A 54,688-nucleotide genomic window follows, 5' to 3' on the forward strand; every position below is an offset into this window, starting at 1 on the left:
ACCGCCAAGCGAACAGCCTAGACCACCGGGATGAGGGGTCCCTTTTCGACGCCGATCACCCCGCTACCGGGGTCCTTTTTCCACGCCGATCCACATTCTTGAACCTGCGCTTCGGTTCGACAGCGCGAGACGGCAGCTGGAATGGCTTCGCAGATGGATTCCTGCATCACCATCTGACTCTGATGAAAAGGGTTGCTATGGGCTCCAGTGAGACACCCAGGCTTCGGTATCGATCAAGGACAACAGGCGCGCCTGATCCGCTCCCATGGTCGGTTGATCATTGGAGAGAGCCGAGACGATTTCATCGCAGTCGATGATCTTCTGGCGCGCTAGATGGCCGCTGGTCAGCCGCTCAAGAATCTCGGCTCGATGCAAGGTTATGATCTGGTTCGCGAACCCATCAGGACCGCCCTTAGATCGCCTCTCAAATATCCGATTGGGCAGGATGCGGCTGAAAGCGCGTCGAGCCAAAGCCCTATCTCTTCCTCCTTCAACCCAAGCCCAGGACGGCACGGCAAGGCACGTCTCAAGAACTGGCTGACTCATAAGCGGGTTGATCATCGCTGGATGCCGACGGTCATATCCCTCCAGACCCGATTGTATTCTCAAAATGGCGGCTATGTGCGCTGCCTTTCCCGGCAGGCGCGCGCGACCATCCGATAGCCAGGGATGCTTCACCGGTTTTGTGGCGAGGCGAGCCACCAGATCGGCATGCAAGAAGCGAGAATCAGGTCGCCATTGGTATCCTTTTCCTCGCTCGTGGATCGATCTGATCGTTGCTGCAGCAGCTTCGACAGGCGTGCAGCCCGTCAGTCGGCAGACGTCGCGCCCCGTCCGAAGGGCACCGATACCTATACCGCCAACGAGAAGTCTATCAGCGACGGGATTTGCGGATTGAGTATAGTAGAATATATTGTCGCCACCGTTTCCACTGAAAAACGCTTCAATGCGTCGCTCGCGAGCGACACGGTGTATCGCGCGATCATACGCCAAGGCGTGGCTTCGGCCAATCGGACGGGCAAGGTGGGCAACGCACGACGTGGCGAGATCTATGTCCGCCAGATCATACTGTATTTCGAGAATTTCTAGCCCAATCTCACGCCCAAGATACCTCGTAAAGAGCCTTTCATCGCCATCTGGATCGTCGGTAACGAGGGTAACACCCACAACTTCCGTTCGTCGAGCTGGGATACTGGCCGCGACGATGGATGAATCTAGTCCCCCAGAAACACCGATCAGGATTGAGGGATATTTCGAAGACCATGACGAAACCACGTTCTGGATAGTTCGTTGAAGGATTTCTGCCTGGTCGGAGATATCGGATACGAATCCCAACGGTGTATAATCCCAGGGAGACCACAACTCTTTAACGCTCATCGAAGCATCGCAAATGTTGCATGCAGTGCCAGGCAGCAGCTCAGCTAACCCCTTAAGTGGCGTCACGGGGCCTGGTAGCCCCCGCGTGTATAGATGGATCGCTAAGTCTTCCCACGATACTGCGGGTTTCCAAAGTCCAGTGGCGGCTATGATCTCGGGATCGGAGCCTATCACGCAGGAACCAGCAGCGCCCGAATGGTAGGCCGGCAGCCCGCCAGATGGATCGCGCATAACGTTGAAATCAGTTCCATCACTTAAGAGAGAACAGTAGGATCCCCAATAGTTCTCAAGGAGGGCGCGCTCGCCTCTAGCAGAGATCAGCTTCTGCTGATCCATTTTCATTTCGCCTATGGGTTCTGGTGGACCGTGGCGGTCGAAGAGTGTCCCGAGAATTACGCCACGATCTCCACCGAGGCGAATGCCGTAGCCGGGCGACACGAAAGCCCGGACTCCACATGCATCGAAGCATAATTCGAGCCGGAAGCGTTCCGCAGCTTTCTCGACCCGCCTCCGGTCGGGAATAGCCCGATCAATCAGAAATCGCGGAGCGCTCACAGCGCGCATATCGGGGTGTATATCCGCGTGATGTCGATTGAATCGCCAACAACGACCGAACCTTGCTGCACCCAACAGTGGGCGGTGAACGGGTTGATCCGCACACCGATCACTAGGGAGGGATTGTGGCCCGCACGCAAGCACCGTCTGATGATCGCAATCGCCCGCGGTAGGCAACGATCATGGCGGCCAAACACAAAATCGCTGACCTCGAAGGCCGCTGACACGGCAAGGTTCGAGGTCGGAATACACGCTGAACGTCGGTGGGCGAACCGCAAGCGCTCTTGCGCTATCAGGCGTCGAACGTCAGCGATGGCTCGGCGTGCCGCGATCCGCTTTGAGCGCAGCCGTTCGAAGAGGGCTGCAGCAATTTCGATTGCTGGTGCATCATGGATGGAAAGCCGACCAAGATCGCCATTCGGCTCGACGACAGAAGCGGGTGTCGTCAGTCCGCCTTTCCTTGCATTTTCGCCTTGAATTATCTCCAGGGATATCAGGTCGGCGATCAAGGCATCTTCGGAGATCTCGCAGCGCTTTCCGTTCGCTAAGATCAGGCGTTGAAATGCTCGATCGACATCCTCAGGAATGCAAAAATACCGGCTCGTATCCTCATCAAGAAAGATGGTCCGACCATCAACCGTGCAAAAGTGCAATCCAGGCTTGATGTGAAGGTCCATCGCTAACTTTCCATACAGAAGGGAACGTCCGCAGCGATCGAGCCAACGGACGTTCCGAGGCATCCTGGTCAGTCGGCGGAGAGACCGCCGAAGATCGGACGAAGCCCGTTCTGGTTGTCGTTGACCGACATGGCGCCGCCCTTGGTCTGCTGCATGACCCCGCCGAGATCGAGGCGCTTCACGTCACGCTTGTCGTTCTTCCGTTGCATGGTTCATTCCTCTTCAATTGCCGCACTGATTTGTGGCCAAAGGAGGATAAATTGATCTCTGAGCGATCTCCCGAAATATACCCCGACAAGATGGCTGGAAATCCACACGATTCCCTTTCCAAAGCACGACAAATTGTCCAAGATGCTGATTACACGAAGATTTTAGACAGGCTGACGGTCTTCCGCTCATCTGAAAGCGGACTTCTGCCGGTCAATTCTCCGCATATGATAAGCCTCAAGCCTGCGCCGCATGCTCTTTTGGAGATCCGTCACCGAAATATTTGTCAAAATTCTGACCTCTTTCGCGGCGTCGCGGAGATCTTGAATTTCGCCGATTCGGACATAATGGAGCCGTTCATTCAGGTTGCTGACAGACAAGACCGCAAACTCATTGCCCGTCGCCGATGCAAGGGAAAGAAATAGCGAACCCACCGCGTGCGAGATTGCTACGGGCGTCCGTTGCAGATTCTGCGGGGTCGCCTCTTCAATTGCTCGTTTCAACGCTGATAGTCTGACTTCGTGAACCAGACCCATGAGAAGGCTCATGTTCCACGCATATAGGTGGGCCAACCTTTCACCACTATACATAGGTAATCGAAGACCACCGTCGGGGTGCGGCTCTATCAATCCCTCGCCCATCAACCGACAGAGGGCTTCCCGCGCAGGCGTTTTGCTTGCGCGATATCGGTCTGCAATCTCTTGCACATCGAGCCGGCGCCCTGGGGAAAATACGCCCGCAGCGTAATCTTCTTTCAATGATCTGTAGAGCATTTCCTGAAGCGGCGGATCCATCGCTGACATCATAATCCAGCACCCGCAGGAATTGCCGCCACCTGCCAGGCCGGGGTGAGGGCGCGCGTGAGATGATCAAGGTTCCGCTGCGCGATCATCTCGATACACATCCGCTCAAGATCGCTGAGGTCGCCCATCGCGAGCTGTCGCGGAAAGCACATCCGTTGGCCCGCAAAAAGCAGCGGTATCAGGATATGACCCGTCGATAGTCCGAGCCTGTAGGCGCAGAGCAGATGGTCGTCGAGCCGCGAGCGGGGATTGCCGGCCTCGATCTCGCGAAGCCAGCGTACACCCATGCCAAGTTCTCTCGCCAGATCGCGTTGCGTCAGGCGAAGTCTCTTCCGTGCCTCTTCAATTTGCCGCCCGGACTGCACTTTGACGTACAGGATTGGACATTCGGCAACGGAAGTCGCTAAATCATGCGACATGTCCGCGTCTCCTTACGGGAGATACCGCCCGCCAAGGCAATTCGTTAAATTGAAAGCTAAGGTGTACTTACCACCACCGTCAAGACACAACCTCGGCCACTTTGTCGCTATTTATCCGGCAAGATCATCAACCTCCCGACTTGCCGGTGTTCGCGCTCCAGACTGCAATGCGCGATCGAAGGCGTTTATCAGGTCTGATTTACCTGCCTTGGGGATCTGCATCAGCGCCAGGAGATAAATTGTACCGAGATTGGGTTGGCGACCCTCGGGCGATGTCTTCTGTACCCGTTCGGTAATGCTTGTGGCGATATCCCAGAGCCGATTGGACGCTCCGACATGGTGCTCTTCGGCGCCACCTAGACAATCAAGCTCCTGGAGCTGCATTTGGTCGACGATTTCGGTGGTTGACAAGGTGCTGAGATGTTCGACCGCAACATGAAGGGTCGTTCCCCACGCAATCAGGGACCGGGTAACGCGAATCAGGTGGCAATGCGAGTCGATAAGAACGTCGAGCCCTGCCGGCGAAAGCCGGAGTTTGAAACTGCGTCTAGCTCGAGCCATCACTCCTTCTCCTGCCTTAGCTGTTGCATTGTCCCGCGCCGGCGAGCCGAACGGGAGCATTTTCACGACGAATGGAAGCAGAAACGGCATTATAGTGCCGCTTCTTTCCAAATTTGATCTTTTCAACGCATCGCGAGATCAACTCCTCACTTTCGTCGTTCCGATGCTTTGTTTCACCGCTTCGGCACTTCAGTGCCCTCCCTATTGCAGCGGCGATACCTGATCGTCATGCCCTGGGACGCACCGGATCGGTGGCCACTGCGGACTCAAGTCCCGGCCATCCACCCGGCCTAACCAAACCCCGAACCCGAGCGCCTCGCGGCGCCACGAGGAGACATGTGCCATGGACTTCCCATGCCCATTACCGGCGCTTGCGGCAGCCCTGCTGCTCTGCGCAAGCGCTGTACCGGCCAGCGCTCAAACCTATCGGCCCGATGCGGAGGCTTACCCTTGCACTCGCGGCCCCCAGCTCGCCGTCGTTCAAAGCGACCTTGGCTTTTCCATCCGCGAAAAGACCGCACGCTCTTTGCCGCCTGTCGCCCCTGCCGCAATCAAGATCGGCAGCGCGCTAACGCTCGACAGCCGACTTTTCGCGTGCACCTCCCTCGTTCGTCCGGAGCCCAACCATGTTCCGCAGCGCTAAGCTGATCTCGGCTGCCCTGCTCTGTGCAACGGCACCCGCCTACGCTCAGGATAGCGGTGCCGAGCCCCTCACGGCCGCGGCCGCAGAAGCTCAGCGTCAATTGCGCCAGACCTTCACCAACCTGACCTTCGAGGACTTTGGTTCGGCGCCTGTCAAAGGCCCAATATATCAGGCCGTTGCGGGTGGACGAGTCATCTATTTCGCGCCGGAGAGCCAGCATCTCCTCTTCGCAGCGATCTACGACAAGAATGGCGTCAATCTGACAGCGTTGGCGCAGGACACCAGCGCCAGGAAGCGCGTCGGCGCCATCAATCCTGCCGATGCGCTGGTCGTGGGCCCCGCAGGCGCCCCTAAGGTGATTGAGTTCACCGATCCCGACTGTCCCTATTGCCAGGCGCTCGAGCGCTTCTGGCTGGCGAAGGAGGCCGAAGGCAAGCCGGTCCAGCGCCTCGTCTATTTCGTGAGCGGCATCCACCCGCAAGCGGCGGCCAAGGCCGAGCACATCCTGTGCTCGCCTGACCCCCAGGCGACCTTCAAGGCGGTCTATGCCGGCGCGCAGCCCGCATCGCTGCTCAAATGCCGGGCAGGTGCCGAGAAGGTTTCACGCGACGCGGACACGGTCCGCAAGATGGGCGTGTCGGGCACGCCGACGCTTTTCGTCGATGGGAAGCTCGTGTCGGGGTTCCAGCAAGCAGAGCTCGAGGCCTTTCTCGACGCCGAGAGCCCCAAACCCAAGCCCAGCCCCTGACGGCGACAGTTGACGATTTTGGCGGACCTCGCGTGCGCGTTCAACGCGCCGCCGGGACCGAGATGCCGGCGGGAGCGCGCCTCCAGGGGCCGTCCAGCACTGCCGCCGGCCGGACACGACCACCGATCGGTACCGGCAAGCATGTCCTGGACGGCCCCACGCACAAGGAGACTGCATATGTTGACTATGCTTCGGGGAAGGACGTTCCGCACGATCGACGCGGCGGTCCTTTTCCTCCTGGCCGCGATCGCTGGTACGAGCGTCGCTTACGCGTTCCAGGCCCCTGCCGCAGGCGACCTCGGTTACGACATCTACGACATCGTCGTGAACCAGGGTGTAAAGGGTCCGCTCGGCTTCGTGGGCGGCGTTGCCGCCTTCCTGTTCGGTGTCTCGCGGCTCTTCTCGAACATCATGATCGGCATCCCGACGATCGTGGCGGCGGTCTGCCTCATCAAGGCGGATTCGATCCTCCAGACCTTCGGCATGTTGATCTGAGACCAGGACCGGGCGCGCCGGGCGGGCCGGCCGCCCTCACGAGACGGAAGGCGATGGTCGCCTTCCGGAACCCACGCCCAGCGGCGTGGTGAAGCAAGGGAGAAGGGCGTGGACGAACGTCTGCCACAGTTCCTGCATCGGCCGCTCCAGATCCTCTGGTTCGACAGTCAGGAGTTCATCGTCGTGATGTCCACGATCTTCGTCGCGGTCATCGTCGGCGGGATCATCGGCTGGGCTCTCATCGGCGCCCTTCTCCTCTTCATCCCCTGGAAGCGGACCAAGCCGCGCGGGTTCATCCCGCACCTGGCCTGGCGCTGGGGCCTCGCCCGCTTCCGCAACTATCCGGGTCCGACCCAGACCCGCTTTTTCGAGTAAGCGAGATGGCTTTTCCCTTCAGGCGCAAGCCCCAGGCCGATATGATCGGCGATACGCGGCCGAGCTGGCACCTGCACCGCTACCTGCAGGGATCGGCCAACCTCTTCGAGGAAAATCGACTTCTCAAGGTCGCGATCGCCGGCCTCTTCGGCATCACCGCGGTCCTGGGCACGGTCATCTACACCTCGAACCAGAACACACGAACGGTGATCGTCCCGTTCGGCGCGGACGGCGACCTCTATGTGACGGGCAACAAGCCCTCCGAGGCCTATCTCCGGGCGATCACCTTCAACATCGTCGGCCTTGCCGGCACCTATTCCGCCTATTCGGCTGACCGGCAGTTCCACGAGCTGCTGCGGATCGCGCATCCCAGCGCCTATAATGGCCTGCGCGACAGCCTGAACCGGCTGCTCGATGAGCTCGGCAACAATCCGACGCTCTCGATCGCAACCTATATCCGGGGCGACCAGCCCGTCACCTGGACGGGCAGCGAGATCCTTGTCCCCGTCGAGAAAGTCCGCGTGATCGGCGGCGTGATCCGCAAGTTCCGGGGCAATCTGCGCATTCGCTACGCGCTCGAGAATGGCCGTTTCTGGCTGACCGCCCTGCAGGAGGAGAATTTCAATGCCGATATCCGGTAATCGGGCGAGGCGTGTCCGCCTTGCCGGGGCACCCGCCTTTTTGATCTTGGCCGCGACAATCCCTGCCGCTTCGCCCGCCCTCGCCCAGTCGATCGCGGCTTTGCCCGACCAGACAAGCCGCATCCGGCTGTCCAACCGTGACGTCAATCATATCGTCTGCGTGGGCGGCGAAATCGAGGACGTCAAATTTTCGGCCGAAAAGGGCCTCGCCGTCGAGCGCGGCGGTTCGGACGCCTGGGTCAAGTTCCTCGTGCTCGAGACCGACGATATGGGGGCCAAGACGCGCACCTATGTGACGACCCCTTCCGAATTCTTCGTCTCGTGCAACGGCGCGATCTACCCGCTCTATGCCGAACCGGCCGATATTCCGGCACAAACGGTGACGCTGGTTCCCGGCGGCGCGCAGCGCGCCCGCGCCAATGACGCGCTCCTGGGACCGCTGGTCGAAGAGGAACGGGCGGTCGGGATTGCGCTGGCGATCCTGCAGGACCGGGTACCGGCCTCCTTCTCCGAAGTGGCGCCCTCGCGCGACCGGCTGATCCTCGCTGATCTTCCGACCGCCTCGCTGTCGGAACGACGCCGCCTCGAGGTTGAGGGTGCGGGCCTGTCGGTCAGCGAATATCTCGTCCGCGCTGTTGCTACCACCACGCTCGATGAGCGCGACTTTCTCGATACCGCGCTCGGAGCCGACATCTTCGCCATCACGATCGATCGCCTCACGCTGGGTCCAGGTGAGACTGCGCGGCTGATCGTCGTTCGCAGGAGCGTTCAGCCATGACGACGCCAGAGGACACTCCGCAGACGTCTCCGGCCGCGACGCCCCGTGCCGGTGGCGACGAAAGCCTCAACGATACGTCGCCCCGCCCCGCGTTGCTCGATCTGAGGGCGCAGTGGTCGAAACTTACCTCGGATCAGAAGCTGCGCACCAAGCAGTTGGGCGTGGTCTCGACGATCGCGCTGCTCGGCCTCGGCCTCTACACCGCCAGCTCTAGCGGAAAGAAGGAAGCGCCCAAGGCGCCCCAGGCCAGCAATCTTGATATGGGCGCAGGGCTTCGCGGCGATAGCCTCGAGGTGAAACTGCGCGGCGACCTCCAGAAGATCCTCGACGGACAGAGCTTGCTCGGCGACCGGGTCACCGCGATCGAGGAGGGCAAGGTCGTTCCCGGTGGCAGCGCTGGCGCTCACACGCCAGCAGCAGGCGATGGCGGTGATCTCCCGCCCGCGATCCCCGGCGAGGCGCCCGCCTATCCGCCCGTACCTCGCGAGGCAAAGGGCGCGGCGGACGAAATTCCAGCACCGCCGACCCCGCCTGCCGCGCCCCCGGCACCGCCTGCTCCGCCTACCGAGCGCCAGATCGGCGCGATCGGCGCGGCGACCGCCGCGCAAGGAGCGGAGGGAGGCGCGAGCGGCGGGGCTGCATCAAAAAAAGGGAAGCGGACGATCTATTTGCCACCTGGTTTCATGAAGGCGCGGCTGCTGACCGGCATCGACGCGCTGGCGAGCCGGGACGCGACCAGTAACCCCGAGCCGATCATCGCCCGGGTCCAGGCGCCCGCCGTGCTTCCGAACGAGGTGAAGGCCAATCTCGCCGGCTGCTTCGTCATCGGCAATGCGACCGGCAGCCTCGCCAAGGAGCGGGTCGAGATCCAGCTGGTTTCGATCTCCTGCGTGGACTTTGAGAGTCATGCAGTCGTCGATCAGGCGATCAAGGGTTTCTTCGTCGATGCCGACGGCAAGAAGGGCCTGTCCGGCAAGGTCGTGACCCGTGCCGGCGCGACGCTCGCCCGCTCGTTCATCGCCGGCACGATCGCCGGCATCTCACAGAGCGTCGAAGGATCGTTCGGCAGCCTGTCGACGTCAGCGCTGGGCAGCGTGCGGAGCCTCGATGCCGGCGACGCCGTGAAGACCGGCATTGCCGGAGGGCTGTCCAAATCGTCGGACAAGCTCACCGACTTCTATCTCGATCTGGCCCGCCAGGCCGGCCCCGTCGTCGAAGTCGGCGCGGCGAAGGACGTCGTGGTCGTCATCCAGGAGGGCCTCGCCCTCGAGATCAAGCCATCGGTCGGGAGCAAATTCTGATGCTCCCCGCGCCCCAGTCCATAGGAGTCTCCGCCATGCATCTGCTGGCCCATCAGTCTCTTCATCGCTCGCTGCTCTCGCTCAGCCTGCTGGTTGCCCTAGGCGGCTGCGCCACGGTCGGCTCGATGATGTCGCCCTATTCGGAGAAGTTCGACTGCAAGAACAGCGATCACGGTCAGTGCATCCATCCTGACCGCGCCTATGCCGACGCTGTGGCCGGCGTCGCGTCGAAGTCCGACCCCAAAGTCACCAACGACCGCGCCATGCTGCGCGGCCAGGATGCGGACCGAGCGGGCATGCGGTCACAGGCCGAGGCTGCCGGCACTGCCTATGGCAGCTACCGCGACAGCGTCTATCGCGAACTCAAGGGTCTGATCGAGGCGCCCGTCACGCCGATGCTGAAGCCGGCGCGCACGGTGCGCACGCTGATCCTGCCCTATGCAGATCGCCAGCGCCCCGACCGTCTCTATATGCCGCGCTATGTCTATTCGGTGACCGACAAGCCTGTCTGGGTGGTAGGCGGCGCCCTCATCGCCTCGCCCGACCGCGCATCCCAGGCGCCGATCCTCGGCCAGGTCCGCGATACCAACGCGCCGGACGGCGAGCCTGCACCGGCTCAGGAGTCCGTCATCGCTCCTTCTGCCCCGGCGCCTGTCTCCCAAACGAACGCCCCGCCCGCACCGGAGCCGAAGCCATGAGCGCGCTTAGCTATAAGCGGTTGCGCAGTGCCGTCCGGCGCGACAGCTTTTCAGATCATCTCCCGCTCGTCGCATGGGATGAGGATACGGAAGCATTCCTGTGCATCGACGACACCTGGGGTCATGCCTGGGAGCTGGTGCCGACCGCCTATATGTTCGCCCATGTCCAGGGCGCGCTGCAGGGCTTGCTCAATATCCATTTCCCCGACGGCACGGTCCTGCAGCTGCACACCTTCGCGGACCCGCTGATCGACGGCGCGCTGGATGCGTTTCTTGACCTCAAGATCCGCGACGATCCGCTCATTCAGGCATCCGCGCGCCATACCCGCGCCTATCTGAGCGAGGGACGTCATGGCCTCAAAGCGCTGCACGGCATCCCGGTCCGCAACTTCCGGACATTGCTGTCGATCAAGACAAGGCGCCCGCTCGGCGAGGATCTGCGCCGACAGGTCGAGGAGCAATTGTCGAAACTCGGCATCCGCAGATTGCCGCCCGAGGACATGGTCGCCTTCTATCGTCGAGTCTTCAACGGCGTCGCGAACCCGGCGCCAGGCGTGTTTGCCGATGGCACCACCGTCGGCGCGCCGCCGATCGCGAAACAGATCATCGATGCGGGACCCGATCTCGTGTTCGAGGGCGCGGAGGTGTTCCTCGGCAATCAGGTCGCGCGCTGCCTGACCCCCAAGGCGCCGGCGCGGCGGATCACCGCCGAACGGGCCAACCGCTTCATGGGCGGGATGCGCGGGGCGTCCGAGGACAGTGACCAGATCGGCGGACCGTTTCTCTACACGCTCAACATCCTGTTCGATCATTCGCAGTTCGAGATTCATAAGCGCGCGCAAATTCTGTCGGCGCAGAAGGCAGCCGGAAGCTTCGCGGTCGAGGTCGGCAAGCAGATCGAGGAGATCGGCTGGATCCTTGACGAGGCGGGCAACAGCAAGTTCGTCCGCGTCATTCCCACGATTTGGGTGTTCGGCAGGGACCGCGCCCATGCCCGCGATCTCGCCGCGCGCGCCAAGCGGCTGTGGGAGGGCGAACCCTTGCCCTTCTCGATGCAGGAGGAGAGCTATCTCAACCCGACGCTACTGGTGATGAGCCTGCCTTTCGGGCTTTACCCTGACCGAACGACGCTACGCCTGCTCGAGCGTGACTTTCGTATGCCGGTCAAGGCTGCGGTGCTGATGGCGCCGATCCAGACGGATTTCCGCGGCGGCGGGCGACCGGCCCTGCTCTACACAGGGCGCAAGGGCCAGCTCGTCACGCTCGACCTCTTCGATCCGCGCATCAACAATTATAACTTCATCGTCTCGGCCGAGAGTGGGGCCGGCAAGAGCTTCCTGCTCAACAATCTGTGCCAGCAATATTTCGCCTGCGGCGCGCTGATCCGCATCATCGATATCGGCGGCAGCTACCGCAAGCTCTGTACCCTCTGTTCGGGCCGGTACATCGACATTGGCGAAGAGCATCTCGTCCTCAACCCCTTCGATATGGGATTGGCGCTCGACGGCGACGACAAGCAGTCGGCCATCACCATGGCTGTGGCGATCGTCGCCGAGATGGCGAATGCGGCCACCCGCAAGGGCGTCACGACATCGGAATGGAATCTGCTGAAGTCGGCCGTCCAGTGGACGATCGACACGGGTCGCGCCGACCATGGCATCGACGCGGTGCGCGAGTGGCTCGGTACTTATCCCTCGCAAGTGGAGACCGCGCTCGACAGCGTCGATCACCTCGTCCCCGTCGCGCGTGAGCTCGCCTTCAACTTGCGCGATTTCGGGTCGGGCGGCGCCTATGGCCATTATTTCAACGGCCCCTCGACGCTCGACATCCGCAACGATGAATTCGTCGTGCTGGAACTCGAGCGCCTGAAGTCGATGCCCGACTTGTTCAACGTCATCGTCATGGTGGTGGTGAACGCGGTCACGCAGGAACTCTATCTCTCCGCCCGCGACCGTCCGCGATTTGTGCTGTGCGACGAGGCCGCGCAATTCATGACGCGCACCGACGGGCAGGATCTCTCGCGCCTCGCCGAGGCGTTCGGCCAGGGCTATCGCCGCGCGCGCAAATATCGGGGCTCGTTCGGTATCGTGCTCCAGTCGATGAACGACCTCACGCTGTTTGGCGGAACGGGCCAGGTCATCCTCGAAAATGCCGCGACCCGCTTCCTGTTGCAGGGCTCGACCTACGACCGGGCCGTCGACAACAAGATCCTCGATTATTCGGGCTTCGTCCTCGACCTTTTAAAGTCGGTTCGCAACTCGAAGCCCAATTATTCCGAGGTGTTCATCGACTCGCCGCTCGGGCTCGGCATCGCCCGGCTCGTGGTCGATCCCTTCTCCTACTGGATCAACACGAGCGCGCCCGACGAAGTGGCGGCGTTCGAGGCGTTGATGCGCCAGGGGCTGTCGCCACTCGAGGCGGTCTGCCGCCTGGCCGGCGTCGATCCATCCGAAATCCTGGGCGCGCCGACCGTGCCCGGCCTGGTGGAGGGCTGACCGTCATGGCCCGCTATACCCCGCACCCCGACCAGCTGCCGCTCAACTGGTCCGACAATGAGGCCATCGAGCTGATCGTCGAGCAGCGGCTCGCCGAGCGGTTCGAGGCGGAGTCCTTTCAGTGGCGCTTCCGGCTCGTGATGATCGAGACCGTGATGATGGGCCTGCTGGTGCTGGTGGCCGGGCTCCTTCTCAAGCAACCGACCATGATGGTGCTTCGCGCCTCGCTGCTCGTCGCGGCGTCCTGCATGGCGACGGGCCTGCTGTTGCTCAGTCTGTCGGCCGGCACCGCTAAGCTGATGAGCCGCCTTCGCCGGAGACGCGGCAAATGAATGGGCTTACCTCTTCCACGCCCTCGCAGGCGGCGATCCGTCTAACGGTCAGCGGCTTCCTGCTGATGCAGATCCAGAGCGCGCTGCTGCTGATGTCGCCATCGCTCGACCGTGAGTCCGGCATGCTGATCTGGATCCTCACGCCAATTGCCGTCTCAGCCTTCGTCGCCGCCCTGATCGGCATCCCCGAGCCGCCTGAAGGACATTGGAGACAGCGTCATGGCCGATAACCTGCTCCGCCGGCTTCGCCCTGGCCCGATCCTTGTTGCCTTTCTCGCCTGCAACGCCCTGGCCGCAGCCAGTGCGCTGGCGCTCACCGGGCCGGTGGCGGGCGGCACACGCAGCACCATCGGGCGCACCTGGCCAATCGCGGAGCCGGATGCGCTTGCCGAGATCGAGGGCAAGGTCGCGACGCTGCCGGGCGATATGAGCACAGCCTTTGGCCCGCGTGACAAGTGGACCGCGCTTAAGGCTGCTCCGCTGGGAGTAGCGGGCGCCGATCGGGTGCGCAGCGTCGTGCCCTTCTACACTCTCGAATTCGATATCACGCTGCCGGACGGGAAGACGCTCTACCCCAAGGGCTTTACCTTCAATCCGCTGACCTATGTGACGCTGCCACAGCGCCTCGTCGTCGTGCACCCCCGCGACCTGGGCTGGGCGCTGCGCAATGCCCGGGCCAGCGATTTCATCCTGCTCTCGGCGCTTGGGTCACAGAATGGCGACGCGATCGACCTCTCTGAAAAGACCGGGCGTCCGATCTACATCCTGGAGGAACGGGTCAAGCAGAGGTTCGGACTGACGGTGGCGCCGGTCATCGTCGAGCAGTCGGGCACGCGGCTCATGCTCACCGAATATGGTCCGAAGAGCCGGGTGACCGTGGTCGCGGCGAAAGGAGCGACGCGATGATTGGGCGCCTCCCCATCTTCGTCACTGGCCTCCTCATCGGGCTTGCGATGACGCTGGCCTGGCCGAGCCCGGCGCGCGCCTCCAAATGCGAGGCGGGCACCGTCTTCAACCCCATCACCAAGGTGCGCTGGACCTGCATCTTTCCGATCACGGTCGGAGGCATTCGGGTCGGAAGCTTCGACAAGCTCGACAAGGCGCTCGACGCGCAGTCCGCGTCCAAGCCGCTCTGTGCCTGCCGCAAGGGCATCCAGTTCTGGTTCGGCGTCAAGGTCTCCTACTGGTCGCCGAACCGGATGGTCGATGTCGTGACCGAACCCGGCTGCATGATGGCTCTGGGCGCCGATCTCCTGCCGACCGGCGGCAAGCTCCAGGGCAGCCAGTCGTCGATCTCGGACGGCACCAACACCCGCAAGATGTTCGCGCAAATGCATTATTACATCTCGCCGGTCTGGGCGATGCTTGACATGTTCACAGACCTGCCCTGCCTCGAGAATGACGGCTTCGACGTGGCCATGATGACCGAGGTGCTGCCCACCTGGCAGTCGGGGACGCTGGGCGCGATCATCCAGCCCGAGGGCATCCTGTTCGGCAATCCCGCCGCCGGGCTTGCCTGCATGGGCGACAGCGCGGCGGCGGCGGCCGGGAAGGTCATCGACCCGCTGTTTTGGTGCATGGGGAGCTGGGGCGCGACCTATCCGATCGCCGGCGACATCCATTTCGACGACAGCGTCGAGGCATGGGCGGGGCTTGCCGCGCGCGGTGTGTTCATGATGGGCCGTCTCGGCGCGCTCACGATCAGTTCGGCCGATGGCTGCTCGTTCGTGCCGCAGCCAGTGTGGACCAAGAGCCGCTACAAGCTCCAGATCATGGAGCCCGTGAAGGGCGGCAAGTGCGTCAATATCGGCCGTCCGGGATCGCTCTGGTCCTCGGCCAAGCATGCGCCTGGCAAGGACAATGCCCAGTTCATGCTCTTCGAAAAGGTGATCTGCTGCGCCGGGATACCGGTGCCATGAGCCGATCATTTTCCCCCGTTCCCGCACGCGCCAGCCATCCATTCCGGAGGTCTGTTCGCCAAGGCCCCTACGGCCGAGGGCTGCCGTGCGGGACAGGAGCGGCGCCGCCAAGCCCCCCTGGCGGCGTCGCTCCACCCCCGGCCAGCGCGGCCGCAATGTCCCGTCGGCAGAAAAGGCGTATCCTCTCCGCCTGCTCCGTCGTCGCGGTCGCGCTGGCCATTCCCTTCGCCACATCCGCCTCGGCACAAACGATGGAAGACCGTGCGCGCACCGCAGCGCAAGCGTCGCGTACAAAGACCAGCGACAGCGAGGCGCTCCAGCAGAATTATGTGACGCCGGGGCTTGCGGGTCAGTCGATCTCCACGGTCGACAACAGCCGCACCTTCGCGCCCAACATCGCCTGCCAGAAAACCGCGACGATGCTGGAGGTGCTGGTCCAACCCTCGGGGACCGGCGACCTGGGCTCGGTCACGATCGCGCGCGACACCGATCTCGACGGTACGGTCGACAGCACGTCAAAGCTTCCCGTCCCCGTGTCGGGCATCTGCGCCAATGGTGTGGTCTCCTGCCAGCCGGGCAGCTGGAACGGGTGCAGCTTCTTCCGCTGGGACGTGGACGCAGCCAACGCGCTCAAGCTGACGGCGGTCGATATGCCCAAGCTCGCCGGCTGCTACTGCATCAACAATAGCTGCGGCGCCAATCTTGCCTGGGGCAATATGCCCTCGGTCCTGCGCGATCTGGGCGGCGGGATGATCGGCGCACTCACGACCGCTGACCCACGCTATGGCGTCGCCGAAGCCGTGATCGATGGTCCGGCGATCCGATATGTGGGCGCGCAATCGACCGCATGCTCGTCCAACCCCGCTTTGCCCCAGACCGCCTACCGGTCCAATCCCGCGACCATCGCCTCCGACGCTTATGCCGCCTCGACCGGCAATAGCGTGTTCCAGGCGCTCAAGGGTTCGGCGATCGGCACCGGCACATCCCTGCAATATCGGCATTGCACGATCGAGCGGCGGGCGACCGTGCTCAAGCCCGGCGCGGAGGACATTATCAGCCGGACCGCCGGCGGCTATTCGACGATCCAGAACGGATCGTCCTTCGATTTCCTGATGGGGTCCCCGGCGGACAACAGTCTGGCTGGCGGGAGCTGCACGCTCATCGATTTCCGGATGACACTGCATGTGAGCGAGCCGGACCGGATCGTCGATGCACGCCTCACACAGTTCTTCGCCGATGACTGGGCGCAGGTACGCATCGACGGGCAGCTTGTCGGTTCGGGCCCTTCCGCCTGGACCACCCTTGGCCTCCCGCCCTCCAAATGCGAGCTCAAGAAGACCTTCTATGCCTATCCCAATCTCGACCTGAAGCCCTGGCTCACCGCCGGCGATCACGAGATCTGGTTGCGCGTCGCGGTCGCGGAAGGCGGCGAGGGTTTCGCGCAGGTCCATGTCGATGTCGACAATAGCTGCAAGACGCTGGAGCAGCTGGTCGACGGATGCGGGACGATCGCCGCCGATCCGCAATGCAAACTCGACAGCGAATTGGTCGATGGCGTCCAGACCTGGATCAACGGCGTCGCGACGGGCCTGAAGCCCCTGCCCCAGACCCGTATCCTGGGCGGCCCCGCCTGCCCGACCGATCTCACCCGCGACTTCTTTCTGAAAGACCGCACCTATCGCTGTTCGGTCGATGACATCGCCAAACCCGATACGAGCCGCGGCACCTATATCATCGACCATTCGACCGAGACGATGCTCGCCGACCGCGCCCGGCAGAGCGATGGCAGTTTCGCGACCTCGACCCGCGCCTTCAGCCTGCCAGACAGGGGTTCCGTTCCGGCCTGCGAGGCCGTCTGCAAGACGCGCGCGCCCAAAGCAAACAACGCGGCTGCGCCGGATGGAGTCGTCGGCGCCAAACAGAATGTGCCAACCGGCTACGACACCTTCTTCCACGCCTGCACGTCCGACAATCAGTGCCCCGCAGGTCCGGGTGAGGAAGTGGTCTCCGCCTGTGGATGCCTTGACGACTTTCCCGAGGCGGTCGTGATGATGCAGACCGTCCGCCTCGCCGGCGCCGACCTCGTCTGCACGGGGAGCGTGCAATGATCGGCCTGCCCAGCAAGAGAAGCCGGCCCCTCGATCCGCGCGGAGCTGCGCTCGCGATAGCGCTTTGCCTGGGCGCGAGCATCGCCTTCCCGAGCGCCGCCAGTGCGCAGCAGATCTGCGCCGCCGATCTCAACAATAATGGCGATGCTGCCGACGAAGGCGAGCAGGCTAGCTGCCTCGCCACGACAAGCGGCGCGTGGCTCTGCCCGATCCAGCAGGTCGACTGCGTGGCCGACGCCGCCGGACAATATAGCTGCCCGGCCGGACCGCAATTTGCCTGCATGGTGAAAAGCACAGGCGGCCCGCCGGCTTGCTCGCCCAATCAGTGCGCGGACCTCGCGACCAACCCGATCGTCAACGAACCGCCGATGGACGATCCGGGCAGCCAGCCCAATGGGGGCATCGATGCCGACGGCAATTGTATGGGCCAGATCGAGATTTTCTCCGGGCGTGGCGTGCGCTGCCGCCCGGCCGGGCTTTCGACCACCTTTTCCAATTGCTGCAAGGACAAGGGCAAGATCGTCAAGGACGGCATGGGCTCGTCGATTGGTTCGATCGGCACCAAGATCGCCGTCGCCAAAGGCGTGTTCACGGGCATGAAGGCGGCCTATGTCGCCTTCAAGGCGGGCGCGACCGCGAGCCAGGCGGCCAGCGCCGGTGCGAACGCGCTGATCGTTGGGCTCGACCCAACCTCGCTCGCGGTCAGCCTCGCGATCAATTTCATGATCGAGTTCCTTTTCTCCGGCTGTGATCAGCAGGATATGGAAACCGCCATGCTGCGGTCGTCGGGCATGTGTCACGAAATCGGTAGCTACTGTACGTCCAGCTTCCTGGGGATCTGCCTCCAGAAGGCGCGCGGCCATTGCTGCTTCAACACAAAGCTCGGCCGCATCATCCAGGAACAGGGCCGTCCCCAGCTTAAGGCCTTCAACGGCAATCTTTGGGGCACGGCCAAGAAGCCGATGTGCCGTGGGTTCACGCCTGAGGAGTTCCAGGCGCTAGATTTCAGCAAGATCGATCTCTCCGAATATTATGCGGACATCGAGGCCCGCGCCCAATCCGACATCCAGATAGACATGGGGGAGCGCGTCAATGCGTATCTCAAAGCCATCAATCCGTAACGCCGCTCTCCTCGTGGCTGCAGGCGCCGCAACCGCCGCGCTGGCACAGGATGCCACGCCCGTTGCCCCTCGCGGCGATGCCAGGGGATCCACCGCCGAGCAGGGCCAAAAAGCCATGGATCGGCTCGAGGGCATCGTCACGCGAGAGAAGGAGGCTGCGGGACACACGCCTGACCCGAGGCTGCCGCCGACTGACGATCCGGCTGTCCGTCGGCGCGCATTCGAAGGCCTGCGAGGCCGGACGCCTATGCCGGAGATGGAAGCACGCGCTCGCGCCGCCCAGGCGCGCGGCGAGGCGAGCCTTGCCGCCGAGCGAGAGCGACAGGCCAAAGCGCTCCGTCAGGCGCTGGGGCTCGAGCCCGCCGAGGAACAGGCGCTCGCCAAGGCCGCGCCGGCCGTTGCCGCCAGGGGCTGGGTGCCGGTCCTGTTCGTGTCTTCCTCCATGCCGATCTCGACACTGCGCAACTACGCCGCTCAGTTGGCGAAGGTTCACGGCGTCATGGCGTTCCGCGGCGTACCCGGGGGGCTCCGGAAAATGGGCCCGATGGCGAAGCTGACCGCGCAGATCCTCAGGCTCGATCCCGGCTGCGAAGGTCCGAACTGCGTGATGCGCGATGTGCAGCTGATCATCGATCCGATCGTGTTTCGCCAACATGGCATCGCCCAGGTCCCCGCACTCGCGATGATCCCGGGCGATCCGACCCAGGCCTATTGCGAGCGCGACGACGACAGTCCCCGCGCCAGCCATGTCGTGTTCGGCGACAGCGCTCTTTCCGGAATGCTCGAAGAATATGCCCGCCTCGGCGGAAAAGAGGAGGTCAGCCATGCTCAGGCTCTTCTGGTTGCTCGCTAGGTGGACGGCCGGCTTATGGCCACGCCTGCGGCGTCTTCCCCGCAAGGCCGCGGTCGCGCTCGGCGCTCCCGGCCCGGATCAGCCTGCGCGCCCCGACCGCCTATGGCGCGCGATGCTGGTCGTGTTGCCGCTCGCCCTCTGCGCAGCGCTGGTGATGCCGCAAGTGACCCTGGTCATGACCCCGTCGATCGAGGCCTTTGCCGTGCGCAAGAGCCCGGGGCCGATCCTGCGCGGCGACTATGTGATGTTCACCCTGCATCACCCGATCGCCGGGCCGAAGCCAGTCTCCGTTACCAAGCATGCGCTGTGCCTCCCCGGTGATCGGCTCACCATGTTCGAAACGCCCTCACCGCTGACCCAAAACGGCTGGGACGGCCATTATTATTGCAACGGCCAGTTGCTCGGCGTCAGCCTGCCCCAAGCCCATAACGGGCTGAAGCTTGACCATATGAAGTGGAGCGGCCTCATCCCCGCCGGGATGGCCTATGTCGGCTCGACGCACCCGCGCGGGTTCGACAGCCGCTATTTCGGGCTGCTGCCGATCGCAAACCTTACCAGGATGGAGCGCATCCTGTGAGCGCGCGGCGGCTGATCGTCGCGGCAGCGACATCTATCGTTCTTGCCTCGATGCCGGCGAACGCCCAGACAGAAGGGCAGGCTCAAGGACAGCGCCAAGGCTATTGGTGGTATGAAGCGCCCCGGCCAAAGCCTGAGGAAAGAGCCGAGCCGGACGGATTGGTCAAACCCGTCATACCACCGATGGCGGAACTGGCTACCTGGACCCCGCCGAAGATCCGCAAGCTCATCGAAGAGCAGCGCGATTATGCCGCGACCGTGCTGACGGTCGATGCCGTCGCCGATTTTTGGCGGCTTCAGGACTTCGCGCGGCGCAAGGCGCGCGCGTTCGCCGGCGTGACGCAGATCGCAATGCTGCAACATCCCGAGCTCAACTCGAAGTCCGCAAACCCCATGGTCGGCGATGCCCGCTCGGAGCTTGGCGCGCAGAAGGACGCCATCCGTCGGTCCTACCTGCGCGCCCATGCGGGCGAGTTCGCGCTCGTCATGTTCTCGCGTTCGACCTGCGGCTATTGCCGCGTCCAGTGGCCGATCATCCAGCGTTTCCAGGAAGAGATGGGCTGGCAGGTCACGCTCATGGATGTCGACAAGCGGCCGGATGTCAGCCAGCGGTTCGGGGTAGAGATCACGCCCACGACGATGATCATTCGCCGTGGAAGCCAGCAGCGCATGGTCATTGCGTCCGGCGTGGAGGCTTATCCCAATCTCGCGCAGATGGCGTATCAGGCGGTGCGCCTGCTGCGCGGCGATATCCGGCCCGAACAGTTCATGACGGGTCCGGGCGAGGATGCCGGCTTCTTCGACGCGCTCGGCAACGGCCCGGTCTCCGCCACCGACCCCCGCGCACTCGGCGGCGATCTTGTCGACGCCTCGACCGGACAGAAGCCGTGATGCGCGCGCTCATCCTCCTCGGCATCCCAGGCCTGGTGATCGGCATGGGGTCTGCGTCCGCACAGACCGTGACGCCCGATGACGCGATGCGGGCCGCGATCCATCCGGTTGGCGATGCAAAGACGATGCAGGCATGGCTGTCACGAGTGCCCGTAACGCGCGACTTCCCGGACGATTTCACCGCGACGCTGCGCGGCCACGGGGCCGCGTTCGTGATCGAGATGACCACGGCGCCCGGATGCGTGCCCTGCGGCGATCTCTGGAGCAAGCTGACGGCCCTCGGCACGCGCTATGGCTGGCAGGTTCGCACGATTGGCGCCCAGGAGGCGATGATCCGGTCGGGGCGCCTTGGTCTCCCCTGGGTCGGACATCCGGTCGCCTGGGTGCGGCCGATCGCGGACGACATCCGCGTCGTGCCGGTGGCGATTGGCACCGACCACGCGCCCAACCTCGCGCGCAATCTCTATCTTGCCGCAAAGATGCTGACGGGCGTGAGACCCGCGGTCGGCGTCCGCGCCATGTCCAAATTCACCGGCATCGTGGGGCTGCCGGCGACCCGCAACGGAAGGCACTGAGCAATGGCGGCCTCAGTCCTTCCGCCCCCAACCCAGATTGTCCGGAGTCCGCCATGTTCGGTCGGTATCGCACCGCTGCGCGCGCGCTGATCGCGCTTGTCCTTGCCACATTCGTCTCGACCGCGCCTGCCCATGCGCAGAGCTGGGCGGAAAGCTGGTTCGACAATGTCACCTATACCTCTCCCGGTTCGTTCGAGGACCAGACGCGCGGCTATGTGACGGCCGGCGGCATGTCGGGCCGTGTCGACGTCCATAATGATTATCTCATGTCCGTCAGCCTGCCAAAGGTGAAAGCCGGCTGCGGCGGTATCGACATGTTCCTGGGCGGCATGTCATTCCTTGATCCCGACTATCTGGTCCAGAAGCTCGAGAGCATTCTGCAGGCCGCGCCTGCGGTGGCGTTCCAGTATCTGCTCGAAACGCTGGACGAGAAGATGGGCAACATCATCTCGAAGATGGAAGCAGCGACCAATTTCCTGAACTCGATCCAGGTCAATGATTGCCGGCTCGCCAATCGCATGGTGCAGATAGCCAAGGGCGACGACAACATGTCGGGTATCATCGAGGAGATGACCGGCTATCGCTCGGTCAAGCAGGGCTTCGCCAAGAGCTATCAGCAGAGCCGCGAGAAGATCGAGGCGAACAACAACAACCCCACCGAGGATCTGAAGGACGCGCTCGCCAACTGCCCAGCGGAGGTGACCGACATCTTCCGTACCGGCTCGCTGTTGTCCCATGCCGCCTCGCGCGTCGGCGCTGGCGACTGGGCAAGCGTCATGCGGGCCCGGGTCGGTGACGTCTATATGCGCTGGGACGATGGCGACCGGGTACCGCTGTTCACAGCCATTCCCCAATGTCCCGCGCAGGATACGGAAAGCGCGCAGGACTTCCTGACCGGCCGGGTCCAACGCAGGACGCTCAATTTCCCGCCGACGGGTGCGGATTGCGCACAGGACGGCTCGGGACGGGGTGCCCTCGTGCTCGCCCGCGAGCGCATGCAGTCGATCGCCACCAAGATCCGCACGCGGGCGGCGCTCTCGGCCGAGGAACGACAGTTCGTCGCCAACGTCCGAACGCTGCCGGTCTACCGGATGCTCGAATGGGGCGTGCGCCAGGGCGTCGTCGATTCCGTGATTGCAGATACCGACGAACTGGTCGCGCTCACCCTCGCCTACCAGATGCTCAATGACCTGACCCGCACGATCGATTTCACCGTGACCAATGCCGAGCGCGGCGCGACCGTCGCGGGATCGGCAGACGGCAACAACAAGAATGTCTGTCAGACGCGCATCCTGTCCAAGGGGATCGAGCAGCTGCGTGACCTGAGAGACGAAGTGCTGCGCCAACGCGCGCAGATGCGCCAAAGCTACATGGCAGCTCTCAATCAGGCCAACCTCTCCACCAATTATGCCGGACTCCTGCGGGAGCGCGACCGCGACGCGCGCGATGCCGCCGGCGCCGCTGCCCGCAATCAATAGGACACACCATCATGCGCCGGCTTGCGAGGCTCTTTGCCGCCCTTCCCGCCCTGCTTCTCGCCACGCCCGCCCTGGCGGTCGATACGAGCTTCCACACCTATGACGGCTTCGCCGAGACGGTCGATGCCTTTCGCCTAGTCTCGATGATCTTCAGCGATCCGCGCTACGAGACGCTGGTGATGATCGTCGCGACGGTCGGCATCGGTCTCGGTGCAATCATCGCCAGCGTGCGCGGGACCGGCATGGGCCTAGTCGCCTTCGGCTTCCAGATCCTGATCGGTATCGGCCTGTTTGTCGGCCTCATCGCCACGACCGGGACGGTCCATGTCTATGACCGCGTGCGCAATGCCTATCAGCCTGTCGGCGGCGTCCCCAACCTCCTCGTACTCGTCGCCGGAGCGACCAACATGATGGAACGCGCGATGGTCGAGACGATCGACGACAACACGCTGGACCCCAATGCGAAGATCGAGTTCGGTGCCGGCGGGCACAGCTTCGACCTTTTCCTAAACGCCGTTTCGCCGCGCGGTCCGATGACCGACGTGTTCCTCGACGCGACGATCAAGGACTATGTCCGCCAATGCTATCCGGTCGCCCGTGTGTCGGCGGCTTATGGCGTGGACGATGACCAGCTGTTCCGGACCTCGACCGATCTGCCTGCTTCGTTCGCGGCGATGGCCGGGCCATCCACCTTCTCCACGGTCTACACGCAATCCGACAAGGGTGGAACGACGGTCAGCTGCAGCGACGCCTGGACGCACATCTCCGATCGCCTGTCCGATCCCGTCCTGTTCGAAAGCTACACCAACCAGATCTGCACCCGAACGGGCTATGATACTGGCAATGCACAGCAGATGACGCGTTGCCGCCAGCAGCTTGGGGAGATGGGGCAGATGATGCTTGGCCGGCCGCTCAGCGCGCAAGCCTTTCTGACCCACATCCTGCTGGGCAACACCGTAGGCGACGTCCTGTTCGAGGATTCCCCGGCGAGCGCCGCCAGGGTGATGGCCAACCGGGCGGTCATCTCCAATGGTCTCGCCACCATGTCGGTCGCGAACGAATGGATGCCGACGATCCGCGCCACGGTGTTCGGCATCATGTTGTTCATGATCCCGATCGCGCTGCTGTTCATCCTGACGCCCATCAACCTGCGCGTGGCGAGCTTTGCCCTCGGTATGTTCGTGTTCGTGGCGCTCTGGGGCGTGATCGACGCGGGGATCTATCAGTTGACCCTCGGGCGCGCGACCGCGACGCTCGCCGAACTGCGCTCGAACGCGCTCGCCGCCAATGCCTGGCTATTGGCGCCATCGGCGGCGATGAAGGCGCTGGCGATCTTCGGCAGCTTCCGGACCGCCGCCGCTGGCCTCGCCGGCGCGTTCGTTTTCACAGTCTTCCGCTTCAGCGGCAATGTGTTCACCTCCTTCACCTCAGGGTCGCTCGGGATAGCGAGCCAGGGCACGGCCGCCGCCGCGCCGATGGGCACCGCCGAGGGACAGGCATCCGCGCTCGAGGCCCAGGCTTCAGCCATGGGAACGCGTACCCGCGCGGCCGCCGCTTCGAGCTTTGGCGATTTTGGGGAGCGTTCGACCTTCAATGCGAACCGAAGCTATGGCGAGGCGGGACATATCCTTGGCGAGCGTCCTGGCACGCCGGGCGGAACGGCGTTCGCACTCGGCGGCATCGAAGGCTCGCGCCAGATGGGGAGCCTCGCTCCCGCGCTGGGTGGCCGGGACCTTGCCGATCCCGGGGTCGCGCGCGCCGTCCAGGCCAATGCGGCCACTACAGCGATCCATCAGTTCGCGGAGAAGGATGCCCTGAGGGGTCTGGGCACGAGCTATTTTGGTCAGGACGAGGCCGGCGAGAAGGCGTTCGCGGCCTTCAGCCAGAACCTCGTCCAGTGGCGCGCCTTCGGCGACCAGCGCGCTTACAGCATGATGATGCAGGGGGCGGCCCGGCATTTTGAACGCGCCGGTTATTCGCCGGCTGATGCCCAGCTCAAGGCATCAGGCGTGATCGGCGACGCCCAGGCTGATCCGACATTCGCCAAGCTGATCGCCAACACTTATGATCAGGAGCAGATGCTGCGCAACGACCTCACGTCCGCGCAGGTCCAGGTCGGCGCGATGGAGGGACGCCGCGACTATGCCGGCGACAATGTTGCAGGCGTCGAGCGTGCCAATGTCGCGACCGAGCAGGGCTGGCGAAGCGGCAGCAATCAGGGCCAGCGCGAAGCGGCGGCGATGCTCGGCCTGTCAGTCGATGAAACTTCGCGCCGGATCGGCTTCATCAATGCGCTGTCGGGCGAAGCGCGCAGTTCCGCCATAACTCAACTGTCCCGCGCGACGGGGCGCAATGAGGCGCAAATCGAGGCCGCGCTCGAACGCTATAATGCGGCCGTCCAGGTCGGGACAGCCGATGGCGCGACGGCCGAGGCCGGCCGCGAAGGGACCAGCATCTATGGACGCACGCGCGAGGCGTCGGGCTACGATTTCGCCGAACGGTCCGGCAAGCTTGACGCGCAGCGAGAGGTTGGAACAACGGGCACGCGAAGCGCGGCGCGCATCGGCGAGCAGCGGCGCCAATCGGAAAATTTCGGGTTCGCAGAGGGCGCAGCTGCGGCGGGCGTCTCGACGCGGGAGGCAGCACGGCTCGACAGCTTCATCCAGGCGCTGAGCCGCACAGCGGGGAACCAGGTCGATATGGCCGAAGGCGGCGCCGGGGGCATCGCTGATCGCGCGCGCAACGAGCGCATCACCTCGATCGTCGATCGGGAGCGCTTGACCCGTATGCAGGGTCTCCTTGCCGAGAACGGCATCAACCTCACGAAGCGCCAGATCGCCATGGACCAGAATGGTGACCTCGGCCTCAATCTCACCCCGGAGACCGCTGCTGCGATGTGGAAGGCCGGGCTTATCAACGAGAGCCAGCTTGGCGCGATCGCCAATGGCGGGCACGCACGGTTCAGTTTCGCGCACAATGATCTTCTGGTTTCCAGCGGCACGGATTTCAGCCGCTCGGCACGCAGCGACACCAGTACCCGGTTCGAGGCTGGCAAGCAGGCAGGGCCTGACACGATCGAGCATTTCATGGGCGGTGGCGCCGAGGGGCAGGCTATGCTCGCCAACTGGCTGCGCGGCGGATTCGAGATGGACCGCAAAGGCGAATGGAGATTGAAGCCACAGGTCGCCGACACGCTCCAGCGCGACGTCCAGGCGATCATGGCGCAAACAGGATGGCAGAGAACTCTCTCCCGTTCCGCCGCGGATCAGACAACAATGGGAACCACTTTCGGCCTCGAAATCGGGAGAACGATATCTACCTCCGATAGTGAAACCACGAGCGACAGCGCGCGGTCTGGCAAAGGACGGCAACGAGGACCTACCCAGACAACTAGCAAAGGGAGAACGACAGCCGGTCGGTTTGGTGGTAATATAGGTTTTCGAAGCACGGATCAGGGATCCACTACCGAAACCGCGCAATCCACGATGGACGTTATGAACTATGATGTCCGGGAATCCATTGCTGCCGCTGAGCGTGCCGCAGCGCGCTCCAGCGATCCGGCAGCAACCTTCTCCCGCGAACTTTCGAACCGCGTCCTTGGGAACGAAGGCATGCGCAATCGCTACCTTCAGGATGCGGACAATGGACGCGCCACCTTTGATATCACCGGCCCATTAACCTCGCTCGAGCAGAACTCAGTCCTCTCGAAGGGCAGTTTCTCGACCGACATCGCCGGCAGTCCTGGCGACGGAGACAGTAAATTCAAGAAGCGCTAACGATGCCTTCCGGTGTGGGGATCAATGTAGTCTGGATTCAGTGGGTTCGAAGGGTTGCCGATCCAGAGCGGTCCAGATCGGGGGTCGAATGGATCGGCGAAAGCGCGCGATCTCTCCACCATCCGCTCATGCTCTTCCCAAACACGCTGTCTCTCGGCGTCACCCTCCTCATCGGACAGCGGCACACCATCGCCTTGCCCGATGAAACTATCCAGGCGTTCGCGAACATAACCGACGCCCAGCACCATGACCGCAGTCATCGGAAAGAACAGGATGTCGAGATAGCCCGCGATCCCCCCACGATAGAAGGCTTCCAGCGTGTCGATGCGGGTGGAGAGGGCCATCCCTCCCCACCAGACCGGAATGGTCGCCCACCAGAGCTTCGCGTACCATGGACGCCAGAAAAAGTGTCGGGCGCGCAGCGTTTGCCCCCCGGTAGCAGGCGTAAGTGGTGGAGGCTGATCGGCGACAGAATCATGTGGCATGTGCACGCCCGTTCTGACCGAAAGGAGATCAGACCAGCTCGATGACGTGAGCCTGCCCGACGCCCTCATGCCGAGGGCTGACCTGATAGGCGACATCATGCCCGAGCTTCCTGAGAGCCGTCGCGATATAGGCTTCGCTGATGCCGTCCAACCTGCCGTTCAGGATCTTCGACAGCTTGGGCTGCGGAATGCCGATCATTCGGCTCGCGACAGTCTGGCTCAGTTTGAGCTCATGGATGGACCGGAGCATCAGTGCCGCCAGGTCGGATTTGACCTTGAGATCATCGGCATCGGCCAAGCCGAGATCGGCAAAGACGTTGCCTCCGCCGGAAGTTACATGTTCGACAGCCATATCAATGTCCTTTGCTCTTACTCGCGCTACGCTGATCTTCCGCGTCCCGCCTGGCATCTTTCAATCTGCTCTCAATCGTCGTCTTGTCGTGTTTCGGGATAGCGATCCCGTTCGTTGACTTCTTCTGGAAGCAATGCAGCACATAGACAGCGGAATCGATTCTAGTGGTGTAGACCGCCCGATAGGAATCGCCATCATGGTCCTCGATCAGTTCAACTGCTCCATCATAACCTTTCAGCGTCTTCGCATCCGGCGCACGCTCCCCCTTCTGGGCCAAGCGGAGACCGTAACCCAGTGGCCGCTTCACCTCGTCGGGCATGGCCGACAAATCCTTGAGCGTGCTCCCCAGCCATCTTATTTCCTTGTCTGACTCACTCATTCCCGGACCACATCATCTTACAACACCCATTTATACCTAAATGGGTATAGCGTCAATAGCCGGTCTGCTTTGTTCAGATGCGCCAGGCACTTGCAATCGCTCCGGGCGACGTCGCGCCAGAATCGCCAGCTGATTTCGAGGCGATCAGGGCTGCGCGCGAGAAGACCGCGCGCTTCCGCGACGATATGGCTCAGCGCGCCAGTAGGATGTTTGATCGCACTGATGTTACCGAGATGCTTGGCGTGACTGCGGTCGCCATCAAGAAGCAACGGCAGCGGCGGCAGATGCTCGGCGTCCCCTATGGCGCTGAAATCCCATATCCGGCTGCCCAGCTCGTCAATGGCGAGGCGCTTCCCAATCTCAAGCGATTGCTCGAGGCCTTCGGCGACACTCATCCCTGGGAGCAATTGATGCTCCTGACGACGCCGGTTGAAGGCTTCAGCGCCCACGAGGAAACACCGCTGGCGATCCTGGGGCGTCGCCCGGATCAGGAAACCTTGCGTCAGCTCGTCGCACTTGTCGCGAGTTGGGCGGTCTGACCAGGAATGGCCGCCACCATGTTGCGACGCGTCGGTGCGGGCGTGCATATGCACCGGATTCATCGTGCTGCCCATGATCCGCTTTTCTTCGGGCCGTTCGGGCCTAAACCCGAAGGCCGCTTCGACGCCCCCGATGGCAGCTACAAGGTACTCCACACCGCCCGCACGCTGGTAACGGCTTTTGGCGAAACGCTCGTCCGACGGCCTGCGATACCCTACATCCTGTCCAGTGCGGTCCAGGCTCGCGCTCGCAGTGAAATCGTCACCACACGAGCGCTCAGGCTCTATCCACTCCTCGATGGCGGCATATCGGTTCATGGCCTGTCCTTCACCGACCTGCACGGCGACGCCTATGGCAAGACCTGGGCTGCCAGCCGGCACATCCATCAAACGACCACGGCGGACGGGATTCTTTATACATCCCGGCTCGACAATCAGCCTTGCGTTGCCCTGTTCGAGCGTGCCGCAACCGCCATCGCCATCTCGGAGGTCAGCAACGTCAGCATCTCGCCGTCCGAGGCGACATCACTCGCCGCGCACTTTGGGAAGGACTATGTGGAACCGTAGATCACTCGATGTTTTTCAGCGGTTCTGAATAGCGCAGCGGACTGTCGAAGGCCGATGTCTGGCCGTCTCCGACCGGGCCAATAACTCAATCCGCGAAAATTGCGGACAAAACGCTCAATCTCGCGGGCGAGATGCCGCGACATTATGCACAGCCTCCCCGCCCTGTCCTGAAAGCGCAACTCCATCGCGATATCCAGGGACTTGACCGTGACATGATGTCAGACCTTATCTACAGCCGTAAAGGAGCAAGGCGATGCATGATCATCATGGCCATAGCGGCCATAGCTTCTCGCACGGCAAACCCGCGGGCGAAACCAAGGATCCCGTCTGCGGAATGAGCGTCGATCCTGGGAAGACGCACCAACATGCCGAGCACAATGGCGCTTCCTATCACTTCTGCAGCGCCAACTGCCGGGCGAAGTTCATCGCCGATCCCGCAAAATATCTGGCGCCGCAATCGGCATCCGCTCCTGTGGCATCGGCATCCAGGATCTGGACCTGCCCGATGCATCCGGAGATCCGTCGCGATGCCCCCGGCTCCTGCCCGATCTGCGGCATGGCGCTGGAGCCCGCTGAGCCTGGCGCCGACGAGGGGCCGAACCCCGAACTGGTCGACTTTACCCGCCGCCTCTGGGTGAGTGGGATCCTCGCGGTGCCGCTGCTGCTGCTTTCCATGGGTGGCGAGATGGTGGGGTTGCACCTCGTGCCCATGCGTTGGTCCCCCTGGGTGCAGCTCGCCCTCACCGCGCCGATCGTGCTGTGGGCCGGATGGCCGTTTTTCGAACGCGGATGGGCCTCGCTGAAGAGCCGCCACTATAATATGTTCACGCTGATCGCGATCGGCGTGGGGGCAGCGTTCCTCTACAGTCTGATCGCTACAGTCGCCCCCGGCCTCTTCCCGGCCGCTCTCCGCACGCATGGCGATATGGTTCCAGTCTATTATGAGGCTGCGGGCGTCGTCGTTGCGCTCGTCCTGCTCGGCCAGGTGCTGGAGTTGCGCGCACGGGCCTCCACGGGACGCGCCATCCGTGCATTGCTCAAACTCGCGCCCAAGACGGCACGGCGCATCAGCCCCGACGGCGCCGAAAGCGAAGTGCCGTTGGCAGACATTGCGAGAGGCGACCGCCTGCGCGTGCGCCCCGGCGAGGCGATCCCGGTCGACGGCGTCGTGAGCGACGGCCACTCGCCGGTCGATGAATCGATGCTCACCGGCGAGCCGGCGCCGGTGTTCAAGTTTCCCGGCGCGGCGGTCACGGGCGGCACAGTCAACGGCACCGGCAGCCTGGTCATGGAAGCACAAGCGATCGGCTCGGACACCATGTTGGCCCGCATCGTCGCGATGGTGGCAGAGGCGCAACGCAGCCGCGCGCCGATTCAGGCAGTCGCCGACCGCATAGCCGGCTGGTTCGTGCCGGCGGTGGTGCTGGTGGCGATCGCGACCTTCATCATCTGGAATCTGGTCGGGCCGGAGCCGCGCTTCGGCCACGCGCTGCTCAACGCCATCGCCGTCCTCATCATCGCCTGTCCCTGCGCGCTGGGACTCGCCACGCCGATGTCGATCATGGTTGGCACCGGACGCGGAGCGCAAGCCGGGGTGTTGGTCAAGAACGCCGAGGCTCTGCAGGCGCTCGATGGCGTCGATACGCTGGTGATCGACAAGACCGGCACGCTGACCGAGGGCAAGCCGAAGCTGATGGCAGTCGAACCGACCCAGGGGTTCACGGCGGACGAGCTGCTGGCACTGACCGCCGCGCTGGAGGAACGGTCCGAGCATCCGCTGGCTCTCGCGATCATCGCGGGCGCGAGCGATCGGGGGCTCACGCTCAGCGAGGTCCGCAATTTCGAATCGCAAACCGGGATGGGGATCAGCGGGACTGTCGGAGGCCGCACGATCGCCGTCGGCAATGCCGCGCAGATGGAGCGGATCGGTGCCGACAGCACATTGCTCGCCCCAGCCGCCGAACGCCATCGGGCCAATGCAGCCGGCGTGATGTTCGTTGCCGTCGGCGGGCGTGCCGCAGGCCTGATCGCGGTCGCCGATCCGATCAAGGCCTCGACGCGCGAGGCCCTCGCCGCGCTTCAAGCCGAAGGACTGCACATCGTCATGCTGACCGGCGACAGTCGCGGCACGGCCGAGGCGGTCGCGAACGCAATTGGCGGCATCGACGAGGTTCATGCCGATCTCAGGCCCGACGACAAGGCGCGGATCATCACCGAACTGAAGACAAAAGGCGCGCGCGTCGCCATGGCGGGTGACGGCATCAACGACGCGCCGGCGCTGGCCGCCGCAGATGTGGGGATCGCGATGGGAACGGGCACCGACGTCGCCATCGAAAGCGCCCGACTGACCCTGACCGCGGGCGATCTGGCGGCGATGGTACGGGCGCGCCGGCTCGCCCGGGCGACCATGTCCAATATCCGCCAGAACCTTTTCTTCTCCTTCCTCTTCAACGGCATCGGCGTTCCGGTCGCGGCGGGCGTGCTCTACCCGGTCGCCGGCATCCTGCTCTCGCCGATGTTCGCTGGCGCCGCCATGGCCCTGTCCTCTTTCACCTTGGTCGCCAATGCGCTGCGGCTGAGTGCCGTGAGGCTCGACGGGAGCTAGCCATGAACATCGGCCAGGCGTCACAGGCGAGCGGGGTGTCGCAGCGAATGATCCGGCATTATGAGAAGATCGGTCTCGTCCCGCCGCCGGCCCGGCGGCGCAGCGGTTATCGCGACTATTCGGACGCGGACGTGCATCGCCTCCGCTTCATTGCCAATGCCCGCGACCTTGGCTTCCCGATCGAGGAGATCCGCTCGCTCCTCGGCTTGTGGCAGGATCGTGGGCGATCGAGCGGCGACGTCAAGGCACTGGCCATGGCGCGCGCCGAGGAGCTGGGCCGAAAGGCCGCAAAGCTTCAGGCAATGAGGACGGCGTTGGTGACGCTGGCTGAGGCCTGTCATGGCGATGTTCGACCGGAATGCCCGATCATCGAGCGTCTCGCCCGCACATAGCCCGGGAGTTGACGCGGCCTGAAGCCGACACGCGCGGCTCGCTCAGAAGCACGCTCACGGCGGCACGCCCAGGCCGACCGTGGACTGGCGCTTCAATTTGCGTCACGCGCTCAGTTTCGCGTTGCCAAACTCCGTCCCAAGTCCTATATCTGACTAGCTAGTCAGGAGAATGCGAATGGGCACGGCAATCCGAAAGGACCCGGAAGCCAAGGACGGACAAGGCGGCACCTGGAAACTCGAGGACGCCAAGGCGCGCTTCAGCGAGGTTGTCCGACGCGCTCAAAGCGAAGGCCCCCAGCGAGTCACCGTGCGAGGGCGCGAGACTGTTGCGGTCATCAGCGTGGAAGAGCTCGAACGGCTCCTGCCCACGGACGGCAGCAAGCCCGCCTTCGTACCCTTCCTCGAAGGCCTCGGGCTCGACGGTCTCGATCTGGAGCGCGAAATGGACCGGGGACGGGATATTCTTCTGTGAAGGGCTGGCTGTTGGATACCCATGTCGTGTCGGCCCTGGCCAGTCCGAATGGGGCTCCGAGTGTGAAGGCCTGGGCAGCGAGCCAGACCGAGCATAGCATGTATCTGAGCGTGCTCACTCTCGCGGAGATCGACAAGGGCATCCACAATCTGGACCCGGAAAGTCCGGACCGTTCCCGCTATCTCGCCGCGCGCGCCGCCCTCGCCGATCGGTTCAGCGGCCGGTTGTTGTCCGTCGAGGATGCTGTGGTCTTTCGGTGGGGCGTCATTTCCGGCGAGGTGAAGCGCCGCGTTGGTCAATCGCCTCCCGTCGTGGACACGCTGCTCGCCGCGACCGCGATCGAAAACGACCTTTTTCTGGTCACCCGTAACGTCAAGGACACACGAAACAGCGGAGCGGCGCTCTTCAACCCCTGGGAAGACGGGCCCGCTGATTTCTCCGTCACATAAGTTGAATGGCACCGAGGCAATGAAAACGGACATCGACCATCTTCCGGCCAGCAAGCGACACGAGCTTGATCGGGTCATTCAGATCCTGTTCGAGGAGTTCGACGATGCCCATGGCAACCCAACCGGTGCTCGCAAGCTCGGCCGCATCCTCAAGATCATTCTTTACGGTTCCTATGCAACGGGCCGCTGGGTGCATGAACCCCACACCGAGCGCGGCTACCGATCGGATTTCGATCTGCTTATCATCGTCAACCAGAAGGAACTGACCGACCGGCTCGAATATTGGGACAAGGCTGAAGAACGTCTCAACATCGAGACCATGATCCTCAACCGGCTGCGGACGCCGGTCAATTTCATCATTCACACACTGCAGGAAGTGAATGACGGGCTGGCGCACGGCCGCTATTTCTTCATGGACATCGCCCGCGACGGCATCGCGCTCTACCAGGCCGACGATAGCGAACTGCACAAACCCAAGCCCAAGACGCCGCAGCAAGCCTATGACATGGCCAAAGGCTATTACGACCAGTGGTTCGAGTTAGCCGTGTCGTCTCGTAGAATTTTCCAGTTCTGTTACGACACAAAGCAATTTCCCGACGCGGCCTACAATCTCCAGCAGGCCTGCGAGCGGCTCTATTATTGCGTCCTTCTCGTCTTCACATTTTACACCCCATACAGTCACAACCTGAAATTCCTGCGGCAGCAGGCGGAGCGGCTGTCGCCTCGCCTTGTCGAGGCGTGGCCGCGCGACAAGCGCAAGCTCGAGGCGCGTTTTCTCAAACTCAAGGACGCCTATGTGAAGGCCCGGCATTCCGACCATTTCAGGATGACTGACGAGGAGTTCGCCTATCTCTCCGAGCGCGTCGAGATCCTTGGCACGATCGTCAACGAACTCTGCCAGGAGAAACTCGCGGAACTCCACGCGGCGTTAGGATCCCAACCATGAGCATCCGGAAGCGCGAGGGAAACCGTCCTGATCGACGGTTTGCCGACGAAGAATTTCTGAAAGTGGAAGACCGCAAGGCTCTGTGTGCACGCCTCCGTTATGTCGGATCGGCAAATCATAAGCTGCGACCCGGGGATTATGGTTTTCATCCGTCGCACAATCCCCGCCCCTCCAAATCGCCCTGCGACGCGCTGCGAGCGGTTCTTCTGGCGGAAGCCTCGTCCCTGATGCAGCAGGGGATCATGCTCGGCATGGTCAGTCAATTCGGCGACGGCAGCGTTCCAAAGTATATTTGGGCCGTCGATGAGGCTAATGAGGTTTACGAAGCTAAAACACGACCGGAGCTAGAGACGGACTATCACGGATACAGGCTTGGCGATGACGAGCGCGACATGCGCGCCTACATTTTGAAGGAATGGAAGCGGCGGTGCCGGTAGGATTGGAATTTGGACTTGCGCCTGAGCGCCTCGACGAGGGAAGCCGCGAAGAGCGGGCTGCCTTCGGCCTGTTTACCATGCGCACGGCTCGCCAGTCGCTGACGGAGGGCTTCGACTCTTTCCTGAACGGCTTCCGGCAGGGACCGCTGGTCTCCGGTTATCATGTGGCGGAATGGCTGGCATGGAATTGGTGGCGCCTGCGCTGGGAACCCCGCTCGGCATCACCGGACTGGTCGCTCGCCCACAAGATGAACTCGATCGGCGAAGGGTATCTCTGGCCGAACATCGAGATCTGGTCGGATGGCGTGCGCACCATGTTAATTTCCCACGCCTCCGCGGAGCCTGACGCGAAGCCATTCCGATATGTGGGCGCATTTCCGACAATCGTCCCCTCGACACTTTTCGAGGCAGCCCTCGACGAATTTCTGCCAAGGATCATTGGTCGCTTGCACGAGCAAGGCGTTGGGGAAACCAATCTCGACCGGCTCTGGCGGGATGTCATTGCGGAGCGGGCGGACCCGGAGATTGCCAGGCGCCGACGTCTCGAGGCGCTGATGGGACGCGATCCCGACGCGTTCGACGACGACGCGGTGGAGGTGCTGATCGGCGATGCCGAACGTCTGGGTGAAGATGCTGTCCGGGAAGTCGCGGCTGAGCGTGCCCGGTTGCCGCACGAGAGCGAGGATCTCCTAACCGCGCGCCGGCTGGAAGAAATTGCCCAGACCCTCGGTCATCGTGGTTCTGCCAGGGACGCGGTGGTGCTCGACGCCCAGTATCGCGTTGTCAAGGACCCGGAAGTGCCCGCCTGGAAGCTCGGGACAAACGTCGCTGATGCGCTCCGCCAGCAGGAACGGCTCGGGGCCGATATCATTGATGATCGGCTGCTGGCGGCACTTGCCGGCACGACCCCTGACGCCTTGACCGAGCATCCGCGCGGGCCTGCCGCCCTCCCCTATGCTCTCGACGACGCCGCAGGAGACAAATCGCTCATCGTTCTGCCGGGAAAGCGGGAGGTCGGTCGGCGCTTCGCTCTGGCGCGCGTGCTCGGGGATAGGCTGATGAACCGCGAGGGCGCACTGCATGCAGCAACGCATGCCTACACCTATCGGCAAAAGGCCCAGCGATCGTTCGCAGCCGAATTCCTCGCGCCCTTCGACGTCGTCGAGGAGATGCTGCGCGGCGACTATTCGGACGAAAATCAGCAGGACGTGGCGGAGCATTTCCAGGTGTCACCGATGGTCGTGAACACGCTCCTCAAGAATCACGGCCGGATCGAGCGGGACTGGCCCGAAGAGGATTTCATGACGGCGATTGTCTGAAGCCTCGGAGCTTCATTAATCCGGGTCGAACGGGTGTCGAGGAGATCAGTTCGGTTGTGTGGCGCCGGAAATACCGCTTAACAGTATGCCTTGGCGAGGAGGCTTCATGAATGAGGATGCAATACCGGATGCGGCCGCCCGACGTATCGCACTCGCCCTTGTCGAGCAATGCGTCCGCAACACATGTCTCGAGGAGTTTCATGCCGGAAAGGTGCCGGAGAGTGTTACCGAAGACTATAGCGACGTGATGGTAGTCACGCCTTACGGCGAAATTCCCTGGCCGGAGGTGTCGAGAATATCAGACGCAGAGATGAAAGCCCTGATGATCGAGGTCGTCAACAAGGTCTACACGTTCCTCACGCATCTTGAAGATGTGATTGTTCTGCGCGATTCTGCGCGCTGGAACCGGCCTGAGCACGACCCCGCCCTGCTCGCCTTCGTAAAGCGCCGTGCCGCTGCCCGGCAAGCGGACGGTGAACAAAGGGAATAGGCAATATCATCCGACATCCAAAGATAGGAATGGACGTCGACATCTATAGGATCATCACCTTCCGCGCATTCACGAATATGGTCCGGTGACTAATCCAAGGTCCCGATCTCGATGGCTAGTCAGAGAACGGATGCGGAGGCCGGGCATCAGGACACCGGGCGATCAACTCCTTTATTTTTCGTGTCGCAGGTGCTCAACAATTCATGCGAACCCGGCGTGATGTCAGGTTGCGCAGATTTGACAACGACGCCACTTTGCAGGCGTGAGGCCGGACGCCTTGGCAAACGCCTTGGTGAAGTGAGCCTGGTCGGAGAATCCGCATTCGAGAGCGACCTGCGCCAGCGGCAGCGCGGTATTGGCCAGGAGGTGCTTTGCGCAGACGATACGCTGCTGTACGAACCATGCATAGGGCGCTATCCCCACTGTATTTGTGAACGCGCGCACGAAGTAGTAGAGCGATAATCTGCAACGTGACGCGACCTCGGAGATGGAAATCGGGTTACTGATGTCTTCGCACATAGCCCGCATGGCGAGACCAACCTGCCATGGTGCCAGGCTCGGCTGGCTACTGATTGAGCCAAAGCCCCGTCCGTCATTATATCCCGGCCGTTTAGCCGGTCCAGCATGCGCCCGGGTCTGCACCTGTCCTGCGCAGGGCATCGGCCCGGCGCCCGCACTTCCAAAAGCCGCCATCGCGACCCCCAATGGGTTGCAGGGTAGACTTCTGACGCCGGGAACTTCAGCGCCCTACCCTATCGGCCGCCACCGCGAGGCACGACGGACCGAGCCGTCGGGTTCTCGAAGGGGGAGGCCCTACTATTCCCATTTGATGGGACACATGAGGGGAACCAAAGGCGGCCAACTTTCTTCCGACCCAAATTGCAGACGCCCCATGATCGAGCAGGAGCAGGACCAGGACCAGGATTGGGATACGGCGCTGTTAAGATTGCCCCTTGGGCCGACGCAGGATCTTGCGAAGATAGGTTTCGGCGCGAACCAGCTCCTTTTGAACAGAGCGCTTGTGCAAACCGAAATCAGCGGCGATCTCGTTCTGCTGCTTTTCGTCACGCCATCGGGCCAAAAAAATCGCCTGCCGCTTAAGGGGAAGAGAGTGAAGCGCCTCGAGAGCCCGGTCCATCTCATCTGCAGCAAGGACAGCAGCTTCCTGGTCCGGTGTGCTATCGGGAAATTCGGAAAGCTCGGCCACATCCAAGTTCACGGTGCGCCACTCGCTACGACGCCGGTTGATCGCGAGATTTACGGCCATCCGGTAGAGATACGAGCGCGGGCTGCGCAGATCGCCGATGCTGGGCTCAGACCTCAGTTTAACGTAGACATCGTGGAGCGCTTCCGCGGCCGCCTCCGGAGAGCGCAGATGCGCTGAGAGACGCCTCAGCAGCGAGTCATACTCGCTCTCAAGCAGGGCTAGTAGCCTGTGAGCCGGGCCTTCACTATCGGTCTCGAGGGAAGCGTCAAATTCGCTTGCCTGTTGAGGTCGAGATGATTCTGTTTCGTCAGTCATTGCCGTCAGGGCTCTAGCGGTAGCCCGCTCGTCCAGGGATCCGACGTGAATTCATTGAGAAGCTGTGCAGCAACGAAGTAAATGATCGGTGTTCGATCGCCCATTTTTGCCAGTATCTCGCCATTTCCGCCACGAGTGGATCACGGAATGTCACCCTTCCCGGCCAGATAATAGCAGCCCTCCTCGTCAGGAACACAAAAGAAGATGCGATTAAATGATATTTACATATCTAAACATATACAATTCCAGTTTAAGATATATTTACAATTATCAAATAAAAAATGGGATAGTTATCTTATGCATAGTTCACACAATCCGAAGTATTTTGGTTAACATGATTTGGCGGATCGCGGCGGGATCGCCTGTGTGACCACATCGCACGTTGCGCCATCTGCCGGCCTCCAGACCCAAAGCAACATCGCCTCCGCGCGCGAATCGGTGAGAACCGTGCAGCGCGCGGCACGGCGAAGACTGGGCGAGCGTGACGGAAAATTCTACCCATCCATGCCCCGGCCACTTAGTCATCCGCCGGCGGGTGCGATGTCCACGGCCAGCTAGCAGATTGCGGCGAGCGGCTAGACAGGCCGCGGCGCCCGTAGTGGTCGCGAGCAGGGCTCCGCGGACAATGATCGCGTTTGACGAGTGACGCAGGACGGGGTCGCGACATTGGTCCGACCCTACGCGTCCTCTTGGGTTGAGCGGAGGACATCACCTCTCCTGGCAACCTTATGCGAATATGCGCCCTCCCACGTTGCCCCTATCTCGGCGATCCGCAGGAGTCGCGGCACAACATTTCAAACTCCTTTTGCAGGTCACAGTTCGACCGCGACATCCGGCGCTGCGGCGCTGCGGTGCGCGCGACGTGCACCGAAGCGATCCTGGCCCATAGCAAGATGGCCCGGCTCTTTGCTGGCAAGGCACTAAAACTGCGTCACACTAGGGGATCGGCCGAGGCCGTGAGGAGGCCGACCTTGAGACTGCAGACATCGCGCGCATGATCCTCCCAAAATGGGAACTTCTCCTCGTGCCCAGCACAACCACTTGCGGTAGATTAAGAGCAGGGGTGACATATGACCTATCTTGCGGAGCGCGTGCTGACCGAAAAACTGGCGGAAGCCAAAGAGTTGCTTGAGCGCGCGCTGAACATTCTCGACGAGCACCAGGAATATGACGCGGCCTATTCGACTTGCGAAGCCATCGAGCGCCTGATCGGCGCGCCGACGACGCTCGAGCAATGGTATATGATGACCGGCCGCGGCCCGGATGGTGAGCCCTTGAACTAACGTCCCATTCCATCGCAGCCCCTCACGAACGGTAGCCGCACTGCATGAGTACGCCGCAGACGACGGAGAGCTGTTCGACTTCCTGCGCATCGGGACGGCCAATCGGCTCATAGAGCTGCATCCGCGCCCGACCGAGAACCTTTTCGGAGTGGACCTTCACCAACGCGTCGGCGCGCTCGACCGCCGCAGGCGATGACGTCCCGGCCCGTTCCTTGGCCTCTGACGGCTTCGACCCCATCAGGCGCGGTCAGCGCCCGCGCCTTGGGCGTGTCCCGCATTGCTTCGGCTTCCCCGACCGTGCGCGGCAACCGCGCCGGCCACCTCGCGAACGACGCAGCCCTTGGGAAGCTGATGTTGGCTATATTCGCGATATGGGATGATCGTCGCCATGAGCGCGCCGATCGGCGCGAACAACAGCCTATCGCGAGCCAGAGCTTCAAGGTGCCCATAAAGCGATGCGACGGTCGCGTATCACGGCTCGGCTTGGGAAAGCAGATGCTCCTCCCGCGCCGCCATCCAGACTTCGCGGGCCGCGTCGAGATTCATGATCGCGATGCCGATGCCGACAATGATGTCCGGCCAGGGCGAATGAACTCTCAGTGTCACGAGGCCAGCGACAATGATCGCGACGTTTGCAAGGGCATCGTTCCGTGCTGACAGCCAGGCTGCCTTGGCAAGACTGCCGCCCCGCCGCCGATGGCGGGCGAGCAGGAAGGCCGCGATCAGGTTCACCAGCAGGGCGCCGAGGCCGGTGGCAGAAAGGGCTATGGCGTCGGGTGGAAGAGGAGCGCTGAGCTTGTGCCACAGCGTCCACAAGAAGGCGATTGCAGGCGCCAGCAGGATTGCCGAAAGCAACATGCCCACGCGCGCGCGCCGCGCGGCACTCCATCCCAGGGCCGCCACGATAAGGAAATTGACGGCGGCGTCCTCGAAGAAGTCGGCGCTGTCTGCGAAGAGCGACACCGATCCGATGCGGAGCGCGACCGCGAACTCGACGCCGAAATACGCCAGATTAAGCAGCGCGACGATGAGCACCGCCCGCCGAAGGGCGGACAGCAGAGAACTGTTGAGAGGCTCGGTCGAAGATCGTTCCCCGCTCATGCCGGTTCTTCCTCCGACAGACCGAGCAGGTGGACATGCTCGTTGATCCGCTGGACCGCTACCTTGGTGTCGATGTCGATTTCGTTGATGCAGGCCGGATGTTGCTGCAGACGCCAATAGCCCGATAGCGGCAGGTCAAGCAGTTGCAGCAGCAGGGCACGATTTACGCTGTCGTGGCCGACCGCCACCACCGTCTCGCCGGGATGGGCTTCCAGCATGAGCCGGAGGGAATCGGCGGTTCTCAGCGCAAGCGCCTGAAGCGTGTCACCGCCGGGTATGCGGGCCAGATGCGGCGCGCTGAACCACAGATCGTAGAGAGCCTGAGACGTCTGCTGGACCTCTTCATGCGTCTTCCAGCTCCACTCACCATAATCGAAGTCGAGCAGCTCCGGGAGCGGCTGCGGGACCAGGCTGTAGCGATCGGCGATGGCCCGCGCTGTGTCCGCGGATCGACCCATCGGGCTGGTGAACACGGCATCGACCCTCCATTCGGCCGCGATCCGTTCTGCAGTAGCGGCCGCCTGTCGCCGGCCCAGCTCCGTCAAAGGGACTTCCTTGCGGCCCCGAAAGCGCTCGGGTTTGATGCCTTCGACATGACCGTGGCGCACGAGAATGAGTTTCATGGGTAGCCGCCTTTCATTTGCGGGTGAACGGATTGATGAAGACGGCTCGGCCGCCAAGCGCGCGTTCGATTTCGAGAAGCCGGTTGTATTTTGCGAGACGTTCGCCCCGGCAGGGTGCGCCGGACTTGATCTGCCCCGCGCCGATTGCCACCGCGAAATCGGCGATGAAGTCGTCATTGGTCTCGCCGGAGCGATGGGAGACCATCGTGCACCAACCAGCCTGGTGGCAGAGCTTCGCCGCGTCGACCGTCTCGGTGACAGTGCCGATCTGGTTGAGCTTGATGAGGACCGCGTTCATCGCCTTGCGGTCGATCGCTTGCCTGATGAACTTTGCGTTTGTGACGGTGATGTCGTCGCCCATGACCTGAATCCGGCCACCTTGCGCGGCCATCTGGTCGACGAAGCCCTGCCAGTCGTCGTCGGCGAAGCCGTCTTCGATCGAGACGATCGGAAACTCGCCGATGAGCTTCTCGTAGAATGCGAGCAGGCCAGCACGATCGAAGGGCCCGCCGCTGGAGGGTCTGACATCGTAACAGTCGCCGGATCGGAATGATGAGGCGGCAGGGTCAAGCGCGATCGCGATGTCCTCTCCCGGCTGATAACCGGCTTTCTCGATCGCCTTGACGATGAGGCTCAGCGAAGCGTGAATTGCCTGCGCATCGAACCCCGGCGCGAAACCGCCCTCGTCGCCCACGCTTGTGCGCAGCTTCTCCTGATGGAGGATCTCGCGGAGCGCCGCGTAGGTTTCAGCGCCATAGCGCAGCGCCTCGGCGAAGCTCGGCGCGCCCGCCGGCACGATCATGAACTCCTGGAAGTCGATGCCGCTTTCGGCGTGCTTGCCGCCGTTCATGACGTTGAACGCCGGCACGGGCAGGATTTGCGCCGCCGAACCGCCGCCAAGCTGCTCGTAGAGCGGCACCCCCTGCACCGCCGACGCGGCGCGGGCGGCCGCCATCGAGACGCCAAGGATGGCATTCGCCCCGAGCCGGGCCTTGTCGGGCGTGCCATCGAGCGCGATCATGGCGCGATCGAGCGTGGCCTGATCGCAGACGTCATAGCCCTGCAGGGCGGCGGCAAGTGGCCCTTCGACGCGGCCTATGGCCTGCAAGACGCCTTTGCCGCCGAAACGGGCGCTGTCGCCGTCGCGCAGTTCCACAGCCTCGTTGGCGCCGGTCGAGGCACCGGACGGCACCGCTGCGGTCGCTTCGATGCCGCTTTCGAGAATAACAGTGACGGCGAGCGTCGGGTTGCCGCGCGAGTCGAGGATCTCGCGGCCGTGAAGACTGGCAATGCGGGTGCTGGGGATCATGGCGGTTCCGATCAGGCGAGGAGCGCGCGGCGGACGATCGCCGTCGTCTCGCCGATCGCATAGTGGATGGTAGCCCCGGTCGAGAGGTCGAAACTCTCGATCGCGGCGGCGTCGAGGCCGTCGAGCGCCATGCACAGCGCTCGCAGCGTATTGCCTTGGGAGACGACAAGCGTGGTTCCGCCAGCCATCGCGGCGGGCAAGAGGACGTGGACATAAGCCGCAAGCACGCGCGCGGCGGTACCGCGCAGGCTCTCCCCTTCCGGCGGCGCCTCGGCGTAGGAACGCCGCCAGAGCCGTATCTGAGCGGCGCCGACCTCGGCTACGGCCTCATCCTTGTTGCGGCCCGTCAGCGTGCCGTAATCGCGCTCGTTGAGCGCCGGCAGATGCGTCAAGGGCGTTTCGGTTGCTTCCAGCACTTCCTTGATGATCGCGACCGTCTCCGTCGCGCGAGACGCCGGCGAGCTGAAGATGCGCGAGGGCGCCAGCCTCGCCTCCCGAATCCGATGGGCGACCCGCGCTGCCTCGTCTCGGCCGATCGCTGTCAGCGGCGGATTGCTCCAGCCCGTGAAGACATTGGCCGCATTGGTCGCGCTCTCGCCATGACGCACGACGACGAGGCTGATGGGCGCCCCCATCAGTGCGCCAGGAACAGCGGCAGAGCGGTGTTGCGCAGCATTTGCCGCGTGGTGCTGCCCAGGAGCCATTCGACGAGCTGGCTGTGCCGATAGGCACCCGCCACCAGCATGTCGGCCCCGATCGCCTCTGCCTCCTTGACGATCTGCGCGCCCCGATCATGCCCTGAAGGCGCGACCACGCGCAATTGCGCGTCTATGCCCATTTCCTGCAGCCTGTCGGCCAAGGTGAGGGCATGATCCTGTTCGGCGTCGATTCGGATCGCCGTCACCGTGTCGGCGGCGCGCAGCCACGGCATCGCGCCCTGAATAGCATCGTCCGTGACCGGCGTGTCGCTCAGCGCCACGGCGATGTGCGCGAAGGCGGGCGGTCGGGGCGTCCAATCCGCCGGCACCAGCAAGAGCGGCTTGCCCGTCTCGCGGATCGCGGCGTGCTGCGCGTCGCCGCTGTCGAGATCTTGGCTCTGCACCAGCACAAGGAGGTCGGCGTCGCCGGCTGCTTCGACGATCGTCGCCTCCTCGGCTCCTGCCGGCGCTTTCCATTCGACGCGGGGCGTGTCGTCGGCGGTGCCGGCGTTCCATGCAACGAATGCTGCCTGCGCGGCCATCGCCTTGTCGCTGGCGGTGCCCTCGGCCGTCTCCCGGAGGCGCTGGATCTGGACTTCCTCGGTCGAGGAGACGAGCTGGTCGGGATCGACGACGACATGCAGCGCCTCGATCCGGGCGAACTTGTCGACCTTCGCCGCAACAACGGCGGCGTCGAGGCAGGAGCGAGCGGTGGCGGCTTCGGTGACGATGGCGAGAATCTTCATGGGGCTTAGCTCCGAAATAGCCGCGCCAGAGCTTCGGGCGCGGAGAAGCCTATCCAGACCGCGAGCACGCCGGCGGTGACGGACAGGAGGATGTTGGCGAGGGCTCGGCCCAGCTCGCCGGTCTGGATGAGGGCGAGCGTTTGCAGGCTGAACGAGGAAAAGGTGGTATAGCCGCCGCAGAGCCCCACCAGCATGAAGGCGCGGATTTCCGGCGGCACCGGCCAGCGGCCGCCCGTTTCGGTGAGGGCGGCGAACAGGCCGATCACGAACGAGCCCGTTATGTTGATGAAGATCGTTCCCCACGGCATCGCCTCGCCGAAGCGTGCCGTGAAGACGAGGTTGATCCAGTAGCGGCCGAGCGTGCCGATCAGACCGCCGACGGCGATCCATGCGTAGGTCAGCATTGCGCCGCCTCCGTTTCAGGAGCGGTCGCCTTGCGACGGGCGTGCGCCCGCTTCGGCTGCGGTCGGGGTCTTGCACCATGCAAGCCTTGCTCGGCTTCGGTGATGTAGGTGCGCGTGATCGGCAGGCTGGCGACGTCGCGGGCAATCTGGGCCTGAAACACCATCAGCCCATTGAAGCGGAAGCCCATCTCGCAGGACGCCAGATAGAACTCCCACATGCGATAAAAACGGGCATCGTAGATCGCCTCGATCGCAGGGCGGTTGGCGGCGGCGCGCAGGCGCCAGTGGCGCAGTGTCTCGGCATAATGGAGCCGCAGCACTTCGAGATCGGTCAACCACAGCCCGGTTTCCTCGAGCGCCGCCAAGGCTTCGCTAACGGCCGGAATATAACCGCCAGGGAAGATGTGCTCCTGCGTCCAGCGGTCGAAACCCGGCCCCCGATCCTTGCGGCCGATCGAATGGACGAGCGCCACGCCATCATCGGTCAGGAGCCGGTCGATCGCGCCGAAATAGTCCCGATAATGCTTGGCACCGACATGCTCGAACATGCCGACCGACACAATGCGATCGAACCGGCCCGCCACCTGGCGATAGTCAGCGAGCGCGAACCGCACGCGGTCGGAAACGCCAGCGGCCGAGGCGCGGTCTCGTGCGACCCGAAGCTGTTCGGTCGAGAGGGTGATTCCCGTGACATAAACGTCGGCGCTGCGCGCGAGCATCAGCGCCAGGCCTCCCCATCCGCAGCCGATGTCGAGAATATGCGCGCCAGGCTGCAGATCCAGCTTCGCCGCGATGTGCGCTTTCTTCGCGGCCTGCGCCGCTTCGAGCGACATGCCCGGATCGGTGAAGTAGGCGCAGCTATATTGGAGATCTTCGTCAAGGAAGAGGCGGTAGAAGGCTTCCGACAGGTCATAATGGTGCGCGACGTTGCGGCGCGATCGCCCGAGGGAATTGGTGCGGGCGCGCAGCGCGGCCGTCAGCTCACGGGCGCGGCCCAGGATACCCGCGCCGGGACGGCGTTTCAAATTGCGCCCGATCAGCTCCATGAGGCTGTCGAGCGTGCCGCGTTCGATAACCAGCGAGCCCGCCATATAGCATTGCCCGAGCTGATATTCGGGGTCGAGCGCGAGCAGATTGGCAGCCCAGCGATCCTTCAGCCGGATCGCGACATCGAGCTGCGGCATGTCGATCGGCACCGCGCCGATGGTGAAGGAGGGCTCGGAACCGATCGCAACGGACAGCCGGCCGACCTCGATCATGCGGGCGAGCAGCTCACGCAGCATCATGTCCTCCCTCGCGGACGATGAGCACCGAGCAATCCACCTTGTGCGTCATGCGGTCCGAGCGGCGGCCGAACAGGTGCTCCCACAGATCGGCATGTTCGGTCGCGCCGATCACCAGCAGATCGGCCTTGGCCTCGCGTGTGAACGCGACGATGTGCCCGACCGGATGGCCGGTGAAGACGTGGGTCTTCAGCGTGACACCCGATCGCGCCGCGATCCGCTCGGCGAGCGCCTTGTGCCTGCCGATATGGCGGCGTTCCTCCGTTTCATGCGCGGTTACGTCCGCGATCATGCCGGTTCGAGGCGCAATGTCTTCGACGAACAGCACGTCGAGGCCGGTGTCCGCGACCGCTGCCAGCTCAATCGCGGTGCGTAGCGCGGTCAGGGAGTTCTCGGAGCCATCATTGGCGTGAACGATATGGTGGAACATCGAACTTACCTCCTTGCCGGCGACGTCATGAGCGGCCTGCTACGGCGGCCGCGACCTGCGGCGCCGCTTCGGGCTTTTGCGCGTCGGGAAGCGGCTCTTCAGGCGGGATCAGGTGTCGCGGCAGGTAGAAGGCATTGGCGATCAATGTCGGGACGATCGCCGAGCCGATCACGGTCGCGACGAGGATCGAATATTGGCTCTGGTCGATGACGTGGTGCGAGAGGCCGAACAGCGCTGAAATCGTTCCGAAGGTAAGGCCCGTCGACATAAGCAGGGTCGTGTAGGCCGCTTCCTTGCGCGGAGACGCGAACCAGCGCGTCAACGGATAGACGCCGACCACCTTCGAGGCCATCTTGCCGATCAAGAGCACGAGAAAGCCAATCGGCGCAGCCCATAGCGCCGACAGTGAGACGAACGAGCCGGCGCGAATGAAGTAGAAGGGCGTCAGCAGGCCGAAGGTCAGCGTGCGCAGCCGCCGAATGAGCGCGTGATCCTTGCCTACGGTGCCAGCTAGCACCATGCCGACCAGATAGGCCGGCAGCACCGCTTCGCTGTCCGCCCAGGTCGCAAGCGCGCCGAGGCCGAACAGCGCGAGCAACAGAAACTTGGCTTCCAGCTCGGAGGGGCGATCGCCATAGAGTTTGAAGAAGCGGGGCGTCAGCCACGGCAGGATCACGAACACGACGACAGCGATCCCAGCGAAAATCGCCGTCTTGACGGTGAATGGCGCGAAGATCACGCCCAGCGCCAGCACCGTCACCAGGTCGTTGATGAAGCAGGCGGCAAGCAGCGTCTTGCCATAATCGGTGCGATTGAGCCCGAACTCGAGCATGACTGCATAGACGACCGCGACCGAAGTTGTGGACATGGCGACGCCGGCGAGCAGGGCGGCCTTCATCGTCCAGCCCAGCCCGAGGACGGCGAGTAGCGTGCAGCCGACGAACGGCAGCGTGAACCCCGCCAGACCGACTGCGGTCGCCTCCTTCCATTTGGTGCGGAAAACGCTCGGGTCCAGCTCGGCGCCGGCGAGGAAGGTGAGGACGATCGCGCCCGCCCCCGATAGGAATGTCACCCAGCTTTCCTGGGTGCCGAGCACTGCCGAGCCCACGGCCGCGCCGATAATGAGCTGGGCGATGGTGCCCACCACGATTTCCGACAGCGCCGTAGCGATCTTGAACCAGATCGACATAAGGGTCGCGACCAGCGCCAGCCCCAGCCAAAGCGCGGCAATCGCCCACACATGGGTCATTCTTCACCGTCTCCGCACCCGCTCGGGCTATGCCCGTTCCGGCGTGTGTCAGGATCGGGCCGTTACCGACGGCCCGCGCGGCGAAGACACACTCCCACCGCGTTTGACGCAGTAGGGGTCATCAGCCTGTCGGCGGTTATGGGGGACTCCATCCCCATCCAGCGATGTCGAAGGCAGGGCAAGAGCCCTTCCCTTCCGGATAACCTTAAAGTGAATTGATCGTTCCGCTCAAGGCTAATCCAGTCACCCCTTGGATTTTGTCACACTGACGAGGACGCCAACGATTGCGAGGATGACTGCCAGCACCAGAATCAGGTCGAAAGGGGCTACGGGCATATCGACCTTCATGGGATACTTGGCGGGTCGCTTGCCGGAAAGCTCTCGTCAGATTGTTCATCGACCTCATCCCAGCCTCGTCGGGGGTCGCGGTCGCGGATACTGGCTGGACCGGCGGTGCGGGTCTGGTCGATATTGGCGGGATCGGTTTCGTCGGGCTGCAGGGCGGCACCCTCTGCCTTCCCTACGGCCCGCTCGCCCACCTCGGCCGCTCTGGCGGTATATTCTTCGGCGAGCTTCAGGTGCGACGCTTTAGCCTCGGCCGTATCGGCCTCTGCGGCCAAGCGCTGCTCCTCCTGTGCTCGGCGCACGAAATAGGCATGATCTTCGGGCATCTTCTCCATCCTTCGTCAGTGAGCGAGAAACAGGGGCAGATCGAAGCGCGCGAGCACATGGCGGGTGGTTCCGCCAAGCAGCCATTCGATGAACTGATTGTGCCGATAGGCGCCCATCACCAGCAGATCGGCACCGAGCTGGTGCGCTTCGGTAACGAGCTGGTCGCCGAGCGTCTCGCTATCGCGCGGCACTTGGCGGACGTGGAAAGCTATGCCTTCGAGTCCGAGCAGCTCTTCGGCCGAACGGGCAATCTCGCGGCTTTCGGCGACCAGCAGCAGCGTCACCTCACTCGCCACGCGCAACCACGGCAAGGCGCCTTCGAGCGACCGCAGACAAGCCGATGTGTCGTTCCAGGCGATGACGATATGCTCAGCGAAAGTATCACCAGGTTGAAGACGCCATTTCGCGGGCACCAGAAAGAAGGGATGCTTGACGCGGTTGAAGGCGGCGTGGAGCGCGTCGCCGCCGTCCATGTTGGTCGGGCGCGCCAGGACCAGCACATCGAAGATACGCGCTTCCTGCTCGACATTTTCCTCCTCGGCGCCGATGCGTTCCTTCCAGCGCAGCGGAATGTCCGCGTCCGGATGCTCGGCGATCCAGGCTTCATAGGTCGCGTGTGTCGCCGCCTCGCGCTCCTGGGCGGTGCCTTCATAGCGGACACGCAATTGCTGGAAGGCCAGCTCCTCGCTCGCGCAGACAATATGCTCGGGATCGACGACGACATGCAGCGCCTCGATCGTGGCATCCTTCAGCACATGGGCTGCGGCCTCGGCCGCGTCCAGACAGGCCGGCGTCGTCGCGGCCTCGGCGATCACCGCCAACAGCTTAGTGGTCATGACCCTCTCCCTTCTGCGGGAGTGCGGCAAGACCTACCGACGCCCGCGAAATGGCGTTCTGGTAGGAGTTATCAGCCTTTGCGGCGGTTGATGGGGAACTCCATCCCCGAACCCTATATAGATATTCGCCTCGTCGATCGGCAAGGGCGGAGGCTTGCACCGTGCAAGCCCTCGGCTCAGCGATGGTCGCCAACGCCAAGCGGCGTGCCGGCGCGCGAGCGCTTCCCCAGCAGGTATTCGCGCACCCAGGGATGATCGGACTTTTCCAGCTCGCGGACCGGCGCGATGGCTACGATCTTCTTGTCCGCAAGCGCCGCTACCCGATCGGTGATCGTGTAGAGCGTGTCGATGTCGTGCGTCACCAGCACGACCGTCAGACCGAGACTATGCGCCAGATCGCGGATCAGACGGTCGATCTGATCGGCCATCACCGGGTCGAGGCCCGATGTCGGCTCGTCAAGCAGCAACAGTTCGGGATCAAGCGCAATCGCGCGAGCTACGCCGGCCCGCTTCTGCATCCCGCCCGACAGCTCATTGGGAAATTTGTCGATCGAGTCCGCTGGGAGACCCGACAGGATCGCCTTGAGCTGGGCGATTTCACAAAGCATTTGGTCCGGAAGCCGGGCGTGTTCGCGCAGCGGGACTTCGATGTTTTCCCGCACCGTTAGCGTTGAAAACAGGGCATTGGCCTGAAACAGCACGCCCCACCGGCGTTTGACGGCTTCGATTTCCGCCTCCGGCCCCTCATGAATGTCGGTCCCGAACACCTGGATCGAGCCGCTAGCGGGCGGAAGCAAGCCGATGATAGATTTCAGCAGCACGGACTTTCCCGAACCTGAGCCGCCGACGAGGCCGAGGATCTCGCCGCGTTTAACGGTCAGGTCGAGGCCCTTATGGATGACCTGCTCGCCGATTTCGGTCCTGAGCCCCTTCACCTCGAGCGGCGGTGCCCCATCAGACGGCGGCATCCGGCTCGGCCGACAGCTCTTCGGGCGTCGCATCCTCATGATCGACACCCCTGGGGCCGATGCTCCAATGCTCGAGATGCTTGTAAACGATCACCTTGCTCGCCAGCAGATCGCCATGTGCCGCGCAGAAGGCTTCGAGCTTGTCGCGATGGTCGATCAGCTCGACGCACATGGTCAGATGCGGATCGCTGATCTCGGCGCCATGCTCGCGCACCGGGCCGTGGTTTGAGAAGCCGTAATGGGTGTGATGCGCGACGGCGTTCATGACGCCTTCCGCTTTCGCCTGCGCGACCAGGGCGCGGTAGAGCGGCTTGGAGGCCCAAAGCGTCTTCACGGAGCCCTTGGCGGCCTTGTCGCTGGGCTTGAGGTAGATACGGATCATGCCGATCTCGCTGGCATTGACCTGATGTGTGTGGGGCATGGGATCGCCTTCGCTGGTGATGGATGGGGAGAAGGGGAAAAGATCGGTGAGTGAATGCTGCGGGCGGATCGCGCGGGCATCCCGCAGCGTGGTATCGGGCGGGAGCAGGCCGCCGCCCGTCTTGGGGACGGCGATCCGCTGCGACAGATAGATGCCGCTGTGACCCGAGCAGAGATAGGCCAGGAAGCACGCGATCGCGATCGGCACGATGTGGGTCGCCCCGAACAGCTCGACGCCCATGATCGTGCAGGCGAGCGGCGTGTTGGCCGCCCCCGCGAACACCGCCACGAAGCCGAGCCCCGCGAACAGATCGACAGGCGCGCCCAGGAGCCCGCCGAGCGCGTTGCCGAGTGCGGCCCCGATGAAGAACAAGGGCGTGACCTCGCCGCCCTTGAAGCCGGCGCTTAGGGTCACGACGGTGAAGAGGATCTTGAGCAGCCAGCTCCAATGGTCGACGGGCGGCCCGAAGAAGCCGGCGATGGTGGGAGCGTTGGGATCGGCGGACCAAACTCCTAGCCCGAGATAATCACGGGTGCCGAGCAGATAGACCAAGGCGATGACCATCAACCCGCCGACCACTGGCCGAACCGGACCATAGGGAATGAGGCGCTTGAACAGGCCGCCCAGGCTGTGATTGGCCTCCGCGAAGACGAGGCCGGCAAGCCCGAACACCACGCCGGCGATCGCTGCCTTGCCCAGCAACAGCGGTTCCGCGGTCAGCGCACCACCGACGCCGGCAACATAGTCGATGTGATAGGCGCCGTGATGGATGCCCCACATATGGCAGGTCCAGTCACCGACGACACCGGCGATCAGGCATGGCACCAGCGCCGAATATTCGACGCGACCGATCGCGAGCACTTCCAGCGCGAACACGGCGCCGGCGAGCGGCGTGCCGAACACCGCCCCGAAGCCGGCGGCAATACCGGCCATCAGCAGAACGCGGACGCCGGATGGATCGAGCCCGACCAGACGCGCGACCGCACTCGCGAGGCTTCCCCCGAGCTGCACGGCTGTCCCCTCGCGCCCTGCGGAGCCGCCGAACAGGTGCGTCGCCACGGTTCCGATGAAGATCAGTGGCGCCATGCGCAGCGGCACGCCGCCACCGGGCTCGTGGATTTGCTCGACGATCAGGTTGTTGCCGCCTTCGACGCTCCTGCCCGTCCACTGGTAGAGCAGCCCGATCGCGAAGCCGCCCGCCGGCAGCAGGAACAGCAGCCAGGGATGCGCGAAGCGCGTCCGTGTCGCGACGTCGAGACTCCACAGGAAGGCAGCGCAGAGACTTCCGACCGCCAGCGCCATCGGCACGAGAATCAATCCCCAGCGAAGCACCGAGATGGCGTGGCCGTGGCGCGTGCGGACGAACGCAGCGACGTTTAGGGTATGAAAGAGATTCCGAAACGTAGCGCGCACAATTCCTCCTTGTTGCCTGACGGCGACAGGTAGGAATCATCAGCCTTGCGGGCGGTTCGGCTCGGACGAGCCCGGCAGGAATCCATTGCCGTGATCGGCTATGCCTGACGCTGCACTGCAGCGTCAATCCTTATGACGTGCTCAATCTCCAGATAACCCGTATCCACTCCCGCACGGCGGTGGCCTGCCAAGTTCAGGGAAGGAGAAGGCCGGGATCGACTAGGCTTGCACCCTGCAAGCCAATTGAGACAGCGGGGGCTCGACCCCGTCCCGGAAAATGCCTCCAGCGGGAATGGGAGAAATCTGTCAAAATCGAAGCTGATTTGAGTTGGAGATTTTGCATGAAGAAGTCGAAGTTCACTGGCGAGCAAATTGCGTTTGCGCTGCGTCAGGCCGAGGTCGGCACGCAGGTGCCGGAGTGTGCCGGAAGATGGGCCTCTCGGAGGCGACGTATTACCGCTGGAAGCAGTTATACGGCGGCTTGGGCCTTCAGAGCTGCGCAAGATGCACCTTCCACATCCCTGGGGTTCTCGACACCGGCCGAATTCGCTTCATGGGCCGGGGTTAACCCCGGCCCATGAAAAGCCGGATCTCTCGTTCTGGCCGGTGGCAATTCCGGGGTAGGGTCACTCGATTTCGCTGTGGCCATTACGGCGCAGCTGCGACAGCCACATCGATAATCTCCACACCCGAACCTTTTCCGAAAGCCTTGCCGACTTGGGCAGCGCAGCGCCGCGAGGGATGGATGCAACGGACGGCTACCGATCTCTGTTCAAGGTCCCTGATCTCATGGCTGAGAGGCGGCTGCACATTTCCAAGCTTCTATGCTGTCCGGGCAAAATGCCTTTCCTCCAAAACGGTCAGGAAAGAACAGATATGCCACAACTCCACATCATGCTCTAAGGCTATTGGGATCACACCCATCATGTATTGGACATATGATGACCACAGGCCCACCGGCAGATGCAGGAGGTCGTCAATATGGCACGTACCGTAGTTCACGCGCAAAGTTTCGAGCGACCGTCGCCCTCCTCTTCCCGATCGACGCATCCGGCATCATTCGAGCCTATCGTCTTTCTGCCCGGCCTGTTGTGCGACCAGTCGCTCTGGCGCCATCAGGTCGGCGCGCTCGCTGACGACGTCGCGCCGATGATCGCTGACCTCACCCTGGACGACAATATCGGTGACATGGCGCGACGGACGCTTGCAGCAGCCCCTGCCCGCTTCTCCCTCGTCGGTCTCTCAATGGGCGGCTATGTAGCGCTCGATATCATGCGCAGAGCGCCTCACCGGGTTCGTCGCCTAGCCCTTTTCAATTCAAGCGCGCGCGCCGACACACCGGAGCGGATTGCCCAGCGCCACGCCGGTATCGAATCCCTTCAGCGGGGCAAGTTTCTGGGCGTCACCCGCCGCTTGCTGAACAGTCTAGTGCATCCAAGTCATGTCGAAGGGACCGTGGCGGACGAAATGCGCGCAATGGCCCAACGCGTTGGCGGAGACGCTTTTCTTCGGCAGCAACAGGCAATCATGAGCCGCCCCGACTCGACCGGTCTCCTCAGCACCATCGCGGTGCCCACGATGATCGTCGTTGGAGACGGCGACCGGATCACGCCGCCCGCACACGCGGAAGAAATCCACGATCGCGTTGTGGGGTCAGTATTGCATATCATTCGAGACTGCGGCCATATGGCAGCTCTCGAGCATCCCGGAGAGACGACAACCCTTCTCAGGGAATGGTTGGCAACGGAGGCCGATTGATCATCGCCCGAGAGGCAAAGCATTTCTCTTCGAATTTATCTGGCCAGACGTGCATGTCTGAAAAGATTGGCGGCGCGTAAGCTGTTCGGGTTATCGGGGGCGTACTGGGAAGATGTCTTCGCCTCACCGAGACCATCGGCGAGGAGCCAATGAGTGACCTTAAGTCACTCATCGCGCTCGCTCTTCGGCGCGGAACAAAGCAATTCCGACGAGGTCATAGACTTATCGACGACCACCTCATGCGCCTCCATGGCGCTCGGAGCTGTTCCCGGATCAAAACGGATACCACCGAAACCCTTGAAGAGAATAGACCTTCGATATCCTCCACTAACCCTGCGATTTTTTCTCATCACGCAATGACACCTCCTGATGATCGACCGTTCCTGCGCGGTTTTTGCGGACGGTGATGACGCTTCCCTTTGTCATTTGTCACGTCGACAGCGCCCACCAAGGGGGACGGCCTGATTTCGTGTACTGCCATGGTTTGCGATCGGTCGGAGGAAGCGGATCGCCGGCGCCAAGTCGATGTTGGACTTTCAGGCAGGCAGCGTCTGGGCGGGAGGAACGATCGCAGGCTGCGGCGAGCCGGGAGCCCGTCCGGTAGACCGGTGCAAGACGTCGTCCACCAGCATGGCAGAAGCGTGACGCGCGAGGGCCTGGGTGGGTGCGTTGGTGTTGCCACTCGTGATGTTCGGCATGATGGACGCGTCGATCACCCGCAGGCCTTCAACTCCGCGTACCCGTAGACGTGCATCGACGACAGCGCGCTCGTCCGCCCCCATCCGGCAGGTGCCGACCGGATGCCACATCGTCGTGGCGACGCGCTTGACCCACTCGCCGATCTCGGCGTCCGTCTGCGCTTGCGGGCCAGGTTCAATCTCGTCCTCGATCACGGGCGCGAGCGACTCCTGGCGCATCACTTCACGAATTGCGCGGACGGATGCGACGGCGGCCTTCAGATCCTCCTCCTCGCCGATGAAGTTCGGATTGATGAGCGGCATCGAGGTCGGATCGCCATCCGCCAGGCGGATCCAGCCGCGGCTTTTCGGCTGGAGGACGACAAGCTCGAAGGTGATGCCGGAGCGATCGCCTGTCGGACTCAAGCCGTCTGCCGAGATGATCGGAACATGATAGCACTGGATGGTGGGATCGGCGGTGAAGTCGGAAGGATTCCAGTAGGACACCGTCTCGATGCCATTGCCCGACGCCGGGCCGTCCTTGGTGACGAGGTAGCGCAGACCGGCCTTCATGCTTCCAAGGCCTTGCGCCGCCATCTGGTAGCCGAGATCGCCCTTCACATAGGCGCGCACGGGGACGATCGGATGATCCTGGAGATTCTCGCCGACTTCCGGAGAGTCGACGATGACCGGAAGACCATGCTGTAGCAGCTGCTCGGCCGGCCCGACGCCGGAATGCATCAGGATCTTCGGACTTTGGATCGCTCCAGCCGATAGAATCACCTCGCCCGCCAGGATGAGTTCCGGAGTCGTACCATGCAGTTCAACACCAACGGCACGCTTGTTCTCGATCAGGATGCGCGTGACGGTCTTGTCGGTGAGGAGCGTTACCCGGCCCGAAGCGAGGTGCGGCCGCAGATAGGCATCGGCCGCGCTGCAGCGGCGCTGGTTGCCGACCGTAGACTGGACCGGCGAGACTCCGATCTGGCTCTCGCCATTGTAATCGGGATTGTAGGGAAGGCCATATTCCTGGAATGCCTTCAAACAATATTGATTCAGCTTGTTGATGCCCTTGGGCAATTGGACTGACAGTCCGCCGTTGACGCCATGATAGTCGTCGTGGAAGGTGTCATTGTCCTCCTGCGCCATGAAGACGGGGAGGAGGTCCGCATAGGACCAGCGGCCGGTGTCGCCGACGGCGTTCTGCCAGGCGGCATAATCGCGCTCCTGGCCGCGAACATAGCACATCGCGTTGATCGACGATCCGCCGCCGAGCACCCTGCCCGCGCGATAGGCGCGGACGGTCCCATGCTGCGGTACCGTTTCATACTTCCACACGTGCCGGTCATGGATGAGGATGTTGGCGAATCCCGCGGGGATATGGATGAACGGATCGCGATCGGTCTCGCCCGCCTCGATGAGTGCGATCGACGCGTCGGTGTGCTCGGCCAGATAGCTCGC

General features: G+C 63.1%; 59 protein-coding genes, 2 pseudogenes and 3 riboswitches (1 of these 64 cut by a window edge). Of the genes and pseudogenes, 33 read left to right on the forward strand and 28 right to left on the reverse strand.

Going from position 1 to position 54,688, the window contains the following annotated elements:
* Positions 1-195: 195 nt before the first annotated feature.
* The 6 genes from BGP17_RS10220 to BGP17_RS10245 form a co-directional block, all read right to left on the reverse strand.
* Positions 196-1,941: an asparagine synthase-related protein gene (locus BGP17_RS10220; RefSeq protein ID WP_083277012.1), complete on the reverse strand. Its 1,746-nt coding sequence runs from the start codon at positions 1,939-1,941 to the stop codon at positions 196-198.
* Positions 1,929-2,609: a lasso peptide biosynthesis B2 protein gene (locus BGP17_RS10225; protein WP_070157101.1), complete on the reverse strand. Its 681-nt coding sequence runs from the start codon at positions 2,607-2,609 to the stop codon at positions 1,929-1,931. Before BGP17_RS10225 ends, BGP17_RS10220 begins: the two co-directional genes overlap by 13 nt.
* 68 nt (positions 2,610-2,677) lie before the next feature.
* Entirely contained in the window at positions 2,678-2,818 is a 141-nt protein-coding gene (locus BGP17_RS10230; protein WP_171905893.1) for a hypothetical protein, read from the reverse strand.
* A gap of 186 nt (positions 2,819-3,004) precedes the next feature.
* Positions 3,005-3,610, reverse strand: a complete 606-nt coding sequence (locus BGP17_RS10235; protein ID WP_190287314.1) for a GntR family transcriptional regulator — start codon at positions 3,608-3,610, stop codon at positions 3,005-3,007.
* A gap of 8 nt (positions 3,611-3,618) precedes the next feature.
* Entirely contained in the window at positions 3,619-4,038 is a 420-nt protein-coding gene (locus BGP17_RS10240) for a helix-turn-helix domain-containing protein (protein WP_070157099.1), read from the reverse strand.
* A 111-nt stretch (positions 4,039-4,149) separates the two neighbouring features.
* Positions 4,150-4,689, reverse strand: coding sequence for a hypothetical protein (locus BGP17_RS10245; protein WP_070157098.1), 540 nt, complete (start codon positions 4,687-4,689; stop codon positions 4,150-4,152).
* 536 nt (positions 4,690-5,225) lie between these two features.
* On the opposite strand from BGP17_RS10245, the gene BGP17_RS10250 reads away from it, so the two are divergent.
* The 20 genes from BGP17_RS10250 (at position 5,226) to BGP17_RS10345 (ending at position 26,402) form a co-directional block, all read left to right on the forward strand.
* Positions 5,226-5,990 (forward strand): DsbC family protein, encoded by a 765-nt coding sequence (locus tag BGP17_RS10250; protein WP_070157097.1) that lies wholly within the window; start codon positions 5,226-5,228, stop codon positions 5,988-5,990.
* Between the two features lie 177 nt (positions 5,991-6,167).
* Positions 6,168-6,485: a hypothetical protein gene (locus tag BGP17_RS10255; protein WP_070157096.1), complete on the forward strand. Its 318-nt coding sequence runs from the start codon at positions 6,168-6,170 to the stop codon at positions 6,483-6,485.
* 108 nt (positions 6,486-6,593) lie between these two features.
* Positions 6,594-6,860, forward strand: coding sequence for a type IV conjugative transfer system protein TraL (locus tag BGP17_RS10260; RefSeq protein WP_070157095.1), 267 nt, complete (start codon positions 6,594-6,596; stop codon positions 6,858-6,860).
* Between the two features lie 5 nt (positions 6,861-6,865).
* Positions 6,866-7,501: a TraE/TraK family type IV conjugative transfer system protein gene (locus BGP17_RS10265; protein WP_070157094.1), complete on the forward strand. Its 636-nt coding sequence runs from the start codon at positions 6,866-6,868 to the stop codon at positions 7,499-7,501.
* A 46-nt stretch (positions 7,502-7,547) separates the two neighbouring features.
* On the forward strand, positions 7,548-8,279 hold the full coding sequence (locus BGP17_RS10270) for a type-F conjugative transfer system secretin TraK (RefSeq protein WP_199857378.1): 732 nt from the start codon (positions 7,548-7,550) through the stop codon (positions 8,277-8,279).
* On the forward strand, positions 8,276-9,580 hold the full coding sequence (locus tag BGP17_RS10275; protein WP_070157092.1) for a TraB/VirB10 family protein: 1,305 nt from the start codon (positions 8,276-8,278) through the stop codon (positions 9,578-9,580). The genes BGP17_RS10270 and BGP17_RS10275 overlap by 4 nt, the downstream gene beginning before the upstream one ends.
* A gap of 35 nt (positions 9,581-9,615) precedes the next feature.
* The gene (locus BGP17_RS10280) at positions 9,616-10,278 is read left to right on the forward strand and encodes a TraV family lipoprotein (protein ID WP_070157091.1); all 663 of its coding nucleotides are present in this window, start codon (positions 9,616-9,618) and stop codon (positions 10,276-10,278) included.
* Positions 10,275-12,773 carry a TraC family protein gene (locus BGP17_RS10285; RefSeq protein ID WP_070157090.1) on the forward strand — a complete coding sequence of 833 codons (2,499 nt, stop codon included), beginning with the start codon at positions 10,275-10,277 and terminating at the stop codon, positions 12,771-12,773. The genes BGP17_RS10280 and BGP17_RS10285 overlap by 4 nt, the downstream gene beginning before the upstream one ends.
* A gap of 5 nt (positions 12,774-12,778) precedes the next feature.
* Entirely contained in the window at positions 12,779-13,105 is a 327-nt protein-coding gene (locus BGP17_RS10290) for a hypothetical protein (RefSeq protein WP_070157089.1), read from the forward strand.
* Entirely contained in the window at positions 13,102-13,335 is a 234-nt protein-coding gene (locus tag BGP17_RS10295) for a hypothetical protein (RefSeq protein ID WP_124810436.1), read from the forward strand. The genes BGP17_RS10290 and BGP17_RS10295 overlap by 4 nt, the downstream gene beginning before the upstream one ends.
* The gene (locus tag BGP17_RS10300; protein WP_070157087.1) at positions 13,325-14,011 is read left to right on the forward strand and encodes a conjugal transfer protein TraW; all 687 of its coding nucleotides are present in this window, start codon (positions 13,325-13,327) and stop codon (positions 14,009-14,011) included. The genes BGP17_RS10295 and BGP17_RS10300 overlap by 11 nt, the downstream gene beginning before the upstream one ends.
* On the forward strand, positions 14,008-15,024 hold the full coding sequence (locus tag BGP17_RS10305) for a TraU family protein (protein WP_070157086.1): 1,017 nt from the start codon (positions 14,008-14,010) through the stop codon (positions 15,022-15,024). Before BGP17_RS10300 ends, BGP17_RS10305 begins: the two co-directional genes overlap by 4 nt.
* 251 nt (positions 15,025-15,275) lie before the next feature.
* The gene (locus BGP17_RS10310; RefSeq protein ID WP_070157085.1) at positions 15,276-17,132 is read left to right on the forward strand and encodes a hypothetical protein; all 1,857 of its coding nucleotides are present in this window, start codon (positions 15,276-15,278) and stop codon (positions 17,130-17,132) included.
* Complete coding sequence (gene traN, locus BGP17_RS10315) at positions 17,129-18,253, forward strand: conjugal transfer protein TraN (RefSeq protein ID WP_070157084.1); 1,125 nt, start codon at positions 17,129-17,131, stop codon at positions 18,251-18,253. Before BGP17_RS10310 ends, traN begins: the two co-directional genes overlap by 4 nt.
* Complete coding sequence (locus BGP17_RS10320; protein ID WP_124810437.1) at positions 18,225-19,106, forward strand: type-F conjugative transfer system pilin assembly protein TrbC; 882 nt, start codon at positions 18,225-18,227, stop codon at positions 19,104-19,106. The genes traN and BGP17_RS10320 overlap by 29 nt, the downstream gene beginning before the upstream one ends.
* A 112-nt stretch (positions 19,107-19,218) precedes the next feature.
* Positions 19,219-19,683 (forward strand): S26 family signal peptidase, encoded by a 465-nt coding sequence (locus BGP17_RS10325; RefSeq protein ID WP_353681870.1) that lies wholly within the window; start codon positions 19,219-19,221, stop codon positions 19,681-19,683.
* 50 nt (positions 19,684-19,733) lie between these two features.
* Positions 19,734-20,573 carry a conjugal transfer protein TraF gene (locus BGP17_RS10330; RefSeq protein WP_070156742.1) on the forward strand — a complete coding sequence of 280 codons (840 nt, stop codon included), beginning with the start codon at positions 19,734-19,736 and terminating at the stop codon, positions 20,571-20,573.
* A complete protein-coding gene (locus BGP17_RS10335) occupies positions 20,573-21,148 on the forward strand; it encodes a hypothetical protein (RefSeq protein ID WP_070156730.1) in 576 nt (191 codons plus the stop codon). The genes BGP17_RS10330 and BGP17_RS10335 overlap by 1 nt, the downstream gene beginning before the upstream one ends.
* Positions 21,149-21,201: 53 nt before the next feature.
* Positions 21,202-22,626, forward strand: a complete 1,425-nt coding sequence (locus BGP17_RS10340; RefSeq protein ID WP_070156729.1) for a conjugal transfer protein TraH — start codon at positions 21,202-21,204, stop codon at positions 22,624-22,626.
* A gap of 11 nt (positions 22,627-22,637) precedes the next feature.
* A complete protein-coding gene (locus BGP17_RS10345; RefSeq protein ID WP_070156728.1) occupies positions 22,638-26,402 on the forward strand; it encodes a conjugal transfer protein TraG N-terminal domain-containing protein in 3,765 nt (1,254 codons plus the stop codon).
* Here the strand turns inward: BGP17_RS10345 and BGP17_RS10350 are convergent.
* The 3 genes from BGP17_RS10350 to BGP17_RS10360 form a co-directional block, all read right to left on the reverse strand.
* A complete protein-coding gene (locus BGP17_RS10350) occupies positions 26,399-26,746 on the reverse strand; it encodes a hypothetical protein (protein ID WP_190287315.1) in 348 nt (115 codons plus the stop codon). The genes BGP17_RS10345 and BGP17_RS10350 overlap by 4 nt on opposite strands.
* Before the next feature lie 169 nt (positions 26,747-26,915).
* A complete protein-coding gene (locus BGP17_RS10355; protein WP_070156726.1) occupies positions 26,916-27,239 on the reverse strand; it encodes a helix-turn-helix domain-containing protein in 324 nt (107 codons plus the stop codon).
* A 1-nt stretch (position 27,240) separates the two neighbouring features.
* Complete coding sequence (locus BGP17_RS10360; RefSeq protein WP_070156725.1) at positions 27,241-27,618, reverse strand: type II toxin-antitoxin system RelE/ParE family toxin; 378 nt, start codon at positions 27,616-27,618, stop codon at positions 27,241-27,243.
* Positions 27,619-27,695: 77 nt separating this feature from the next.
* Here BGP17_RS10360 and BGP17_RS10365 point away from each other — a divergent pair, with 77 nt between their 5' ends.
* The 10 genes from BGP17_RS10365 to BGP17_RS10410 all read left to right on the forward strand — a co-directional run bounded on the left by BGP17_RS10365 (position 27,696) and on the right by BGP17_RS10410 (position 35,834).
* Positions 27,696-28,157 carry a hypothetical protein gene (locus BGP17_RS10365; RefSeq protein ID WP_070156724.1) on the forward strand — a complete coding sequence of 154 codons (462 nt, stop codon included), beginning with the start codon at positions 27,696-27,698 and terminating at the stop codon, positions 28,155-28,157.
* A 6-nt stretch (positions 28,158-28,163) separates the two neighbouring features.
* On the forward strand, positions 28,164-28,724 hold the full coding sequence (locus BGP17_RS10370; protein ID WP_070156723.1) for an RES family NAD+ phosphorylase: 561 nt from the start codon (positions 28,164-28,166) through the stop codon (positions 28,722-28,724).
* Positions 28,725-28,977: 253 nt separating this feature from the next.
* Complete coding sequence (locus tag BGP17_RS10375) at positions 28,978-31,329, forward strand: heavy metal translocating P-type ATPase (RefSeq protein ID WP_083276966.1); 2,352 nt, start codon at positions 28,978-28,980, stop codon at positions 31,327-31,329.
* A 2-nt stretch (positions 31,330-31,331) separates the two neighbouring features.
* Positions 31,332-31,721 carry a Cu(I)-responsive transcriptional regulator gene (cueR, locus tag BGP17_RS10380; protein ID WP_070156722.1) on the forward strand — a complete coding sequence of 130 codons (390 nt, stop codon included), beginning with the start codon at positions 31,332-31,334 and terminating at the stop codon, positions 31,719-31,721.
* Positions 31,722-31,896: 175 nt separating this feature from the next.
* Positions 31,897-32,193 carry a type II toxin-antitoxin system Phd/YefM family antitoxin gene (locus BGP17_RS10385; RefSeq protein WP_083276965.1) on the forward strand — a complete coding sequence of 99 codons (297 nt, stop codon included), beginning with the start codon at positions 31,897-31,899 and terminating at the stop codon, positions 32,191-32,193.
* Positions 32,190-32,642 (forward strand): type II toxin-antitoxin system VapC family toxin, encoded by a 453-nt coding sequence (locus tag BGP17_RS10390; protein ID WP_070156720.1) that lies wholly within the window; start codon positions 32,190-32,192, stop codon positions 32,640-32,642. The genes BGP17_RS10385 and BGP17_RS10390 overlap by 4 nt, the downstream gene beginning before the upstream one ends.
* Positions 32,643-32,661: 19 nt before the next feature.
* Entirely contained in the window at positions 32,662-33,588 is a 927-nt protein-coding gene (locus tag BGP17_RS10395; RefSeq protein WP_070156740.1) for a HEPN domain-containing protein, read from the forward strand.
* The gene (locus BGP17_RS10400) at positions 33,585-34,025 is read left to right on the forward strand and encodes a hypothetical protein (RefSeq protein WP_070156719.1); all 441 of its coding nucleotides are present in this window, start codon (positions 33,585-33,587) and stop codon (positions 34,023-34,025) included. The genes BGP17_RS10395 and BGP17_RS10400 overlap by 4 nt, the downstream gene beginning before the upstream one ends.
* Entirely contained in the window at positions 34,004-35,344 is a 1,341-nt protein-coding gene (locus BGP17_RS10405; protein ID WP_070156718.1) for an ImmA/IrrE family metallo-endopeptidase, read from the forward strand. Before BGP17_RS10400 ends, BGP17_RS10405 begins: the two co-directional genes overlap by 22 nt.
* Before the next feature lie 106 nt (positions 35,345-35,450).
* Positions 35,451-35,834 (forward strand): hypothetical protein, encoded by a 384-nt coding sequence (locus BGP17_RS10410; protein WP_070156717.1) that lies wholly within the window; start codon positions 35,451-35,453, stop codon positions 35,832-35,834.
* A 222-nt stretch (positions 35,835-36,056) separates the two neighbouring features.
* Here the strand turns inward: BGP17_RS10410 and BGP17_RS10415 are convergent, their stop codons facing one another.
* A complete protein-coding gene (locus BGP17_RS10415; protein WP_070156739.1) occupies positions 36,057-36,353 on the reverse strand; it encodes a helix-turn-helix domain-containing protein in 297 nt (98 codons plus the stop codon).
* A 421-nt stretch (positions 36,354-36,774) separates the two neighbouring features.
* Positions 36,775-37,356 carry an RNA polymerase sigma factor gene (locus tag BGP17_RS10420; RefSeq protein WP_083276964.1) on the reverse strand — a complete coding sequence of 194 codons (582 nt, stop codon included), beginning with the start codon at positions 37,354-37,356 and terminating at the stop codon, positions 36,775-36,777.
* Positions 37,357-38,426: 1,070 nt separating this feature from the next.
* Here BGP17_RS10420 and BGP17_RS10425 point away from each other — a divergent pair.
* The gene (locus tag BGP17_RS10425) at positions 38,427-38,639 is read left to right on the forward strand and encodes a hypothetical protein (protein ID WP_070156715.1); all 213 of its coding nucleotides are present in this window, start codon (positions 38,427-38,429) and stop codon (positions 38,637-38,639) included.
* Positions 38,640-38,661: 22 nt separating this feature from the next.
* Here BGP17_RS10425 and BGP17_RS10430 read toward each other — a convergent pair whose 3' ends face one another.
* The 16 genes and pseudogenes from BGP17_RS10430 to BGP17_RS10500 form a co-directional block, all read right to left on the reverse strand.
* On the reverse strand, positions 38,662-38,877 hold the full coding sequence (locus tag BGP17_RS10430) for a hypothetical protein (protein ID WP_070156714.1): 216 nt from the start codon (positions 38,875-38,877) through the stop codon (positions 38,662-38,664).
* Entirely contained in the window at positions 38,877-39,053 is a 177-nt protein-coding gene (locus tag BGP17_RS10435) for a hypothetical protein (protein ID WP_286711869.1), read from the reverse strand. Before BGP17_RS10435 ends, BGP17_RS10430 begins: the two co-directional genes overlap by 1 nt.
* 57 nt (positions 39,054-39,110) lie before the next feature.
* Positions 39,111-39,740, reverse strand: coding sequence for a cation efflux transmembrane domain-containing protein (locus BGP17_RS10440; RefSeq protein WP_070156713.1), 630 nt, complete (start codon positions 39,738-39,740; stop codon positions 39,111-39,113).
* On the reverse strand, positions 39,737-40,363 hold the full coding sequence (locus BGP17_RS10445; RefSeq protein ID WP_070156712.1) for a histidine phosphatase family protein: 627 nt from the start codon (positions 40,361-40,363) through the stop codon (positions 39,737-39,739). Before BGP17_RS10445 ends, BGP17_RS10440 begins: the two co-directional genes overlap by 4 nt.
* Before the next feature lie 13 nt (positions 40,364-40,376).
* Entirely contained in the window at positions 40,377-41,672 is a 1,296-nt protein-coding gene (eno, locus tag BGP17_RS10450; RefSeq protein ID WP_070156711.1) for a phosphopyruvate hydratase, read from the reverse strand.
* A gap of 11 nt (positions 41,673-41,683) precedes the next feature.
* Positions 41,684-42,307 (reverse strand): 2,3-bisphosphoglycerate-dependent phosphoglycerate mutase, encoded by a 624-nt coding sequence (locus BGP17_RS10455; RefSeq protein WP_070156710.1) that lies wholly within the window; start codon positions 42,305-42,307, stop codon positions 41,684-41,686.
* The gene (locus BGP17_RS10460; protein ID WP_083276962.1) at positions 42,307-43,116 is read right to left on the reverse strand and encodes a universal stress protein; all 810 of its coding nucleotides are present in this window, start codon (positions 43,114-43,116) and stop codon (positions 42,307-42,309) included. Before BGP17_RS10460 ends, BGP17_RS10455 begins: the two co-directional genes overlap by 1 nt.
* A 5-nt stretch (positions 43,117-43,121) precedes the next feature.
* Positions 43,122-43,520, reverse strand: a complete 399-nt coding sequence (crcB, locus tag BGP17_RS10465) for a fluoride efflux transporter CrcB (RefSeq protein ID WP_070156709.1) — start codon at positions 43,518-43,520, stop codon at positions 43,122-43,124.
* Positions 43,514-44,803 (reverse strand): SAM-dependent methyltransferase, encoded by a 1,290-nt coding sequence (locus BGP17_RS10470; protein ID WP_151956016.1) that lies wholly within the window; start codon positions 44,801-44,803, stop codon positions 43,514-43,516. Before BGP17_RS10470 ends, crcB begins: the two co-directional genes overlap by 7 nt.
* Positions 44,793-45,233: a universal stress protein gene (locus BGP17_RS10475; RefSeq protein ID WP_070156707.1), complete on the reverse strand. Its 441-nt coding sequence runs from the start codon at positions 45,231-45,233 to the stop codon at positions 44,793-44,795. The genes BGP17_RS10470 and BGP17_RS10475 overlap by 11 nt, the downstream gene beginning before the upstream one ends.
* A gap of 25 nt (positions 45,234-45,258) precedes the next feature.
* Positions 45,259-46,482 carry a cation:proton antiporter gene (locus BGP17_RS10480; protein WP_070156706.1) on the reverse strand — a complete coding sequence of 408 codons (1,224 nt, stop codon included), beginning with the start codon at positions 46,480-46,482 and terminating at the stop codon, positions 45,259-45,261.
* Positions 46,483-46,587: 105 nt separating this feature from the next.
* Positions 46,588-46,647: riboswitch (Fluoride riboswitch) on the reverse strand.
* A gap of 179 nt (positions 46,648-46,826) precedes the next feature.
* Complete coding sequence (locus BGP17_RS10485) at positions 46,827-47,153, reverse strand: hypothetical protein (protein WP_070156705.1); 327 nt, start codon at positions 47,151-47,153, stop codon at positions 46,827-46,829.
* A gap of 15 nt (positions 47,154-47,168) precedes the next feature.
* Positions 47,169-47,969, reverse strand: a complete 801-nt coding sequence (locus BGP17_RS10490) for a universal stress protein (RefSeq protein ID WP_286711887.1) — start codon at positions 47,967-47,969, stop codon at positions 47,169-47,171.
* A 76-nt stretch (positions 47,970-48,045) separates the two neighbouring features.
* A riboswitch (Fluoride riboswitch) is annotated at positions 48,046-48,107 on the reverse strand.
* 59 nt (positions 48,108-48,166) lie between these two features.
* Complete coding sequence (locus BGP17_RS10495) at positions 48,167-48,958, reverse strand: ABC transporter ATP-binding protein (RefSeq protein WP_199857382.1); 792 nt, start codon at positions 48,956-48,958, stop codon at positions 48,167-48,169.
* The gene (locus BGP17_RS23875; protein ID WP_199857430.1) at positions 48,945-49,379 is read right to left on the reverse strand and encodes a DUF190 domain-containing protein; all 435 of its coding nucleotides are present in this window, start codon (positions 49,377-49,379) and stop codon (positions 48,945-48,947) included. The genes BGP17_RS10495 and BGP17_RS23875 overlap by 14 nt, the downstream gene beginning before the upstream one ends.
* Positions 49,380-49,439: 60 nt before the next feature.
* Positions 49,440-50,792: pseudogene (locus BGP17_RS10500) on the reverse strand (voltage-gated chloride channel family protein); the annotation flags it as partial.
* A 23-nt stretch (positions 50,793-50,815) separates the two neighbouring features.
* A riboswitch (Fluoride riboswitch) is annotated at positions 50,816-50,891 on the reverse strand.
* Between the two features lie 242 nt (positions 50,892-51,133).
* On the opposite strand from BGP17_RS10500, the pseudogene BGP17_RS10505 reads away from it, so the two are divergent.
* Positions 51,134-51,297, forward strand: a pseudogene (locus BGP17_RS10505) (transposase); the annotation flags it as partial.
* 476 nt (positions 51,298-51,773) lie between these two features.
* Complete coding sequence (locus BGP17_RS10510) at positions 51,774-52,550, forward strand: alpha/beta fold hydrolase (protein WP_234419342.1); 777 nt, start codon at positions 51,774-51,776, stop codon at positions 52,548-52,550.
* A gap of 536 nt (positions 52,551-53,086) precedes the next feature.
* Here the strand turns inward: BGP17_RS10510 and BGP17_RS10515 are convergent.
* On the reverse strand, positions 53,087-54,688 hold the 3' portion of the coding sequence (locus BGP17_RS10515; protein WP_083276958.1) for a GMC family oxidoreductase. The gene runs 60 nt beyond the window's last position; 1,602 of the gene's 1,662 nt are visible here — the last part of the coding sequence; its start codon lies beyond the right edge, outside the window; its stop codon occupies positions 53,087-53,089.

It is taken from the genome of Sphingomonas sp. 67-41, assembly GCF_001899725.1.
GTDB lineage: Bacteria > Pseudomonadota > Alphaproteobacteria > Sphingomonadales > Sphingomonadaceae > Sphingomonas > Sphingomonas leidyi.

What these genes read in the sequence shown, in the direction of transcription:
- BGP17_RS10415 (WP_070156739.1), bottom strand. Translation starts at nt 36,353, where the DNA reads ATGTGCGAAGACATCAGTAACCCGATTTCCATCTCCGAGGTCGCGTCA.
- BGP17_RS10295 (WP_124810436.1), top strand. Translation starts at nt 13,102, where the DNA reads ATGAATGGGCTTACCTCTTCCACGCCCTCGCAGGCGGCGATCCGTCTA.
- BGP17_RS10275 (WP_070157092.1), top strand. Translation starts at nt 8,276, where the DNA reads ATGACGACGCCAGAGGACACTCCGCAGACGTCTCCGGCCGCGACGCCC.
- BGP17_RS10510 (WP_234419342.1), top strand. Translation starts at nt 51,774, where the DNA reads ATGGCACGTACCGTAGTTCACGCGCAAAGTTTCGAGCGACCGTCGCCC.
- BGP17_RS10480 (WP_070156706.1), bottom strand. Translation starts at nt 46,482, where the DNA reads ATGACCCATGTGTGGGCGATTGCCGCGCTTTGGCTGGGGCTGGCGCTG.
- BGP17_RS10325 (WP_353681870.1), top strand. Translation starts at nt 19,219, where the DNA reads ATGCTGGTCGTGTTGCCGCTCGCCCTCTGCGCAGCGCTGGTGATGCCG.
- crcB (WP_070156709.1), bottom strand. Translation starts at nt 43,520, where the DNA reads ATGCTGACCTACGCATGGATCGCCGTCGGCGGTCTGATCGGCACGCTC.
- BGP17_RS10250 (WP_070157097.1), top strand. Translation starts at nt 5,226, where the DNA reads ATGTTCCGCAGCGCTAAGCTGATCTCGGCTGCCCTGCTCTGTGCAACG.
- BGP17_RS10370 (WP_070156723.1), top strand. Translation starts at nt 28,164, where the DNA reads ATGGCCGCCACCATGTTGCGACGCGTCGGTGCGGGCGTGCATATGCAC.
- BGP17_RS10470 (WP_151956016.1), bottom strand. Translation starts at nt 44,803, where the DNA reads ATGCTGCGTGAGCTGCTCGCCCGCATGATCGAGGTCGGCCGGCTGTCC.
- BGP17_RS23875 (WP_199857430.1), bottom strand. Translation starts at nt 49,379, where the DNA reads ATGCCCCACACACATCAGGTCAATGCCAGCGAGATCGGCATGATCCGT.
- BGP17_RS10320 (WP_124810437.1), top strand. Translation starts at nt 18,225, where the DNA reads ATGCGTATCTCAAAGCCATCAATCCGTAACGCCGCTCTCCTCGTGGCT.
- BGP17_RS10495 (WP_199857382.1), bottom strand. Translation starts at nt 48,958, where the DNA reads ATGCCGCCGTCTGATGGGGCACCGCCGCTCGAGGTGAAGGGGCTCAGG.
- BGP17_RS10485 (WP_070156705.1), bottom strand. Translation starts at nt 47,153, where the DNA reads ATGCCCGAAGATCATGCCTATTTCGTGCGCCGAGCACAGGAGGAGCAG.
- BGP17_RS10235 (WP_190287314.1), bottom strand. Translation starts at nt 3,610, where the DNA reads ATGGATCCGCCGCTTCAGGAAATGCTCTACAGATCATTGAAAGAAGAT.
- BGP17_RS10420 (WP_083276964.1), bottom strand. Translation starts at nt 37,356, where the DNA reads ATGACTGACGAAACAGAATCATCTCGACCTCAACAGGCAAGCGAATTT.
- BGP17_RS10440 (WP_070156713.1), bottom strand. Translation starts at nt 39,740, where the DNA reads ATGAGCGGGGAACGATCTTCGACCGAGCCTCTCAACAGTTCTCTGCTG.
- BGP17_RS10225 (WP_070157101.1), bottom strand. Translation starts at nt 2,609, where the DNA reads ATGGACCTTCACATCAAGCCTGGATTGCACTTTTGCACGGTTGATGGT.
- BGP17_RS10405 (WP_070156718.1), top strand. Translation starts at nt 34,004, where the DNA reads ATGGAAGCGGCGGTGCCGGTAGGATTGGAATTTGGACTTGCGCCTGAG.
- BGP17_RS10425 (WP_070156715.1), top strand. Translation starts at nt 38,427, where the DNA reads ATGACCTATCTTGCGGAGCGCGTGCTGACCGAAAAACTGGCGGAAGCC.
- BGP17_RS10410 (WP_070156717.1), top strand. Translation starts at nt 35,451, where the DNA reads ATGAATGAGGATGCAATACCGGATGCGGCCGCCCGACGTATCGCACTC.
- BGP17_RS10285 (WP_070157090.1), top strand. Translation starts at nt 10,275, where the DNA reads ATGAGCGCGCTTAGCTATAAGCGGTTGCGCAGTGCCGTCCGGCGCGAC.
- BGP17_RS10240 (WP_070157099.1), bottom strand. Translation starts at nt 4,038, where the DNA reads ATGTCGCATGATTTAGCGACTTCCGTTGCCGAATGTCCAATCCTGTAC.
- traN (WP_070157084.1), top strand. Translation starts at nt 17,129, where the DNA reads ATGATCGGCCTGCCCAGCAAGAGAAGCCGGCCCCTCGATCCGCGCGGA.
- BGP17_RS10265 (WP_070157094.1), top strand. Translation starts at nt 6,866, where the DNA reads ATGGCTTTTCCCTTCAGGCGCAAGCCCCAGGCCGATATGATCGGCGAT.
- BGP17_RS10330 (WP_070156742.1), top strand. Translation starts at nt 19,734, where the DNA reads ATGCCGGCGAACGCCCAGACAGAAGGGCAGGCTCAAGGACAGCGCCAA.
- BGP17_RS10345 (WP_070156728.1), top strand. Translation starts at nt 22,638, where the DNA reads ATGCGCCGGCTTGCGAGGCTCTTTGCCGCCCTTCCCGCCCTGCTTCTC.
- BGP17_RS10300 (WP_070157087.1), top strand. Translation starts at nt 13,325, where the DNA reads ATGGCCGATAACCTGCTCCGCCGGCTTCGCCCTGGCCCGATCCTTGTT.
- BGP17_RS10290 (WP_070157089.1), top strand. Translation starts at nt 12,779, where the DNA reads ATGGCCCGCTATACCCCGCACCCCGACCAGCTGCCGCTCAACTGGTCC.
- BGP17_RS10305 (WP_070157086.1), top strand. Translation starts at nt 14,008, where the DNA reads ATGATTGGGCGCCTCCCCATCTTCGTCACTGGCCTCCTCATCGGGCTT.
- BGP17_RS10310 (WP_070157085.1), top strand. Translation starts at nt 15,276, where the DNA reads ATGGAAGACCGTGCGCGCACCGCAGCGCAAGCGTCGCGTACAAAGACC.
- BGP17_RS10400 (WP_070156719.1), top strand. Translation starts at nt 33,585, where the DNA reads ATGAGCATCCGGAAGCGCGAGGGAAACCGTCCTGATCGACGGTTTGCC.
- BGP17_RS10385 (WP_083276965.1), top strand. Translation starts at nt 31,897, where the DNA reads ATGGGCACGGCAATCCGAAAGGACCCGGAAGCCAAGGACGGACAAGGC.
- BGP17_RS10460 (WP_083276962.1), bottom strand. Translation starts at nt 43,116, where the DNA reads ATGAAGATTCTCGCCATCGTCACCGAAGCCGCCACCGCTCGCTCCTGC.
- BGP17_RS10455 (WP_070156710.1), bottom strand. Translation starts at nt 42,307, where the DNA reads ATGGGGGCGCCCATCAGCCTCGTCGTCGTGCGTCATGGCGAGAGCGCG.
- BGP17_RS10245 (WP_070157098.1), bottom strand. Translation starts at nt 4,689, where the DNA reads ATGCCGTTTCTGCTTCCATTCGTCGTGAAAATGCTCCCGTTCGGCTCG.
- BGP17_RS10335 (WP_070156730.1), top strand. Translation starts at nt 20,573, where the DNA reads ATGCGCGCGCTCATCCTCCTCGGCATCCCAGGCCTGGTGATCGGCATG.
- eno (WP_070156711.1), bottom strand. Translation starts at nt 41,672, where the DNA reads ATGATCCCCAGCACCCGCATTGCCAGTCTTCACGGCCGCGAGATCCTC.
- BGP17_RS10430 (WP_070156714.1), bottom strand. Translation starts at nt 38,877, where the DNA reads ATGGGGTCGAAGCCGTCAGAGGCCAAGGAACGGGCCGGGACGTCATCG.
- cueR (WP_070156722.1), top strand. Translation starts at nt 31,332, where the DNA reads ATGAACATCGGCCAGGCGTCACAGGCGAGCGGGGTGTCGCAGCGAATG.
- BGP17_RS10475 (WP_070156707.1), bottom strand. Translation starts at nt 45,233, where the DNA reads ATGTTCCACCATATCGTTCACGCCAATGATGGCTCCGAGAACTCCCTG.
- BGP17_RS10360 (WP_070156725.1), bottom strand. Translation starts at nt 27,618, where the DNA reads ATGAGTGAGTCAGACAAGGAAATAAGATGGCTGGGGAGCACGCTCAAG.
- BGP17_RS10365 (WP_070156724.1), top strand. Translation starts at nt 27,696, where the DNA reads ATGCGCCAGGCACTTGCAATCGCTCCGGGCGACGTCGCGCCAGAATCG.
- BGP17_RS10395 (WP_070156740.1), top strand. Translation starts at nt 32,662, where the DNA reads ATGAAAACGGACATCGACCATCTTCCGGCCAGCAAGCGACACGAGCTT.
- BGP17_RS10255 (WP_070157096.1), top strand. Translation starts at nt 6,168, where the DNA reads ATGTTGACTATGCTTCGGGGAAGGACGTTCCGCACGATCGACGCGGCG.
- BGP17_RS10230 (WP_171905893.1), bottom strand. Translation starts at nt 2,818, where the DNA reads ATGCAACGGAAGAACGACAAGCGTGACGTGAAGCGCCTCGATCTCGGC.
- BGP17_RS10350 (WP_190287315.1), bottom strand. Translation starts at nt 26,746, where the DNA reads ATGGCCCTCTCCACCCGCATCGACACGCTGGAAGCCTTCTATCGTGGG.
- BGP17_RS10375 (WP_083276966.1), top strand. Translation starts at nt 28,978, where the DNA reads ATGCATGATCATCATGGCCATAGCGGCCATAGCTTCTCGCACGGCAAA.
- BGP17_RS10445 (WP_070156712.1), bottom strand. Translation starts at nt 40,363, where the DNA reads ATGAAACTCATTCTCGTGCGCCACGGTCATGTCGAAGGCATCAAACCC.
- BGP17_RS10280 (WP_070157091.1), top strand. Translation starts at nt 9,616, where the DNA reads ATGCATCTGCTGGCCCATCAGTCTCTTCATCGCTCGCTGCTCTCGCTC.
- BGP17_RS10340 (WP_070156729.1), top strand. Translation starts at nt 21,202, where the DNA reads ATGTTCGGTCGGTATCGCACCGCTGCGCGCGCGCTGATCGCGCTTGTC.
- BGP17_RS10220 (WP_083277012.1), bottom strand. Translation starts at nt 1,941, where the DNA reads ATGCGCGCTGTGAGCGCTCCGCGATTTCTGATTGATCGGGCTATTCCC.
- BGP17_RS10355 (WP_070156726.1), bottom strand. Translation starts at nt 27,239, where the DNA reads ATGGCTGTCGAACATGTAACTTCCGGCGGAGGCAACGTCTTTGCCGAT.